This is a genomic window from Comamonas sp. Tr-654, assembly GCF_011752915.1.
Classification (GTDB): Bacteria; Pseudomonadota; Gammaproteobacteria; order Burkholderiales; family Burkholderiaceae_C; genus Comamonas.
In genome coordinates this window covers 1-54611 of record NZ_VWWQ01000010.1, presented here as the reverse complement: position 1 = coordinate 54611, position 54611 = coordinate 1, and the positions used below count along the sequence as shown (strand labels likewise).

54 protein-coding genes and 1 riboswitch (1 of these 55 running past the window's edge) are annotated in these 54611 nt (G+C 63.3%); of the genes, 25 read left to right on the top strand and 29 right to left on the bottom strand.

Annotation, left to right across the window (positions count from 1 at the left end):
- Both F3J24_RS23895 and kynA read right to left on the bottom strand, forming a co-directional pair.
- Positions 1 to 762, bottom strand: partial view of an MFS transporter gene (locus F3J24_RS23895; protein WP_167011250.1) — the 5' portion only. Its footprint begins 504 nt before the window's first position; the window shows 762 of its 1266 coding nt (coding positions 1–762); the start codon lies at positions 760 to 762; the stop codon falls past the left edge of the window.
- Between the two features lie 110 nt (positions 763 to 872).
- The gene (gene kynA, locus F3J24_RS23890) at positions 873 to 1748 is read right to left on the bottom strand and encodes a tryptophan 2,3-dioxygenase (protein ID WP_043006945.1); all 876 of its coding nucleotides are present in this window, start codon (positions 1746 to 1748) and stop codon (positions 873 to 875) included.
- A 155-nt stretch (positions 1749 to 1903) separates the two neighbouring features.
- On the opposite strand from kynA, the gene F3J24_RS23885 reads away from it, so the two are divergent.
- Together F3J24_RS23885 and F3J24_RS23880 are read left to right on the top strand one after the other, a co-directional pair.
- Positions 1904 to 2782 (top strand): methylated-DNA--[protein]-cysteine S-methyltransferase, encoded by an 879-nt coding sequence (locus tag F3J24_RS23885; RefSeq protein ID WP_167011248.1) that lies wholly within the window; start codon positions 1904 to 1906, stop codon positions 2780 to 2782.
- Positions 2783 to 2923: 141 nt separating this feature from the next.
- Positions 2924 to 3865: a DNA-3-methyladenine glycosylase gene (locus F3J24_RS23880; RefSeq protein WP_240154459.1), complete on the top strand. Its 942-nt coding sequence runs from the start codon at positions 2924 to 2926 to the stop codon at positions 3863 to 3865.
- A 21-nt stretch (positions 3866 to 3886) separates the two neighbouring features.
- Here F3J24_RS23880 and F3J24_RS23875 read toward each other — a convergent pair whose 3' ends face one another.
- Complete coding sequence (locus tag F3J24_RS23875; protein ID WP_167011244.1) at positions 3887 to 4462, bottom strand: helix-turn-helix domain-containing protein; 576 nt, start codon at positions 4460 to 4462, stop codon at positions 3887 to 3889.
- 97 nt (positions 4463 to 4559) lie between these two features.
- Between F3J24_RS23875 and F3J24_RS23870 the strand changes: the two genes are divergently transcribed.
- Positions 4560 to 5969, top strand: coding sequence for an SLC13 family permease (locus F3J24_RS23870; protein WP_167011242.1), 1410 nt, complete (start codon positions 4560 to 4562; stop codon positions 5967 to 5969).
- 34 nt (positions 5970 to 6003) lie between these two features.
- Here F3J24_RS23870 and kynU read toward each other — a convergent pair whose 3' ends face one another.
- From kynU to F3J24_RS23845, 5 genes are all read right to left on the bottom strand, one after another.
- A complete protein-coding gene (gene kynU, locus F3J24_RS23865) occupies positions 6004 to 7311 on the bottom strand; it encodes a kynureninase (RefSeq protein ID WP_167011240.1) in 1308 nt (435 codons plus the stop codon).
- Positions 7312 to 7474: 163 nt separating this feature from the next.
- The gene (gene kynB, locus F3J24_RS23860; RefSeq protein WP_167011238.1) at positions 7475 to 8107 is read right to left on the bottom strand and encodes an arylformamidase; all 633 of its coding nucleotides are present in this window, start codon (positions 8105 to 8107) and stop codon (positions 7475 to 7477) included.
- Positions 8108 to 8273: 166 nt separating this feature from the next.
- Complete coding sequence (locus tag F3J24_RS23855; RefSeq protein WP_167011377.1) at positions 8274 to 9653, bottom strand: amino acid permease; 1380 nt, start codon at positions 9651 to 9653, stop codon at positions 8274 to 8276.
- 101 nt (positions 9654 to 9754) lie between these two features.
- On the bottom strand, positions 9755 to 10555 hold the full coding sequence (locus F3J24_RS23850) for an AraC family transcriptional regulator (RefSeq protein WP_167011236.1): 801 nt from the start codon (positions 10553 to 10555) through the stop codon (positions 9755 to 9757).
- Between the two features lie 10 nt (positions 10556 to 10565).
- Complete coding sequence (locus tag F3J24_RS23845; protein ID WP_167011234.1) at positions 10566 to 11192, bottom strand: LysE family translocator; 627 nt, start codon at positions 11190 to 11192, stop codon at positions 10566 to 10568.
- Positions 11193 to 11428: 236 nt separating this feature from the next.
- Here F3J24_RS23845 and F3J24_RS23840 point away from each other — a divergent pair, with 236 nt between their 5' ends.
- A complete protein-coding gene (locus F3J24_RS23840; RefSeq protein ID WP_167011375.1) occupies positions 11429 to 12160 on the top strand; it encodes a Stp1/IreP family PP2C-type Ser/Thr phosphatase in 732 nt (243 codons plus the stop codon).
- Positions 12161 to 12182: 22 nt separating this feature from the next.
- Here F3J24_RS23840 and F3J24_RS23835 read toward each other — a convergent pair whose 3' ends face one another.
- Entirely contained in the window at positions 12183 to 12503 is a 321-nt protein-coding gene (locus F3J24_RS23835) for a YkgJ family cysteine cluster protein (RefSeq protein WP_167011232.1), read from the bottom strand.
- Positions 12504 to 12761: 258 nt separating this feature from the next.
- Between F3J24_RS23835 and F3J24_RS23830 the strand changes: the two genes are divergently transcribed.
- Genes F3J24_RS23830 through F3J24_RS23820 form a run of 3 tightly spaced genes read left to right on the top strand, consistent with a single transcriptional unit; the run spans position 12762 to position 15233 of the window.
- Entirely contained in the window at positions 12762 to 13094 is a 333-nt protein-coding gene (locus F3J24_RS23830; RefSeq protein ID WP_167011230.1) for a FeoA family protein, read from the top strand.
- Positions 13091 to 15025, top strand: coding sequence for a ferrous iron transporter B (locus F3J24_RS23825; RefSeq protein ID WP_167011228.1), 1935 nt, complete (start codon positions 13091 to 13093; stop codon positions 15023 to 15025). The genes F3J24_RS23830 and F3J24_RS23825 overlap by 4 nt, the downstream gene beginning before the upstream one ends.
- Positions 15026 to 15038: 13 nt before the next feature.
- On the top strand, positions 15039 to 15233 hold the full coding sequence (locus F3J24_RS23820; RefSeq protein WP_003078625.1) for a hypothetical protein: 195 nt from the start codon (positions 15039 to 15041) through the stop codon (positions 15231 to 15233).
- A gap of 139 nt (positions 15234 to 15372) precedes the next feature.
- Here F3J24_RS23820 and F3J24_RS23815 read toward each other — a convergent pair whose 3' ends face one another.
- The 4 genes from F3J24_RS23815 to F3J24_RS23800 all read right to left on the bottom strand — a co-directional run bounded on the left by F3J24_RS23815 (position 15373) and on the right by F3J24_RS23800 (position 18472).
- Positions 15373 to 15738 (bottom strand): YkgJ family cysteine cluster protein, encoded by a 366-nt coding sequence (locus F3J24_RS23815; RefSeq protein ID WP_167011226.1) that lies wholly within the window; start codon positions 15736 to 15738, stop codon positions 15373 to 15375.
- A 121-nt stretch (positions 15739 to 15859) separates the two neighbouring features.
- Positions 15860 to 16123, bottom strand: coding sequence for a hypothetical protein (locus F3J24_RS23810; RefSeq protein ID WP_167011224.1), 264 nt, complete (start codon positions 16121 to 16123; stop codon positions 15860 to 15862).
- 214 nt (positions 16124 to 16337) lie between these two features.
- The gene (gene argF, locus F3J24_RS23805) at positions 16338 to 17258 is read right to left on the bottom strand and encodes an ornithine carbamoyltransferase (RefSeq protein WP_167011222.1); all 921 of its coding nucleotides are present in this window, start codon (positions 17256 to 17258) and stop codon (positions 16338 to 16340) included.
- Positions 17259 to 17275: 17 nt separating this feature from the next.
- Positions 17276 to 18472 carry an aspartate aminotransferase family protein gene (locus F3J24_RS23800; protein WP_167011220.1) on the bottom strand — a complete coding sequence of 399 codons (1197 nt, stop codon included), beginning with the start codon at positions 18470 to 18472 and terminating at the stop codon, positions 17276 to 17278.
- Between the two features lie 236 nt (positions 18473 to 18708).
- Between F3J24_RS23800 and F3J24_RS23795 the strand changes: the two genes are divergently transcribed.
- Complete coding sequence (locus tag F3J24_RS23795; RefSeq protein WP_003052588.1) at positions 18709 to 19035, top strand: DUF3579 domain-containing protein; 327 nt, start codon at positions 18709 to 18711, stop codon at positions 19033 to 19035.
- Between the two features lie 83 nt (positions 19036 to 19118).
- Here F3J24_RS23795 and F3J24_RS23790 read toward each other — a convergent pair whose 3' ends face one another.
- The 3 genes from F3J24_RS23790 to rpsT all read right to left on the bottom strand — a co-directional run bounded on the left by F3J24_RS23790 (position 19119) and on the right by rpsT (position 22918).
- Complete coding sequence (locus tag F3J24_RS23790) at positions 19119 to 20495, bottom strand: MATE family efflux transporter (protein WP_167011218.1); 1377 nt, start codon at positions 20493 to 20495, stop codon at positions 19119 to 19121.
- A 110-nt stretch (positions 20496 to 20605) separates the two neighbouring features.
- Positions 20606 to 22300: a malate dehydrogenase (quinone) gene (mqo, locus tag F3J24_RS23785; RefSeq protein ID WP_167011216.1), complete on the bottom strand. Its 1695-nt coding sequence runs from the start codon at positions 22298 to 22300 to the stop codon at positions 20606 to 20608.
- Positions 22301 to 22624: 324 nt separating this feature from the next.
- Positions 22625 to 22918 carry a 30S ribosomal protein S20 gene (gene rpsT, locus F3J24_RS23780; protein WP_003052598.1) on the bottom strand — a complete coding sequence of 98 codons (294 nt, stop codon included), beginning with the start codon at positions 22916 to 22918 and terminating at the stop codon, positions 22625 to 22627.
- A 235-nt stretch (positions 22919 to 23153) separates the two neighbouring features.
- Here rpsT and murJ point away from each other — a divergent pair, with 235 nt between their 5' ends.
- Positions 23154 to 24719: a murein biosynthesis integral membrane protein MurJ gene (gene murJ, locus F3J24_RS23775; RefSeq protein ID WP_167011214.1), complete on the top strand. Its 1566-nt coding sequence runs from the start codon at positions 23154 to 23156 to the stop codon at positions 24717 to 24719.
- 104 nt (positions 24720 to 24823) lie between these two features.
- Positions 24824 to 25672, top strand: coding sequence for a SirB1 family protein (locus F3J24_RS23770; protein ID WP_167011212.1), 849 nt, complete (start codon positions 24824 to 24826; stop codon positions 25670 to 25672).
- An 11-nt stretch (positions 25673 to 25683) separates the two neighbouring features.
- On the opposite strand, the gene F3J24_RS23765 is transcribed toward F3J24_RS23770, so the two are convergent.
- Entirely contained in the window at positions 25684 to 26742 is a 1059-nt protein-coding gene (locus tag F3J24_RS23765) for an AI-2E family transporter (protein WP_043006899.1), read from the bottom strand.
- A gap of 37 nt (positions 26743 to 26779) precedes the next feature.
- Positions 26780 to 27832 carry a phosphoribosylformylglycinamidine cyclo-ligase gene (purM, locus tag F3J24_RS23760; protein ID WP_167011210.1) on the bottom strand — a complete coding sequence of 351 codons (1053 nt, stop codon included), beginning with the start codon at positions 27830 to 27832 and terminating at the stop codon, positions 26780 to 26782.
- A gap of 356 nt (positions 27833 to 28188) precedes the next feature.
- Here purM and hda point away from each other — a divergent pair, with 356 nt between their 5' ends.
- Genes hda through folK form a run of 4 tightly spaced genes read left to right on the top strand, consistent with a single transcriptional unit; the run spans position 28189 to position 31713 of the window.
- Positions 28189 to 28887, top strand: a complete 699-nt coding sequence (hda, locus tag F3J24_RS23755; protein WP_003070849.1) for a DnaA regulatory inactivator Hda — start codon at positions 28189 to 28191, stop codon at positions 28885 to 28887.
- Positions 28888 to 28944: 57 nt separating this feature from the next.
- A complete protein-coding gene (locus F3J24_RS23750) occupies positions 28945 to 29646 on the top strand; it encodes an HAD family phosphatase (RefSeq protein WP_167011208.1) in 702 nt (233 codons plus the stop codon).
- The gene (gene pcnB / locus F3J24_RS23745) at positions 29643 to 31208 is read left to right on the top strand and encodes a polynucleotide adenylyltransferase PcnB (protein ID WP_167011206.1); all 1566 of its coding nucleotides are present in this window, start codon (positions 29643 to 29645) and stop codon (positions 31206 to 31208) included. Before F3J24_RS23750 ends, pcnB begins: the two co-directional genes overlap by 4 nt.
- Positions 31201 to 31713, top strand: coding sequence for a 2-amino-4-hydroxy-6-hydroxymethyldihydropteridine diphosphokinase (folK, locus tag F3J24_RS23740; protein ID WP_167011204.1), 513 nt, complete (start codon positions 31201 to 31203; stop codon positions 31711 to 31713). Before pcnB ends, folK begins: the two co-directional genes overlap by 8 nt.
- 116 nt (positions 31714 to 31829) lie before the next feature.
- Here folK and F3J24_RS23735 read toward each other — a convergent pair whose 3' ends face one another.
- Positions 31830 to 32798 carry a tripartite tricarboxylate transporter substrate binding protein gene (locus tag F3J24_RS23735; protein ID WP_167011202.1) on the bottom strand — a complete coding sequence of 323 codons (969 nt, stop codon included), beginning with the start codon at positions 32796 to 32798 and terminating at the stop codon, positions 31830 to 31832.
- A 120-nt stretch (positions 32799 to 32918) separates the two neighbouring features.
- The gene (locus tag F3J24_RS23730) at positions 32919 to 33965 is read right to left on the bottom strand and encodes a CDP-6-deoxy-delta-3,4-glucoseen reductase (RefSeq protein ID WP_167011201.1); all 1047 of its coding nucleotides are present in this window, start codon (positions 33963 to 33965) and stop codon (positions 32919 to 32921) included.
- A gap of 110 nt (positions 33966 to 34075) precedes the next feature.
- On the opposite strand from F3J24_RS23730, the gene F3J24_RS23725 reads away from it, so the two are divergent.
- Positions 34076 to 35023, top strand: a complete 948-nt coding sequence (locus F3J24_RS23725; RefSeq protein ID WP_167011200.1) for an NAD-dependent epimerase/dehydratase family protein — start codon at positions 34076 to 34078, stop codon at positions 35021 to 35023.
- Positions 35024 to 35142: 119 nt separating this feature from the next.
- Here F3J24_RS23725 and F3J24_RS23720 read toward each other — a convergent pair whose 3' ends face one another.
- Positions 35143 to 35850 (bottom strand): DUF4124 domain-containing protein, encoded by a 708-nt coding sequence (locus F3J24_RS23720; RefSeq protein WP_167011199.1) that lies wholly within the window; start codon positions 35848 to 35850, stop codon positions 35143 to 35145.
- Between the two features lie 114 nt (positions 35851 to 35964).
- A complete protein-coding gene (locus F3J24_RS23715) occupies positions 35965 to 36510 on the bottom strand; it encodes a hypothetical protein (protein ID WP_240154457.1) in 546 nt (181 codons plus the stop codon).
- A gap of 248 nt (positions 36511 to 36758) precedes the next feature.
- A riboswitch (FMN riboswitch) is annotated at positions 36759 to 36927 on the top strand.
- A gap of 90 nt (positions 36928 to 37017) precedes the next feature.
- On the opposite strand from F3J24_RS23715, the gene F3J24_RS23710 reads away from it, so the two are divergent.
- Entirely contained in the window at positions 37018 to 37560 is a 543-nt protein-coding gene (locus F3J24_RS23710; protein WP_167011198.1) for a 6,7-dimethyl-8-ribityllumazine synthase, read from the top strand.
- A gap of 239 nt (positions 37561 to 37799) precedes the next feature.
- Positions 37800 to 38936, top strand: coding sequence for a branched-chain amino acid ABC transporter substrate-binding protein (locus tag F3J24_RS23705; RefSeq protein ID WP_003052646.1), 1137 nt, complete (start codon positions 37800 to 37802; stop codon positions 38934 to 38936).
- 140 nt (positions 38937 to 39076) lie between these two features.
- Here the strand turns inward: F3J24_RS23705 and F3J24_RS23700 are convergent, their stop codons facing one another.
- A complete protein-coding gene (locus F3J24_RS23700) occupies positions 39077 to 39988 on the bottom strand; it encodes a LysR family transcriptional regulator (RefSeq protein ID WP_167011196.1) in 912 nt (303 codons plus the stop codon).
- 108 nt (positions 39989 to 40096) lie between these two features.
- Here F3J24_RS23700 and F3J24_RS23695 point away from each other — a divergent pair, with 108 nt between their 5' ends.
- The 4 genes from F3J24_RS23695 to F3J24_RS23680 all read left to right on the top strand — a co-directional run bounded on the left by F3J24_RS23695 (position 40097) and on the right by F3J24_RS23680 (position 43836).
- Positions 40097 to 40756 carry an NAD(P)-dependent oxidoreductase gene (locus F3J24_RS23695; protein ID WP_167011194.1) on the top strand — a complete coding sequence of 220 codons (660 nt, stop codon included), beginning with the start codon at positions 40097 to 40099 and terminating at the stop codon, positions 40754 to 40756.
- A gap of 168 nt (positions 40757 to 40924) precedes the next feature.
- Positions 40925 to 41416, top strand: coding sequence for a DUF2127 domain-containing protein (locus tag F3J24_RS23690; protein WP_167011192.1), 492 nt, complete (start codon positions 40925 to 40927; stop codon positions 41414 to 41416).
- A gap of 77 nt (positions 41417 to 41493) precedes the next feature.
- Positions 41494 to 42714, top strand: coding sequence for a sugar transporter (locus F3J24_RS23685; protein WP_167011190.1), 1221 nt, complete (start codon positions 41494 to 41496; stop codon positions 42712 to 42714).
- Between the two features lie 72 nt (positions 42715 to 42786).
- The gene (locus F3J24_RS23680) at positions 42787 to 43836 is read left to right on the top strand and encodes a porin (RefSeq protein WP_167011188.1); all 1050 of its coding nucleotides are present in this window, start codon (positions 42787 to 42789) and stop codon (positions 43834 to 43836) included.
- Positions 43837 to 43958: 122 nt separating this feature from the next.
- Here F3J24_RS23680 and F3J24_RS23675 read toward each other — a convergent pair whose 3' ends face one another.
- From F3J24_RS23675 to F3J24_RS23665, 3 genes are all read right to left on the bottom strand, one after another.
- Positions 43959 to 44927 carry a tripartite tricarboxylate transporter substrate binding protein BugE gene (locus F3J24_RS23675; protein ID WP_167011186.1) on the bottom strand — a complete coding sequence of 323 codons (969 nt, stop codon included), beginning with the start codon at positions 44925 to 44927 and terminating at the stop codon, positions 43959 to 43961.
- 73 nt (positions 44928 to 45000) lie between these two features.
- Positions 45001 to 46263: a CaiB/BaiF CoA-transferase family protein gene (locus tag F3J24_RS23670; RefSeq protein ID WP_167011184.1), complete on the bottom strand. Its 1263-nt coding sequence runs from the start codon at positions 46261 to 46263 to the stop codon at positions 45001 to 45003.
- 264 nt (positions 46264 to 46527) lie between these two features.
- Entirely contained in the window at positions 46528 to 47718 is a 1191-nt protein-coding gene (locus F3J24_RS23665; protein ID WP_167011182.1) for an acyl-CoA dehydrogenase, read from the bottom strand.
- A 197-nt stretch (positions 47719 to 47915) separates the two neighbouring features.
- Between F3J24_RS23665 and F3J24_RS23660 the strand changes: the two genes are divergently transcribed.
- Complete coding sequence (locus tag F3J24_RS23660) at positions 47916 to 48881, top strand: LysR family transcriptional regulator (protein ID WP_167011180.1); 966 nt, start codon at positions 47916 to 47918, stop codon at positions 48879 to 48881.
- Between the two features lie 126 nt (positions 48882 to 49007).
- Complete coding sequence (tenA, locus tag F3J24_RS23655) at positions 49008 to 49679, top strand: thiaminase II (protein ID WP_167011178.1); 672 nt, start codon at positions 49008 to 49010, stop codon at positions 49677 to 49679.
- A gap of 365 nt (positions 49680 to 50044) precedes the next feature.
- Here tenA and F3J24_RS23650 read toward each other — a convergent pair whose 3' ends face one another.
- Entirely contained in the window at positions 50045 to 50998 is a 954-nt protein-coding gene (locus F3J24_RS23650) for a LysR family transcriptional regulator (protein WP_167011176.1), read from the bottom strand.
- 174 nt (positions 50999 to 51172) lie between these two features.
- Here F3J24_RS23650 and F3J24_RS23645 point away from each other — a divergent pair, with 174 nt between their 5' ends.
- The gene (locus F3J24_RS23645; protein ID WP_370527774.1) at positions 51173 to 52015 is read left to right on the top strand and encodes a DMT family transporter; all 843 of its coding nucleotides are present in this window, start codon (positions 51173 to 51175) and stop codon (positions 52013 to 52015) included.
- 49 nt (positions 52016 to 52064) lie between these two features.
- Here the strand turns inward: F3J24_RS23645 and F3J24_RS23640 are convergent, their stop codons facing one another.
- Positions 52065 to 52805, bottom strand: a complete 741-nt coding sequence (locus tag F3J24_RS23640) for an LrgB family protein (RefSeq protein ID WP_167011174.1) — start codon at positions 52803 to 52805, stop codon at positions 52065 to 52067.
- Entirely contained in the window at positions 52802 to 53191 is a 390-nt protein-coding gene (locus tag F3J24_RS23635; protein ID WP_167011173.1) for a CidA/LrgA family protein, read from the bottom strand. Before F3J24_RS23635 ends, F3J24_RS23640 begins: the two co-directional genes overlap by 4 nt.
- A gap of 199 nt (positions 53192 to 53390) precedes the next feature.
- Here F3J24_RS23635 and F3J24_RS23630 point away from each other — a divergent pair, with 199 nt between their 5' ends.
- Positions 53391 to 53609 (top strand): hypothetical protein, encoded by a 219-nt coding sequence (locus F3J24_RS23630; RefSeq protein WP_003078700.1) that lies wholly within the window; start codon positions 53391 to 53393, stop codon positions 53607 to 53609.
- The last annotated feature ends 1002 nt before the right edge of the window (positions 53610 to 54611 follow it).

Sequence of the window (54611 nt, the reverse complement as noted above, 5' to 3'; positions counted from 1 at the left end):
GGGGCTGAGCCAGAGCCCGCGCACGGTGAGAAACGATGCGTAGCTGACCATGCCCAGCAGCACGATGCCCCAGGTATGGGGCAGCAGCAGCAGGCTGCCAAAACCCTGCAGCGCCTGCATGAAACCGGGCTTGGGCAGGGCGTCGCCGGGCAACTCGGGCTCATGCACCTTGAAGAAAATCAGCAGCCAGGACAGTGCGCTGAGCACGGCCAGCAGCACAAAGCCGGCGCGCCAGCCCAGATGCTGCACCAGCCAGGCCATGGGCGTGCCGGTGAACAGCAGGCCCAGCCCGCCCAGACCCAGGCCTATGCCCGAGAGATAGGCAAATTTATCTGCCGGAAAGTGGCGCGCTATGAACATGGTGCTGGCCAGAAAGGCGGGCGAGCAGCCCACGCCGATCAGCAGTTGGCCCAGCATCAGCCAGGAATAGCTGGGTGCCAGTGCGGACAGCGCGGCGCCCGCAATCGACAGGGGAAAGGCCAGCAGCACGGTACGGCGCAGGCCGTATATATCCATGCCTATGCCCATGAGCAGCTGCGCCACGCCGAAGGACAGCGCAAACAGCCCGGCAAACGAGCCCAGCGACTGCGCGGAAAGGCCAAAGTCCGTGCGCAGACCGTCGGCGATGATGGAGGTGACCGTGCGAAAGGCCTGGCTCAGTGCAAAGCCCGTGAGCAGGCAGACCAGCATGGCCCAGGCGGAGGAGTCGGGCTTGGAGCTGGTGTTCGGCGCAGCCGGGGCGGCGCTGTGATCGGAAGGCATGGGCAGTTTGTTGTGATGTTAGGTTTTGCACGGAGCCTAAATAATTCAGGCTGCCCGCGCTGTCACGAAAGAGCAGCAGGGGCAGCCTGAGTGGCGATGGCCAAAGCGGCTTACAGCTCGGTGCGCAGGCTCCAGATCTCGGGAAACAGTACCACGTCCAGCATCTTCTTGAGGTAGCTCACGCCACCGGTGCCGCCCGTGCCGCGCTTGAAGCCGATGACGCGCTCCACCGTGGTCAGGTGGCGGAAGCGCCAGAGACGGAAGGCGTCTTCGATATCGGCCAGTTTTTCGCCCAACTGGTACAGATCCCAGTGCTTGTGCGGATCGCGGTAGACGGTGATCCAGGCCTGCTTGACGCCTTCGCTGGCTTCATAGGGCTGGGTCCAGTCGCGCTGCAGGCGGTCGGCAGGCACGGCGATGCCTTCGCGCGCCAGCAGCTGCAGGGCCACGTCGTACAGCGATGGCGATTCGTAGGCCGCCTGTACCTGGGCCAGCAGGTCCGAGCGATGTGCGTGGGGCTGGAGCATGGCCGCGTTCTTGTTGCCCAGCGCGAACTCGATGCAGCGGTACTGGTAGCTCTGGAAGCCGCTGGAGTTGGCCAGATAGGGGCGCATGGCCGAGTATTCGGGCGGCGTCATGGTGGACAGCACGGTCCAGGCGCTGACCAGCTGCTCCATGATGCGCGAGACGCGCGCCAGCATCTTGAAGGCATCGGGCTTGGTCGCGCCCGAGGCATTGGCAATGGCGGCGGTGGCCGCGCGCACTTCGTGCAGCATCAGCTTCATCCACAGTTCGCTGGTCTGGTGCTGCACGATGAACAGCATCTCGTCGTGTGCAGGCGACAGCGGGTGCTGGGCCGTGAGAATCTGGTCCAGATGCAGATAGTCGCCATAGCTCATGTCGCGGCTGAAGTCGAGCTGGGCTTTCTCGTCGCGGACGATGGCTGCGCCGCCATGCAGAGGGCAGCCGGAGGATTCGTTCGTCATGGTGAAATCATGTTTGTTGGATCGGTGCGCGCAGCGTAACCGAATCCGGGCCCGCAAAGCCTGCAAGAACGTGGATGCAAGCTGCCAAAGCTTTGCGTAAAGTCAGGCCAGTCACAGACCCGTGACGGAAAACGCACTCAGCCGAGATTCAAGCCATGTCCAGTCCTCTGCACTCTACAGCCGCCGCCAACCCGCCAATCGATGAGCGCATGGTCCTGTGCTGCCGCTGGCTGGAGAGCGAAGAGCCCGTGCCCGCGCTGGATGAGCTGGCCCAGCGGCTGGGGCTCAGCCCCTGGCAGCTGCACCGCAGCTTCAAGCGTGCCACGGGGCTCACGCCCAAGGCCTATGCCAAGGCCCATCGCGGCAGGCATGTGCGCGCCGCGCTGGCGCAGGACAGCAGCGAGTCGGTCACCGATGCGGCCTATCTGAGCGGCTATGAAGCCAGCAGCAGCTTCTACAAGGATGCCCCGGCCATGCTGGGCATGGCGCCGCAGTCCTATCGCAAGCGCGGCCAGGACCAGCGCATCCGCTTCGCCCTGGCCGAATGCTCGCTGGGCAGCCTGCTGGTGGCCAGCACCGACAAGGGCGTGTGCTGCGTGCTGCTGGGCGATGACCCGCATGCGCTGGTCGACGATCTGCAGCAGCGTTTTGCGGCGGCGCAACTGATCGGAGCCGATGCCCAGTATGAGCAGACCGTGGCCCAGGTGGTGGCACTGATGGAGCAGCCCAGGCTGGGGCTGGCCCTGCCGCTGGATATTCAGGGTACGGCATTTCAGCAGCGCGTCTGGCAGGCGCTGCAGAGCATTCCCGCTGGGCAGACCGTCAGCTACAGCGAACTGGCCCGGCATCTGGGCCAGCCCAGCGCCACGCGGGCCGTGGCCAGTGCGGTGGCGGCCAATCCGATTGCCGTGGCCGTGCCCTGTCACCGTGTGCTGCGCAACGACGGCAGCATCTCGGGCTATCGCTGGGGCGTGGAGCGCAAGCGTGCGCTGCTGCTGCGCGAGGCCCAGCAGGCCCAACCCAAGCTCTCATAAAGAGAGCTGTTATCGCATGCTATTCAACGCTTTTTGATGGATATCTATCTGAAATCTTTGATTGATGAGCGATAGAAGCTATGAATTTCATGATTGAAGCACAGACGCGCTTCAGCGCAGCCCGCTGTGATAGAAAACCGCATGCTGCTTGAAGTCTCCATTGCCCTTCCCGCGCGTTACCGCTTTGACGAATTCGTGCATTTCCATGATCGCGACGAGCAGCAACTGGCCGAGCGGGTCGATGCCGGCGCACACAGCCTGCACAAGGCCATCATGTGGAAGCACAGCCCCGCCTTGCTGCAGCTGCAATGGCAGACTGGAGAGGTGCAGGCCAGCTTGCATGCGCCGTACGCAGAGCCGGCCGAGGCAGACCGGGCCGCGCTGCAGGCCATGGTGAAACGCATGCTGGGGCTGATCTACGCGCCCGGCCAGCTGGAGTTGGCGCATGGCGACCACCCCGAGCTGGGCGCGCTGCTCTCGCGTCAGGCCGGCCTGCATGTGCCCGGCTCGCCTACGCCCTTCGAGGCGCTGACCTGGGCCATCACCGGCCAGCAGATCACGGTGGCCGTGGCCGTTTCGCTGCGGCGCAAGCTGATAGCGCTGGCGGGCGAGCCGCTGGCGCAAGACGGGGGCATGCCGGCGCTGCGCGCCTATCCCGATGCACAGCGCGTGGCGGACCTGGGGCTGGACGCGCTGCGTGGTGCGGGCTTTTCCCAGGCCAAGGCCCAGACCCTGCTGGCCGTGGCCCAGGCCGTTGCCGAGGGGCAGCTGCCGCTGGACGACTGGGCCGCCCGCAGCGCCGCTGGCCACTGGTGCGAGGAGGATGTGGCGGCTGCCTCGGCGCAATTGCTGGCGGTCAAGGGCATAGGGCCGTGGACGGTGAACTACACCTTGCTGCGCGGCTATGGCTGGCCCGACGGCAGCCTGCACGGGGATGTGGCGGTGCGTCGGGCCATCGGTCTGCTTACCGGCAGCGACAAGCCCGATGCGCGCGCCGCCAGCGACTGGCTGGAACAGTTCAAGCCCTGGCGCGCGCTGGTGGCCGCGCACCTGTGGGCCTCGCTGGCCGACAGCGCCTATTGAGAGGCGACAGGCGGCAGCGCTTCAGAGCGGCGGCGACAGCACCAGCAGCAACAAACGTGCGGGCTGGCCCGAGGCGTTGGCTAGCCGGTGCTCGCTGTCCACCACCAGCGTGGCCGTGTCGCCCGCGTGCAGCAGCACCTGCTCCTGGGCGGTAAAGACTTCGATGCTGCCTTCCAGCACATGAAAGACCTCGCGCGTGCCTGCGCGATGGGCCGCGAAATGGCTGGAGACCGCGTGCGGCGGAAAGCGGTAATGCACGAGGTTCACGCCCGCGCTGGGGCTGGCCAGGGCCAGGCGTTCCACGCCGCTGACCTCGTCGACAAAGCGCAGATTCTCGCCGGCGCGCGTGATCTGCGCGCTGGGTGCGCTCTGCACCAGCTCGCCAAGCTCGCAGCCCAGACCTTGTGCAATTGCCATGGCATTGCGCAGGCTGGTGGCCAGCAGGCCGCGCTCCACGCGCGACAGCGCGCCCGGCGAGACGCCGCTGGCCTGGGCCAGCTGATTCAGTGTGATGCCCAGCTGGGCGCGGCGCGCGCGGACGGCGGCACCGAAAAGCGCATCCTGCTCCGATGCCTGCGATGCGGTGGTGGAGTTCAAGTCTGGCTCCTTGTCATGGCGTCTGTTCTTGTTTTGAAAATTTTCCTATGAGAAAATAATTTTTCGTATAGGAAATTATTTTTCGAGAATGAATGCAATGTACATGTTTATCAGTGCCTTGCCCGTGGCCACCGTCATCGCCGTCCTGCTGGTGGGCTGGCGCTCGCTGCATGCCGCAGCACTGGGCGTGGCGGTGGCGCTGCTGGTGATTGCCGCAGCCTTTGCGCAACCCGCTTCAACATGGCTGGCCGCGGGCATGCACTGGGCGCCGGTGCTGCTGGAAGTGCTGCTGATCGTGGGCGGAGGGCTGCTGCTGTCCGAGGTGCTGCGCGAGTCAGGGGCGCAGAAGGCGCTGGCCGACTGGCTGCTGGCCAGGGCCGGCAGCGGCACGGGCGCCGTGCTGCTGGTGGTGCATGGCATCACGCCGTTTGCCGAGTCGGTCACCGGCTTTGGCGTGGGCGTGACCATCGGCATACCGCTGCTCGCGCACTTCGGCTTGCCGCCGCGCAAGGTGGTGCTCATCGGTCTGCTGGGCCTTTGCGCCGTGCCCTGGGGCTCCATGGGGCCAGGGACGCTGGTGGCGGCCACCATGGCGGGTCTGCCGTTCAAGGAGCTGGGTCAGGCCTCGGCCCTGGTCAGCGTGATCCCGTTTGTCATCACCGGCATGGCCGCGGCGGCTCTGGCGAGTGCGCCGGGCCGTCGCTGGCCGGCTCTGCTGCAGGGCCTGCTGTCGGGCTTGTTGCTGACGGCGGCCGTGGCTCTGATGAATACCCTGGCCGGCACGGCGCCCGCAGGGGCGCTAGGGGCGTTGCTGGTGGTGGGCTGGCATCTGCTGCGCCTGCGCGTGTCGCAAACGGACGCGGACAAGCCGCCCCTGAGCGCACCGGGGCGGCGAGCGCTGGCGGCCTATGCGTTGCTGCTGGGCGGCGTGCTGGCGGCCGCAGCGCTGCTGCGCTCCCTGGATCTGCCCGCTGCCTTGCATGGGCTGGCTTCGCCGGGACTGTGGCTGCTGGTGGCGGCGGTTTTTTTCACGCGAGGCCGGCCGGCGCGCCCATCGCTGGAAAAGGTCTGGCGCTCCTGGCTGCAGGTGGCGCCGGTCACGGCGCTGTTCATTGTGCTGGGCGTGCTGATGGCGGTTTCGGGCATGGCCGCGCAGCTGGCGCAGGCGCTGGCCCGCAGCGGGCCACTATATCTGTTTGCCGCACCGTTTGTGGGAGCGCTGGGAGGCTTCGTGACCGGCTCCAATACCGGGGCCAATGCCATGTTCGCAGCCACGCAGGCCGAGATCGCCCATGCGCTGGGCGCGCCGCTGCTGCCATTCATGGCGGTGCACAACGTCAGTGCCTCGCTGCTGCTCATGGCTTCGCCCGGCAAGGTGGAGATGGCAGTGCAACTGCTGGCGCAGGGGGCTGACCAGCGGCGCTGGGTGCAGCAAAGCGTGCTGATGCTGGACCTGGTCGCCGTGGCGCTGATGGGCGTGCTCAATTGGAGCTGGGCGCGGGCCTGACCGTATGCTGGCCGGCCCGCCCCAGGTGCCTGCCTCAGGTCACGGCATGCACGGTATTGAACTCGGGCTGCTTCCATTCGCCCGATTCCAGCACCTGGCGCAGATGCTCGACGGCATTCCAGACATCGGCAAAGCCCACATACAGCGGCGTGAAACCGAAGCGCAGGATGTCCTTGTGCTGGCCCGTGCCGCCATCGCCCTTGCGGAAGTCGCCGATCACGCCGCGTGCAATCAGCGCCTGGACAATGGCGTAGGCGCCACTGTTCTGGCCGTCCAGGCCCAGGCCTTCTTCCCGGGTCAGGCAGACCTGGGAGCCGCGTGCCGCATGCTCGCGCGGTGTCGCCAGACCCAGGCCGTGGCCCTGGCAGCGTTCTTCCACGAGCTGGATGAACAGATCGGTCAGCGCCAGCGATTTCTTGCGCAGCGCGGCCATGCCGCCGAAAGCCTCGGCCTCGGTGTAGATGTCGATACCGCACTGCAGCACGCTCATGCTGATCATGGGCTGTGTGCCGCAGAGATAGCGCTGTATGCCCTGGGCGGGGTGGTAGTCGGGCACGAACTTGAACGGCTCGGCGTGGCCGAACCAGCCCGACAGCGGCTGCCAGAAGCGGTTGATCAGGCGCGGATGCGCCCAGACAAAGGCCGGTGCGCCGGGGCCGCCGTTGAGGTATTTGTAGCTGCAGCCCACGGCAAAGTCGGCATCGGCGCCCTTGAGGTCCACGGGCACGGCACCTGCGCTGTGGCAAAGATCCCAGACGCAGAGAATGCCTTTGGCATGGGCGGCGGCCGTCACAGCGGCCATATCGTGCATGGCACCCGTGCGGTAGTTGACATGGGTGAGCATGGAGATCGCCACATCGGTCTGCAGCGCGCCGGCGATTTCCTCGGGCTCTAGCAGCACCAGCTCCAGGCCGTATTCCTGGCAGACGGACTGGGCGATATAGAGGTCGGTGGGGAAGTTGCTGCGCTCGCTGATCAGCTTTTTGCGGCCAGGCGCGTCTTCGCGGGCGATGCGCGCGGCAGCGCTCAGCACCTTGTAGAGATTGATGGAGGTGGTGTCGGTGAACACCAACTCGCCCTGGCCCACGCCCAGCCAGGGTGCGAACTGGTTGCCAAGGCGCTCGGGCAGCGTGATCCAGCCGGCCTTGTTCCAGGAGGTGATGAGGTCCTGGCCCCATTCCTGCGTCACCACTTCGGCCGCGCGCGCGGCGGCGGCCCTGGGCTGGGCACCCAGGGAATTGCCGTCCAGGTAGATCACGCCCTGGGGCAGGGCAAAGCGTTCGCGCAGCGCGCGCAGCGGGTCCTGGGCGTCCAGAACCTGGCAGTCCTGCAAAGTGGTCATTGTCTTCCTTTTCTCATTTTGATAGCTTCTGACGCTGATTTTGTCTGCGCTGAAGCGGGTTTTGATTCAAATCTGGCTGGGCTGGGAACCGCTTATTGTGTCCGAGAGCGGGGCGGCCCGGCCGCCTTGCAGCGCGGACATCGGTTTCTTTGCGCCCAGCGCTTCAGAGCAGGCTGCGCAACACGGCACGCACCGGTGAGGCATCGGCTTCGGTGAGCTTGAGCGGCAGAGCGATCAGCTCATAGTCGCCTTCGCTTACCTCGTCGAGCACCAGGTTCTCCAGCACGCGCAGGCCGCGCTGGCGGATCACCATATGGCTGTCCAGGCTCTTGCTGCTGGCGGGGTCGATGCTGGCAGTGTCTATGCCGATCAGCTTGACGCCCAGATCGGCCAGCTTTTGCACGGTCTCGGGGGCATAGGCGGCCAACTCGGCGTCCCAGCCAGTGGGCGCTTTCTCGTAGGTGCGCACCAGCACGCGACTGGGCAGGCCGGCATCGATGGCGTGCGCTATGTGAAGCCATTCGATCAGCGGCCCGCAGCCCATAGCGTGGATCACTCGGCAGGGGCCGAGAAAGGCATCCAGATCGACAACGCCAATGGCCGTACCCTGCGGGTCGTAGTGCAGCGGCGCATCGGCATGCGCGCCCACATGGGGTGAGAGATGAATGGCACTGACATTGACCGGGCAGCCCGGGCCAATGCTGGCCACCCATTCCTGGCTATAGGGCGTGTCGCCCGGAAACACCGGTGCGGCAGGATGGATGGCAGGAGAAATATCCCAGATCTGTCGTGTCATGGTGCAACTAGCAATATGTGTATTTCAGCGAGAGCGCGACAAGTAGCGCAGCCTATGTCAAAGACACCGAGCAAGGGCCGCCCCGCAGCGATGGTGTCGTCCCCCTCCCGTAGCGCTCAGCGCGCAGAGAGAGGAGGAAGCGGCGGGGCCGCCTAGGCAAAGCCGCTCAGGGGGTGACCTTCTTCTTTCTATACCAAAGAGCATAGACCAGCACCAGCACGATCAGAAACGGCACGCCCACCAGCACGGTGGTGTGGAATTCCTTGGTAAACAGCGTGGTGACGATCACGCCCGCCATCAGCAGCGCCCCGACCAGCGTCAGCACGGGAAAGCCCCACATGCGGAACTCCAGCTTCTGGCCCGGGTGCTCGCGCTGCCAGCGCGGGCGGAAGAACAAATGGGTCACGAACACCATGAACCAGGCAAACATGGCGCCGAACATGGCGATCGACATCATCAACTCCAGCGACTGCTCGGGCTTGAGCACGTTGAGCACCATGGCCACGGCCATGCCCAGGCAGGAGACGGCAATCGCGCCCAGCGGCACGCCGCTTTTGCTGAGTTTGCTCAGACCCTTGGGGGCATAGCCGCCGCGCGAGAGGCTGAACATCATGCGCGAGGTGACGTAGAGCTGGCTGTTCATGGCCGACAGCGAGGCCAGCAGCACCACGAAGTTGAGGGCCGCAGCCGCGCCCGGGATCTGCAAAATCTCCATCACCTTGACGAACGGACTCTTGTCCGTGCCCGCATGGCTCCAGGGCACGATGGCCAGCATCAGTGCCAGCGACAGCAGATAGAACAGCACCAGGCGCAGCACCGTGGTGCGGAAGGCGCGGGTCACGGCCTGCCTGGGGTTCTGGGCCTCGCCGGCAGCAATGGCAATGGACTCCAGGCTCAGATAGCTGAAGATGGCCACGATCACGCCCACCCAGGTACCCCACCAGCCGTTGGGGAAGAAGCCGCCGTCGATAAAGTAGTTGTCGAAACCCACGCCCTCGGGCCGGGTGCCGAAGACCACATAGGCGCCGATCAGGATGAAGGCCACGATGGCAATTACCTTGACCATGGAGAACCAGTATTCGACCTGACCGAAGGCCTTGACGCTGGTGGCATTGACGGCGGCCAGCAGAACCGAGAACAGCGCCACCCAGATCCATGGGTCCACCGTGGGGAACCAGTAGGCCATGTACTTGCCCACGGCCGTGACCTCCATGCCCACGGCCAGCACCACGGCTCCCCAGTAGGCATAGCGCACCACAAAGCCGGCCAGCGGACTGATGTAGTGCTCGGCGTAGGCGCCGAAGGAGCCCGAGGTGGGGTGGGCCACAGTCATCTCGGCCAGGCATCCCATGAGCAGCAGGCCGATGAAGGCGCCTATGGCGTAGCTGATGAGCACGCTGGGGCCGGCAAAGCCGATGGCAAAGGCGCTGCCCATGAAGAGGCCGGTACCGATGGCGCCACCGATGGCGATCATGGTCATCTGGGCGGAGTTCAGGTGCTGCTGCAAGCCTGTCTCGCGTTGCTGAATACTGTCAAAGTTGGCCATTGCTGACTTGCGCATGCGAAAAAGTCGAAGCGGCAAGTATCCCGCGAATGACCGGCTGCGGCGGCATGACGGCGAATGTCCTTGACGCAGGCCCAGCCGTCTCAGCGCGGCATTCCTGCGTAGTTGCCGGGCGTCAGCGCATGATGGGCCTTGAAGGCGCGCTGCATATGGGCCTGGTCGGCAAAGCCCATCTGTTGCGCGACCGAGGCCAGGGGCTCGCCCTGTGCCAGCAGGTGGCGCACGCCATTGAGCCGCAGGTTGAGGCGGTAGGCCCCGGGCGTGACGCCGGTGACGGCCCTGAAGCGGCGGATGAAACGGCTGGGGCTCATGCCGCAGCGCAGGGCCAGGGCCTGGACGCTGGTTTCGTCTTCGGGGCTGCGGTGCATGTGCTGCAGCGCGGGTAGCACGGCATCGGCGGGCTGGGGCTCTGGGGCAGCGGAGTCGGCGGCGCGGCCCAGCTGCCGCAGAAAATCCGCCAGCGATTGCGCGTGCTGCTGCAGGTCCGAGTCCGTGGCGCTGCTGGCAAGCGGCTGGCAGAGACTGTCGGCGCAGCGCGAGATGTCCGGCTCGTTCAGGGCGCGCCGGGCAAAGCGCAGGGCGCCGACGCCGAGCCGCTCATGAACCCAGTCGGCCTGCAGGAACAGCATGCGGTAGGACCATGGCTGCAATGTCTCGGGGTTGCAGGCATGCCAGTGGCCGGGCTCGATCAGCACCACGCTGCCCGCGCTCAATGTTTCGGGGCCATCGTCGTGCAGAAACAGGGTCTCGCCCTCATCCACGATGCCGATGGAGTACTGGGCATGCGCATGCAGCCGGTAGCTGTAGCAGGACTGGCGGCTGATGCGCAGCTCGGCCCAGGGCAGGGCCGGGTGGCGGTGGAAATGGTGGCTGGGGGCTGGCATGACGGCCTCATCATGCCAGCATGCTGACCACGCTTGCCACCAGCACCATGGCCAGGCCCTGGTTCAGCCGCTGGCAGCGCAGTGGCGTATTCAGCCACCGGGTCAGTGCATGGCCCAGAGCGGCCCAGCAGCCGACGCCGAGCAGGCAGGCCAGCAAGGAGACGGCGCAAAACAGCAGCAAGGCGGTTGGCATCGAGACCTGCTGGGCAGCCAGCGGAGCCACAAACATGCCGATGCCCGAAAGCGCCACCAGCCAGGCCTTGGGGTTGAGGCTTTGAATCGCAATGCCCTGCACAAATGCACCGCCTGGGCCGATCGGCAGCGATGCGGGGGCGCTCGCCCTGGCCGCTTGCCCATGGACCTCGGGGGCCTTGGCCAGTTGCCAGGCCAGCCACAGCAGATAGGCCGCACAGACGCGCGGCGCCCAGCGCAGCAGCTCTGGCTGCTTGAGCAGCCACTGCCCGCTCTGGCCCATCAGCCAGACAATGACGGCATAGCTGACGCTGGCGCCAAGCACGTAGCAGAAGGCGGCCACAGCGCGGCCGTTGCCATGGCGCAGGGCCAGCACGTTCACCGGGCCTGGTGTGATGGCGCCGGCCAGTGCAAATCCGGCCATGGCCAGAACAGAAGAAAGCATGGGCAAACCCGAAACAAGAGGCCGCCAGTCTGAGCCATGGGCCCACCTGGGTATTGAACAAAATTGCGCCTTGGCTTGGTTAACAAGTGCAAAACGGCTCTTTTCGACCGACACAGGAAGGGGACTTGCGTTACGCTTGAATGCTTTTCGCGAATCCGTCCCCCAGCTTCCCCGTCTCCATCTTCATGTCATCCGCAGCAGCTTCTAGCCCATCCCGAGTCTGGCCGGCCGTACGCATGGTGGGGCGTGCCGATATGGGGCGCCAGCGCAGCAATAACGAAGACTCGGTGGGGCTGGAGCCGCAGGCCAGGCCCTGGCCGGTTGCCGTGCTGGCCGACGGCATGGGCGGCTATAACGCGGGCGAGGTGGCCAGCGTGATGGCCGTGGAGCTGATCACGACCAGCGTGCAGCACGGCCCGGCTGCCGATGAATCCATGCTGGCTGCGCAGTGCGAGCTGACGGACGCCCTGCACATGGCCAATACGGCCATCTATGCGGCCGCGCAGTCCACGCCCGGTTGCAGAGGCATGGGCACCACGGTGGTGGCCGTCCTGGTACTGGCGAGCGAGGTGCTGATCGCCCATCTGGGCGACTCCAGGGCCTACGCCTGGCGTGCCGGCCGGCTGCAGCGCCTGACGCGGGATCATTCTTTGGTGCAGCAGGATATCGATGCGGGCCTGATCTCCGAGGCAGATGCCAGGACCTCGCGCTACGGCCATCTGGTGACCAGAGCGCTCGGTGTGATGCCCCAGGTGGAGCCCGAGCTCAGTCACTGGCTGCTGCAGCAGGGGGATCGCATTTTGCTGTGCTCGGACGGCCTGACCGATATGCTCAGCGACGCCAGCCTTGAATCCCTGTTCGATGAAAACCTGCCGCTGGCGCGATTGCAGGAGGCCTTGATTGAGGCGGCCAATGCCGCAGGCGGCAAGGACAATATCGGCGTGGTGCTGATCGAGCAGGACGCCTGATGCCCGAATCTGGCCGGGGCTCCTAGATCAGGCCGCTTTCCAGCACAGGCAGCTGATGGCGCTGGCGCACGCGGTTGCAGGCATCCGAGCCCGCGGCGAACTCGCGGCAAGGCGAGGGGCGCCATTCATAGATGCCGCAACTGGCCTTCTCTCCCACCTTGCCCACCAGGGCGGCACAGCGCGGCCTGGCCCAGTCCGTGCCGCGCATGCGGCAGGTGTAGTCGGTGACCTCCTCGACCAGCCCGGCGGGGACGCTGCCGCCATGCTCCTGGGACTCATGCACGGAGAAGTCGACACGAAAGGACGCGCAGCAGGCGCCGCAGCTGAGGCAGGGATGAGTCATGGGGGAGGCGGAATTTTTCCGGTGGGGCGGTGATTTTCGCAGCTGTGCAAATCCTTGGGTTGTGCCGGGCTGCCGATTTGTCAACCGCGTTGCGCAATACCCGCCCAATAATCCATGCTGCTGGTGTCAATTCGCCACCGTTGTGCACCAATCGCCTACAGTAAATGGAAAATGAGAATCAAAATCAATTAATAATGCGCTATGAGTTCTTTGCAGTCCCCCTCGGCGATCTCTGAGCCGGTGTCAGTTATTTCGTCCATGAATGCTTTTCCTGTTCAAGCGTCTGAATCCGGCGTGCCATCTTCCAGCGCTGCAGCCACGGCCGCCGCAACCGGGCCCGTCATCGGCCTTGATCAGCTGGTGGTGAATCAGCCAGCCCGGGTGGTGGATCTGGCTTCCTCCGAAGGCGAGGATGAAAGCCTGTTGCTCAGACTCATGGAAATCGGCTTTCTGCCCGGAGAGTCCGTGCGCGTCGTCGCCACCGGCTTTCCCGGCCCCGACCCGCTGGCCGTGCGCATAGGTCAGGCGACATTTGCCCTGCGCCGCCACGAGGCGGCCCAGGTTCTAGTGCAGCTGGAGGCCGCAGCATGAACGCGCGCGAATCCCAGATCACCATGATGAGCTCTCAAGCTGCGGAGCAGGCACCCCTGCGCGCAGCGCTGCTGGGCAACCCGAACTGCGGCAAGACGGCGCTGTTCAATCTGCTGACCGGCGCCCGCCAGAAGGTGGCGAACTACGCAGGCGTGACCGTGGAGCGCAAGGAAGGCTGGCTGAGCACGCCCGGCAAGCGCCGTGTGCGCGTGCTGGACCTGCCCGGCACCTACAGCCTGGATGCGCACAGCGAGGACGAGCGCATCACGCGCGACATCGTCAAGGGCCAGCATCCGCGCGAAGCGCCGCCCGAGCTGCTGGTCTGCGTGACCGATGCCACCCATCTGCGCCTGAACCTGCGTCTGGTGCTGGAAGCACGCGCCCTGGGCCTGCCCATGGTGGTGGTGCTCAATATGAGCGATATGGCGCGTCGCCAGGGCCTGGTCATCGACAAGGCCAAGCTCAGCGAGCTGTTGGGCGTGCCCGTGGTGGAGAGCGTGGGCGTGCATCTGTCCGGCGCCAAGGATTTGCTGGCCTGGCTGGACAGCGATCAGGCCAGGCAGCTCAAGACCCCGACGCTCGAAGGCCAGTTCAAGCCCGTGACGGGCAGCAACTCGCGCGCCCAGCTGCTGGCCCTGCACCAGCAGGTGGCCGAGATCATGCGCCTGACCGTGCAGGAGCCCGCCGCTCCCACGCAGCGTGACGATCGCATTGACTCCGTGGTGCTGCACCCGCTGTGGGGCACGCTGCTGCTGGTGGTGACGCTGTTCCTGATGTTCCAGGCCGTGTTCAGCTGGGCCCAGCCCCTGATGGACGGCATCGAAGGCCTGGTCAGCGACTTCGGCCAGTGGGTGCATGGCGTGATGCCCGATGGCGTGCTGCGCAGCCTGCTGGTCGACGGCGTGATCGCCGGCACCGGCTCGGTGGTGGTCTTTCTGCCGCAGATCCTGATTCTGTTCTTCTTCATCCTGGTGCTGGAAGACTCGGGCTATCTGCCGCGCGCCGCCTTTTTGCTGGACCGCATCATGGGCAGCGTGGGGCTGTCCGGACGCTCCTTCATTCCGCTGCTGTCCAGCTTTGCCTGCGCCGTGCCCGGCATCATGGCCACGCGTTCGATTTCCAGCTGGCGCGACCGTCTGCTGACCATCATGATCGCGCCGCTGATGACCTGCTCGGCACGCCTGCCCGTCTACACGCTGCTGATCGGTGCCTTCATCCCCGAGCAGACCGTGGCCGGCTTCTTTAATCTGCAGGGCCTGGTGCTGTTTGCCCTCTATGTGGGCGGCATTGCCAGCGCCATGGCCGTGGCCTGGGTGGGCAAGCTGGCCGCCAAGGTCAAGACCCGCACGCCGCTGCTGATGGAGCTGCCTTCCTATCGCATCCCCAGTCTGCGCAGTCTGGTACTGGGCCTGTACGAACGGGCGATGATCTTCCTGCGCCGAGTCGGTGGCATCATCCTGACCGTCAGCATCGTGCTGTGGTTCCTCTCCAGCTACCCCGGTGCTCCCGAGGGCGTGACCGAAGGTGCGATTCGCTACAGCTTCGCGGGCCAGATCGGACGTGCGCTGGAAGTGGTGCTGGCACCCATCGGTTTCAACTGGCAGATTGCCATTGCGCTGGTGCCCGGTATGGCCGCGCGCGAGGTGGCGGTGGGTGCGCTCGGCACGGTGTATGCGCTGTCGGCTGTGGGCGATGATGCCATGGCCCAGCAACTGAGCCCGCTGATCGCCAGCAGCTGGTCGCTGGCGACTGCGCTGTCGCTGCTGGTCTGGTTTGTGTTTGCACCCCAGTGCATCTCCACGCTGGCTATTGTCAAACGCGAAACCAATGGCTGGCGCTATCCGCTGCTGATGGCCGGTTATCTGTTTGGTCTGGCCTATCTGGCCAGCTTCGTGACCTATCGCGTCGCCGTGGCCCTGGGCTGGGGCTGAGAAAGGATTGTCTATGTGGCAGGAACTGATAGTGGGCGCCATCGTGCTGGTGGCCGCCGTATCGCTGACCTGGCGTTTCATGCCGGCCGGCCTGCGCCGCAGGCTGACGCGGGTTCACCCTTCGCTGGCGCCGGCGGCCAAGAGCGGTAGCTGCGGCGGTTGCAGCGCCTGTGGCGGCGACAGTTGCTCGGATACCCGCAAGGCTTGAGGCCGATACCGACCTTACATAAAAACATAGCTGCCTGCGCTTGCCATCTCTGAATTTCAGATGTTTTTGCACCTGAAATGCTTGAATGGAAAGCGCAGGCAGCTTTTTATTTGATAGCGCCTGTTGCTTTGTCGAAAGCTCAGGCAGCTTCCAGCCAGGGCTGGATATCTTCCTCGCTCAGTGCCGACAGGCCGAACTTCTCACGTGTGTCGTGGCAGCCGTAGGAGGCAAACGGAAAGTCGCGGCAGGGGCGCGAGCGCTGTTCGTAGATGCCGCAACCTATGCAGCCCGCGCCGACCTCGGGCAGCTCGCGCAGCGCCACACAGCGCACCGGGTGACGTTCCGTGCCGTTCATGCGCGCACGGTTGCCCTTGCCGGGCACTTCATGGGTCAGCTCGTCGGGGACGGTGCCGCCCATGGACTGCAGCTCGTATATGGAAAACTCCACGCGGTAGTTCTGGCAGCAGGCGCCACAGTTCAGGCAGGGGTGGACGGATTCGGACATCGTGTTTCTTCAAGGATTCAGGCATCGGGGTCACGCCGTCCTCCTCGGGCAAGGACGGCTGTTTGAGGTCTGGAGGAGAAGCCGGCGCGCAGGGCTGCCTGCGGCTTCCGGTGCCGGGCCACTAGGTATGGCCTTGAAGAAACTTCAGATAGAAGGTGTGGATGCGTACATAAAGCGCACGCACGCGCGCTGCAAAGGATTTGCGCGGTCCGAAAACGGATGGCACGCGCGTGTGGCGTGCCATATGGGGCTGGCGCAGCGCCAGCAGGCCGCCGCGCTGGCCGTAGCGCGCATCGCCCTGGGTGGGGCGCAGCGGAAACAGAAACACCGCCAGCTGGCGCAGGGCCCGCTGGCGGTGTGGGGATGTGATGTGGCTCAGGTGCATGGAGGTGAAGGTATGCAGATGAGCCCGGACGTGCCGAATCAGCCTTGCTGGCGGCCCAGCAGCAGGTACTCCATGAGTGCCTTTTGCACCTGCATGCGATTTTGGCTTTGGCACGCGGCATGCTGCCGCTTCACACCCGCGATTCGGGTATGAACCTGCGCCCGAATCGCATGCGGGCTCTGGCGAGCCGCCGCGTGGACCGATGTCTGCGCCATCAGTCCACGCGACCCAGCAAAAGGTACTCCATGAGCGCCTTTTGCACATGCATGCGATTCTCAGCCTCGTCCCAGACCACGGATTGCGGTCCGTCGATGACTTCGGCCTCCACTTCCTCGCCACGGTGGGCGGGCAGGCAGTGCATGAACAGGGCATCGGCCTTGGCCGAGGCCATCATCTCGGCATCCACGCACCAGTCGGCAAAAGCCTTCTTGCGCGCCTCGTTCTCGGCCTCGTAGCCCATGCTGGTCCACACGTCGGTGGTGACCAGATCGGCGCCCTTGCAGGCTTCGAGGGGGTCCTTGAACACCTTGTAGCAGCCGGGATTGACGGGCTTGCCGTTGAAGGCCAGCTGCTCGTCCACCTCGTAGCCGCCGGGCGTGCTGACATGGACCGTGAAGCCCAGCAGATCAGCTGCCTGCAGCCAGGTGTTGGCCATGTTGTTGCCGTCGCCCACCCAGGCCACGATCTTGCCCTTGATCGAGCCGCGGTGCTCGATGAAGGTGAAGATGTCGGCCAGGATCTGGCAGGGGTGGAACTCGTTGGTCAGGCCGTTGATGACGGGCACGCGCGAGTACTCGGCAAAGCGCGCTATCTTGTCCTGACCGAAGGTGCGGATCATGACCAGATCGGTCATGCGGCTGATGACGCGTGCACTGTCCTCGATGGGCTCGGAGCGGCCCAGCTGGCTGTCGCCCGTGGTCAGATGCACCACGGAGCCGCCGAGCTGGTACATGCCGGCCTCGAAGCTCACACGCGTGCGCGTGCTGGCCTTCTCGAAGATCATGGCCATGGTGCGGTCGGTCAGCGTGTGGTGCTTTTCGTAGCCCTTGAATTTCTTCTTGATCAGGGCTGCGCGTTCCAGCAGGTAGTCGTATTCGTCGGCGGTGAAGTCGCTAAATTGCAGGTAATGCTTCATGCAGTATTCCTTGAGGATCAGGCGGCCAGAATGGCTTGAACCAGGGGCTTGAGCCTGGCGACGATTTCATCGGCTTCGGGCTTGCTCAGGATCAGCGGCGGCACGAGGCGAATCACCGTGTCGGCGGTCACGCTCAGCAGCAGGCCGGCTTCTGCGGCCTGGCCAATCAGCTCGCCACAGGGCTTGGTCAGCTCCACGCCAATCATCAGACCCTGTCCGCGCACTTCGACAAAGCCTTCGAGGCTGCCCAGTTCAGCCTGCAGTTTAGCCTTCAGATATTCGCCCACTTCAGTGGTATGAGCCAGCAGGTCATCTTCTTCCATGATGCGGATGGTTTCCACGCCGGCACGCATGGACAGCGGGTTGCCACCAAAGGTGGAGCCATGGTTGCCGGCCTTGAGCACTTCGGCAGCGGCCTTGTGCGCCACGACGGCACCCACGGGCACGCCAGAGCCCAGGCCCTTGGCCAGGGTCATCACATCGGGGGTGATGCCCGCCCACTGGTGGGCAAACCACTTGCCGGTGCGGCCCATGCCGGCCTGCACCTCGTCCATCATCAGCAGCCAGCCATTGGCATCGCACAGCTCGCGTACCTTCTTCAGATAGTCGGCGCGCATGGGGTGCAGACCACCTTCGCCCTGGATGGGCTCCATCATGATGGCGACGATGTTGGGATTGCCTTCGGTCGCTTCGATCAGGGCTTCGTAGTCATTGGGGGGCACGCGCGTGAAGCCTGCGAGCAGATCGCCAAAGCCGTTACGTACCTTGGGGTTGGCCGTGGCGCTCATGGTGGCGATGGAGCGGCCATGGAAAGCGTGGTCGTAGACCACGATCTCGGGTTTGGCAATGCCCTTGTCCACGCCGTACTTGCGGGCGATCTTGATGGCCGCCTCATTGGCTTCCAGGCCGGTGTTGCAGAAGAACACATTGGTCATGCCCGAGCGCTCGGTCAGCAGCTTGGCCAGAGTCTCCTGGCCGGGCACATGGTAGTAGTTGGAAGTGTGGATCAGCTTGGCGAGCTGATCCTGCAGCGCGGGCACCAGCTTGGGGTGGTTGTGACCCAGGGTGTTGACGGCGATGCCACCCAGCGCGTCCAGGTATTCCTTGCCGTTCACGTCCCAAACGCGGCAGCCCTGGCCGCGCTCCAGCGCGATGGGTACGCGGCCGTAAGTGGGCATAACGTGGGGCGAAGCTGCCTCGATGAAAGCGGTCATTGCAAGAATCTCCTGAGAAGGAAGGTCAACGGCGCACAGCGGCACCTGAAAAATGAGAGCTTTGATTCTAGAGTGCCCGGATAACCCCAACATTGCGGATTGCGCATCGCTGCTATGCAATCAACCTACGCCATTGTGGGGTTGACAGCATGGCTCTTATACAAGAGTTAGAATGCTCGTTTAGGCATGTTGGCGGGGATCCCGCCTGGTTGCCGGATCTTTTTGGCGAATATTTGATGGTTACCCCTTCCAGCAAAGAACTGTTCATCATGGGTATGACCCATGCCGGAAAAACCTTTCGACCCAGCGACTGGGCCGAGCGCTTGGCCGGTGTCATGAGTCAGTTTCGCCCTGGTGGTGCCTGCGCCGGAAGCCATCTGAGCTACTCTCCCTGGTGCGTGCCCACGGTGATGAACGGCACCAAATGCGTGGTCATCAACCGGGATCTGCGCGACTACGAACCCATGGCCTGGGACTTCTGCCTGAATTTCGCCAAGGACAACGATCTGCAAGTGGCCGAGGCCTGCCTGCTGCCCGACAAGCTGCCAGCCGGCAAGAAGTGATTTTTCAGGTGCCCAGAGGCGCCGCGCAAACGACAAAGGCTTCCACGGGAAGCTTTTTTTGTATCTGTGTGCAGCGGGCGGGGCTAGTTCTGCGCTGTCGTGCCGTCCAGCAGCCGTGACCGGCGCCACGGGCCCCAGCGGTAGTAGGCGATGGACAGCAGCATGGATGCCAGCGCGCTGAGCGGAAAGCTCCACCACAGCGCATCCTGCCCCCACAGAGGCTGCAACCCCCAGGCCAGAGGCAGGCGAAGGCCCCACAGCGCCAGGGCCAGTATGACCAGAGGAGCCAGCACCGCGCCCGTGGAACGCACCACGCCGGCCAGCACACTGCTCACGCCGAGCAGCATGAACGAGCCCAGCACGATGCGGTTGAGGTGGCGCGCGGGCTCCAGGGCCGTGCTGCCCTCGGGCAGAAACAGGGCCAGCACGAAGCGGTCGCAGGCCAGGATCAGGGCCACGCAGGCGCCGGTCAGCAGCAGATGGCAGACCACGCCGGCACGCGCCGTGCGCGCCACACGCGGCCAGTGGCCGGCGCCCACGTTCTGGGCGGCGATGGTGGTGCAGGCCGAGGCCACGGCAATGGCCGGCATCTGCACATAGGCCCATAGCTGCAGGGCCGCGCCGTAGGCGGCCGAAACCTGGGCGCCATGGGTGTTGATCAGGGCCAGCATCAGCACCAGGGAGAGCGAGACCACCAGCATCTGCAAGCCCATGGGCAGGCCCTTGATGATCAGGCAGCGCAGCAGCTCGGGCACAGGCTGCCAATGGCGGCGCTGGCTCCAGCCTATCCAGAGCGGCAGGCGCTGCCAGCGCAGCCAGGCCAGCAGGCCCGCAAGGCCCAGGCTGTTGGCCACCAGGGTGGCCAGTGCCGAGCCGGCCATGCCCAGGCCGGGCAAGGGGCCGGCGCCGAAGATGAACAAGGGGTTGAGCAGGGCATCGCCCAGGGCCACGCCCAGCAGGGCCACGAAAGGCGTGCGACTGTCGCCCGTGCCGCGCAGCACGGCGGCCACGAAGATCAGCAGCAGCATGGGCGGCAGCGCGAGAAAGAGCACTCTCAGATAGTCCACGGCCAGCGCGGCGGTGGCAGGCTCGGCACCCATGGCGCCCAGCATGGGGACGGCCAGCGGCCAGCCCAGGGCGGCCATCAGCATGGACATGCCAAGAAACAGGCTGGCACTGGTGCCCGTGATGCGGCGGGCCAGGGCCCAGCGGCCCGCGCCCACGGCCTGAGCCACCAGCAGATTGGCGGCCTGGCTGATGCCGAAGACCAGGGCGATCAGCGCGAACAGCAGATTGTTGGCATGAACGGCCGCAGACAGTGCGCTTTCGCCCAGATGGCGTCCGATCCAGAAGGCATTGACCGAGGTATTGAGCGACTGCAGCACATAACCGCCCCATAAAGGCAGGGAAAAACGCAGCAGGGCGCGGCCTATCGGTGCGTGGGTCAGTGGCTGGTGCATGGGGTGAAGGAGGCTGCAGAGCACCAAGCGGCGGGCTCTGCAAGAAAAAACCCCGCGCGGCACAGGCCGGCGGGGCGGGCACCGGCGGGCCGGTGCGGGGAGAGCAGGGCTTAGAGCGCCTGCATTTCCTTGTTCAGCTGTGTGGGGTTCTGGGGAGCTGCGGCAGGCGCGGGAGCCGCTTCGGCGTTCTTGCCCAGATCGGCAGGGACATCCACATAGGGCAGCTTCAGGGCCGAGCTGGTCATGCGTCGGATCTCGTTGGTATAGGCGGCATCCTCGTTGATCTTGCGGCCGTAGGAAGGCACGATCTGCTGGATGTGGGCCTTCCACTCGGCGCTGGCCATCTGCTCGGGGAAGGACTTCTTGAGCAGGTTCAGCATGATGTGGGGAGCGGTCGAGGCGCCGGGCGAGGCACCCAGCAGGGCGGCAATGCTGCCGTCTTCAGAGCCCACGATTTCGGTGCCGAACTGCAGCACGGCGCCTTTTTCAGGGTCGCGCTTGATGATCTGCACACGCTGGCCGGCGGTGACCAGCTTCCAGTCCTCGCGCTTGGCTTCGGGGAAATACTGGGCCAGTACGGCCTGACGGTCTGCGTCGGTCAGCTCGGCCTGCTGCATCAGGTACTGGACCAGATCCAGGTTGTGGATGCCCACGCGCAGCATGCCCATCAGATTGTCATGGGTGACCGAGGAGAACAGGTCCCACCAGGAGCCGTTCTTGAGGAACTTGGTGGTGGCCAGTGCAAAGGGGCCGAACAGCACCACGGGCTTGCCGTCGAGCTGGCGGGCGTCCAGGTGGGGCACGGACATGGGAGGCGAGCCGGTGGAGGCAATGCCGTAGGCCTTGACGTCGTGGCGCTTGGCCAGTTCGGGGTTCTCAATGGCCAGGAACTGACCGCCCACGGGGAAGCCGGCGTAGTTCTTGGATTCGGGGATGCCCGAGGCCTGCAGCAGCTTGAGTGCGGCACCGCCGGCACCGACGAAGACGAACTTGGCCTTGACGGTCTTTTCCTGGCCGCCCTTGGCCAGATCGGCCACGGTCACATTCCAGGTCTTGTCTGCGTTCTGGCGCAGGGCCGTGACTTCGCTTTGCAGATGCAGCTGGAAGTTGGGGCCCTTCTGGAGCGAAGCCATCAGCTGCTCGGTCCAGACGCCATGGTTCACGTCGGTGCCCAGGGGCATGTAGGTGGCGGCGATCTTCTGGGCCGGGTCACGGCCTTCGATCATCAGCGGGGCCCACTTCTTGATCTGTGCCTGGTCTTCGGAGTACTCCATGCCGTAGAACAGGGGGTTCTGGACCAGGGCCTGCTGGCGCTTCTTGAGGAAGGCGATGTTGTCATCACCCCAGACGAAGCTCATATGAGGCGTGGCGTTCACGAAAGTCTCGGGCGACTGCAGGTGGCCGCGGCCGACCTGGTGAGCCCAGAACTGGCGCGTGACCTCGAACTGCTCGGCAATACCCACGGCACGCTTGGTTTCCACGCTGCCATCGGGCAGCTGGGGTGTGTAGTTGAGTTCGGCAAAGCCCGAGTGGCCCGTGCCGGCGTTGTTCCAGCCGTTGGAGCTTTCCAGAGCTACGCCGTCCAGGCGCTCGAAGACCTCGATCTTCCAGTCGGGCTGCAGCTCCTGCAGGTAGGTGGCCAGCGTCGTGCTCATCACGCCGGCACCCACCATCACCACATCAACGGGCTGCTCGTTCTCGGCCTTGGGGACGGAGCGAGGAAATATTGGCCAAAATAAAAACAATAGCGCGGCCAGGACCAGGGCCGCGACGGCTCCCAGTCCTGCTTTGATCGACTTTTTCATGACTTTTTCTAGACTTGAGTATCAAAAAAGCCTGCGGGCAGGCAGCAGGCTTTTTGCGAAGATACGGGGCAAGTCCTATAAAAGACATGAGACTCCCCGACCTGGGGATTGTCCTAGGGAAGTCAAAATCTGACGCTAATCAATTCGTATTAGGGCGCTTTGTGCTAAAGGAGAGACTGTGTGCGCATGCGCTGATCAATCAGTCACCTGTCGAGCGCGGACAACAAAAAAACCGCCCTAAGGCGGTTTTGATGTTTTTGCTGACAGCGCACCCGTTACAAACGGCAGATGACCGAAGTCATCCGTGCTTGAGGGAGGCTGGTATTAAGCAGCCAGAGCCAGGGTCTTGACCTTGGCGGACAGGCGGCTCTTATCGCGAGCTGCCTTGTTCTTGTGGAAGATGCCCTTGTCAGCGATCGCGTCGATCACGGACTGAGCCTTGGCAAACAGTTCAGCTGCCTTGGTCTTGTCGCCGGCCACAACAGCCTTCTCGACATTCTTGACAGCAGTACGGTACTTGGAACGCAGCGAAGTGTTCGCAGCGTTCAGCTTGACGTTCTGGCGGGCGCGCTTGCGGCCAGAAGCCAGGCGGGGGTTCTTTTTGGCTTTAGTTGCCATGATTTATTTCCTTGTGTGTCTGAGGATGATGTCAGCAAAACCGTGGATTGTATCACCCCCTGTGCGGCTTTGCCGCTTCCCCCTTTAAGGGGGACGACATCCTCGCGGCGGGGCGGCCCTTGCTCGATGTCTCTGTGTTGGGCCGTGTCTGGTTTGAGATCGCTGGATTGCTACAGAGTGAAAAGCGCCGCAAATCAGTCTGCAGCGCTTGGCATGAACGCATACACTTCGCTGCGTGTCACTGTTCAAAGCCGCCTCCACCGTATCTCTTCTGACGCTGGCCTCCCGTATTTCGGGGCTGGTACGCGATCTGCTCATGGCCTCCATGTTCGGCGCCAATGCGCTGACCGATGCCTTCAACGTCGCCTTCAGAATTCCCAACCTCTTTCGCCGTCTGTTCGCCGAGGGCGCTTTCAGTCAGGCCTTTGTGCCGGTGCTGGCAGCGAGCAAGACCCGGGATGGCGAGGAGGCCACACGCCACTTGATCAGTCATGTTGCAACCCTGCTGTTCTGGGCGCTGCTGGTGGTCTGCGTGCTGGGCGTGATCGGCGCTCCGCTGCTGGTCTGGTTGCTGGCCAGCGGCATGCGCCAGTCGCCCGACGGCTATCACGCCGCCGTGGTGATGACGCGCTGGATGTTCCCCTATATCGGCTTCATGTCGCTGGTGGCGTTGTCGGCAGGCATTCTCAATACCTGGAAGAAGTTCGCGGTATCGGCCGCCACGCCCGTTCTGCTCAATCTCAGCATGATCGTGGCGGCTCTGCTGGGTGCCCCCTGGTTCGAGAAGCAGGGCATAGAGCCCATCTACGCCATGGCCGGCGGCGTGATGCTGGGCGGCGTGCTGCAGCTGGCGGTGCAGATTCCTGCGCTGCGCTCCATGGGGCTGATGCCCCGGATCGGCTTTTCGTCTGCGGCCATTCGCGCAGCCTGGGACGAGGCAGGCGTGCGCCGTATCCTGGCGCTGATGGGGCCGGCGCTGCTGGGGGTTGGCGTGGCCCAGGTTTCATTGATGATCAACACCCAGATCGCTTCCTATATGGCGCCCGGCAGCGTGACCTGGCTGTTCTATGCCGACCGTCTGATGGAGTTTCCCACGTCCCTGCTGGGCGTGGCCCTGGGCGTGGTGCTGACGCCGCAGCTGGCGTCCGCCAGGGCGGCCGGTGACGGCGAGCGCTATTCCAATATGCTGGACTGGGGGCTGCGCCTAGTGGTGTTGCTGGCCGTGCCCTGCGCCGTGGGCCTGCTGACCTTCGCCACGCCGCTGGTGGCCACGCTGTTCCATCGTGGTGCTTTGCACGACAGCGATGTGGGACAGATCGCCCTGGCGCTGATGGGCTACGGCGCCGGCCTGCTTGGCCTGGTGGCCATCAAGGTGCTGGCGCCCGGCTATTACGCCAGCCAGGATATCCGCACACCCGTGAAGATCGCGATCGTGGTGCTGGTCATCACGCAGTTGCTCAATCTGGTGCTGGTGCCCTGGCTCAAGCACACGGGACTGGCCCTGTCCATCGGCCTGGCTGCGCTGGTCAATGCAACCTGGTTGCTCATCGGCCTGCTGTGTCGCGGCACCTACAAGCCCGGGCCGGGCTGGCTGAAGTTCATCCTGCAGGTGATCGCTGCCAGTGCCTTGCTGGCGGTGCTGCTGCTCTGGGGCAGTCAACACTTCGACTGGGTGGGCCTGCGCAGCAATGGCCTGCTGCGTGCAGCGCTGCTGGCCGCCATGATGGCCGGCGCCGCCGTGCTCTACTTCGGCGCGCTGAGGTTGTCAGGCCTGAATCTGCGTCAGTTGCTGCGCCGCTAGAGCTCGCGCTGCTATTGGAAAAGTGAGCGGCCAGTGCAGTTTTTACAGGCGTATCAAGGGCATTCCGCTTGCGTGGCCTGCCAAGGCGGCTTACAAACCGGTTTATGAGCTGGACGATTGACGAGTACCCCACGGCCCTGCAGTATTTTGCGTCCCTGGTGCAGAGCGATGATAACTTTGCCCTGATGGAAGCGGCCATCAGCATTGCCCAAGATGCCGAGCCTGATCTTGACCTGCAGGCCGTGCAGGCCGACCTGGACAGGCTGCAGGTGCGTCTGGTGCAGCGTCTGGCTGGTGAGGAAGACGGCCTGCACAAGCTCAGTGCGCTCAACAAGTTCTTCTATGGCGAGCTGGGCTTTGCTGGCAATCTCAACAACTACTACGACCCCGCCAACAGTTATATCCACCATGTGCTGCAGACGCGGCGCGGCATTCCCATCAGCGTGGCGCTGATCTGGCTGGAACTGGCGGCCAGCATCGGTCTGACGGTGGAGGGCATAGGCTTTCCGGGGCATTTCCTGGTCAAGGCCATGCTGCCGCAGGGCCAGGTGGTGCAGGACCCGCTGACGGGCGATTCCTATTCTGCAAGCGCGTTGGCGGAGCGCCTGCAGCCGTTTCTCGATCAGGCAGGCATAACGCCTGACGATGCGCCGCCGCTGGGGCTGTATCTGCAGGCAGCCCATCCGCGTGATGTCGTGGCGCGCATGCTGCGCAATCTGCAGGAGATTCATCAGGTCCAGAAGGACTGGCCCATGCTGGTGGCCGTGCTCAATCGCCTGATTTTGCTGCAGCCCGGTCGCGAAGAGCTGTACCGGGACCGAGGCATGGCCTATGCCCAATGGGGGGTGGTTGAAAGAGCGCTATCGGATCTGGAGCGCTATGCGCCCGCTGCGCAAGGGCAGGAGGTCGATTACATCGTCAAGACCATCGCCCGGCTGCGCCGCACGGGCTGAAAGCTGCTGGCCTACACCAGCTGTGCGGCTTCCAGCTCTTTCTTGAGATAGGCATAGAACAGCGGCGCAGCCACCAGACCGGCGGGGCCGAAGACGGACTCGGCCACGAACATCACGGCCAGCAGCTCCCATACGCCCATGTGCGTGCGTGTACCCACGACCTTGGCGTTGATCACGTATTCGGCCTTGTGGATCAGGATCAGGAAGCCCAGGCAGGCCGCGGCGGCCACGGGCGAGACCGACAGGCCGACCAGTGTCAGCACGGCATTGCACAGCAGGTTGCCAACAATGGGGATCAGTCCGGCGATGAATGTCAGCGTGATCAGCGCGGGGGTGTAGGGCAGCTGCAGCTTCCAGATCGGCAGTATTGCCAGCAGGAAGATGGAAGTCAGCAAGGTGTTGAAGGCAGCAATCCAGAACTGGGCGGCCACGATCTGCTTGAAGGCCAGGGCAAAGTGTCCGATGCGCTGCTGCAGGGCCTGCACCAGCGGCGGGTGGCGCGTGGCGATGGGGCGTACGGCGGCCAGAGCGCCGATGATCAGGCCCACATAGGCATAGAGCAGGCCGGTAAGCCAGGCGCGGCCTGCAGTGGCCAGCACGCCGGCCTTGGCGGCCAGATAGCCGGCCAGCTTGCTTTGAATTTCCTGGGCGCCGTCAGGCAGCTGATCGGCAATGTCCGAGGGCAGTTTCTCTCGCAACTCCAGCACCGTGGCCGCCAGGTAGTCCAGCAGTTCCTTGTACTGGGCGGGTGCTTCGGTGATATAGGTGCGGGTCTGGGAGAGGGCACCGCTGAGCAGGGCCAGGGGCGCCAGAATCACGACGGTGGTCGCCACCACCTGGGCCCAGTGCGGAAGCTGATTGCGGGCAAAGGCGCGAGGGTTGAGCCGGGACAGCAGGCGAGACAGGGCGCGGGTCAGCATGAAACCCACGCACACACACAGCAGTCCGGGAAGAATGCCCTGATGCATGACGAGCAGCAGCGCTGCTCCCATCAATATGTAACTGGCCAATATGACCTTGGGTGAGGCACCCGGTTGCGTAGTGATGGGGGCGGGCAAATGCTGCGTCATTCAGGCTCGGGGTAGAGGGGCTGTGATGAAGACCTGCTTAGCGCACTTCAACGGGCTTGCCGGAGCCGATGTCCGTGATGGCGCCGATGTTGTAGACCTTCTCGCCCAGCTCGGCCAGTGTGGCTGCCGTGGCTTCGGCGTCTTCGGCCGCCACCACCACCACCATGCCGATACCGTTGTTGAACGTACGGTTCATTTCGATATCGTCAATGCCGGCAGTCTTTTGCAGCCAGGCGAACAGCTCGGTCTGGGGCCAGCTGCCGGCCTTCAGATGGGCCGCCGTGCCTTCGGGCAGCACGCGGGGGATGTTTTCCAGCAGGCCGCCACCGGTGATGTGGGCCAGGGCCTTGATGGGGTGCTTGTCCAGTGCGGCCAGCACGTTCTTCACGTAAAGGCGCGTGGGCTCCATGATGGCGGCCTTGAAGGGCTTGCCGTCCAGGGTATCGGGCAGGCTGCCCTGGGCTTCGGCGCGCTCGATGCACTTGCGCACCAGAGAGAAGCCGTTGGAGTGCACGCCGTGGGAGGCCAGGCCCAGCACCACGTCGCCGGGCTTGACGTTCTGACCGCTGAGGATCTTGGACTTCTCGACCGCGCCGACGGCAAAGCCGGCCAGATCGTATTCGCCATCGGGGTACATGCCGGGCATCTCGGCGGTTTCACCACCGATCAGCGCGCAGCCGGACAGCTCGCAGCCCTTGGCAATGCCGCCCACCACGGCAGCGGCCGTGTCCACATGCAGCTTGCCGCAGGCGAAGTAGTCGAGGAAGAACAGAGGCTCGGCACCTTGCACCAGCACATCGTTCACGCTCATGGCCACCAGGTCGATGCCCACGGTGTCGTGCATATTCCACTCGAATGCCAGCTTGAGCTTGGTGCCCACGCCGTCGGTGCCGGACACCAGCACGGGTTCCTTGTAGCGCTTGGGCACCTCGAACAGGGCGCCGAAGCCGCCGATGCCGGCCATCACGCCTTCGCGCATGGTTTTCTTGGCCAGGGGCTTGATGCGTTCGACCAGGGCGTCGCCTGCGTCGATGTCAACACCGGCGTCTTTGTAGGAAATGGGAGTAGAGGAGGGTGCGGAAGAGCTCATCGATGGATCCGGTGCGGGGGCGCCCTGCTGGGCGGAAACCCCGGGATTCTACGGCGCTTGCCCGTGCAGCGGGGGCGGCTGGACATGCGTCAAAGGGTTTTGCTGGAGCATTCATGGTCTGACTACAACAACGGCAGTAGGCAAAATCAGCCCGAACCCGCTCGGGGCTGCGAGTGCAGACTAAAATTGGTGTCTTTGTTACCGAGTGATCACGCTAGGGCATATTGCAGGGCCTGATCTAAATGCGCGTCCGGGCCTTTGTATCTTCCACCATTGATGCTGATGAATCTCCTGCCAGATTTCGCCGCATGGGCTGTTGAATGCCCAAGAAAGGGGGCGCTGCGCGTATGTCGCAGATGAAGCAGCTGGCTCTGGATATCAGCATGGCGCCCGGCCCGACGCTTGCGCGTTTCTTCGTCGGCCCGAATGCTGCGCTGATCGATCATCTGCGTCACTGGGTGGGCGATGGTCAGCTGCAGCAGTCGCGCACGCCTGTGCCCACCTATCTCTGGGGAGAGGCGGGGTCCGGCAAGAGTCATTTGCTCAAGGCGGTGCGAGAAGCTTTGCGCGAGCAAGGCGCGATGGTGGGCTGGATGGATGCATCCACGCCGTTCCCGCCCGAGTTCGACGAGCGCTGGGCCGCCGTGCTCATGGACGATGTGGATATCTACACACCGTTCCAGCAGGCGCGTGCCTTCAACTGGTTTGTGAATGCCACCAGCCCAGCTACCGGCCTGCCGCGCTGGGTGCTGGCTGCGGGCCAGTTGCCGGTGGCCGATCTCAAGATGCGTGAGGACCTGCGCACCCGTCTTGGCTGGGGTCATGTCTATCAGTTGCATCTGCTCGACGAATCGGCACGGCGTGCCGTGCTGCGTCAGGAAGCCGATGCCCGTGGCGTGTTTCTGAGCGACGAAGTGATGGATTACATGCTCAGACGCTTTTCTCGCGATCTGGGCTCGCTGATGCAGCTGCTGGACATGCTGGACGGTTTTGCCTTGCGCAACAAGCGCGCCATCACCATCCCGCTGCTCAAGACCATGCTGGAAACCGAGTGAGGCCTCCAGCCACGCTCCCCGCTTTGGCCATGCCACAGCACTTTTTGTTGGATTTGAATGTCGACTTCTGAATTGGCTATCAAGCCCAGGCTGGCCCTGTTTGACCTGGACCATACGCTGCTGCCGCTGGACTCCGACCATGGCTGGGGCGAGTTCTCCATCGCCATCGGCTGGTGTAACCGCGAGGAGTTCGGGCGCCAGAACGATGCCTTTTTCGACGACTATCTGGCCGGCCGTCTCAACATCCCCGACTATGTGCGCTTTGCCACGGCTGCCGTGGTTCAGCGCGGTGAGGCTGCGGCCACGGCTGCGCACCAGCGTTTCATGGACGAAGTGATTCGTCCCGCCATGAAGCCCGCCGCCCTGGCATTGGTGCAGCAGCACCTGGATGCGGGCGATACCGTGGTCATCACCTCGGCCACCAACGAGTTTGTGACGCGCCCCATCGCCCAGGCCTTCGGCGTGCAGCATCTGCTGGCGACCGAGCTGGTGCGTGATGGCAGCGGCTGGTTCACCGGCGAGATCGCCGGCACTCCCAATATGCGCGAGGGCAAGGTCGTGCGCATGACCGAATGGCTGACCCAGCGCGGCCTGCGCTGGGAGGACGTCGAGGCGACCTTCTACAGCGACTCCATGAACGATGTGCCGCTGCTTGAAAAAGTGGATCACCCGGTGGCCACCAACCCTGATGCGCGCTTGCGTGCCCTGGCCGAGGAACGCGGCTGGCGCATCGTGGACCTATTTAGCGAAGCACCATGATCAAGACCATTATTGACAAGCTGCTGGGCAAGGCGCCCGCAGCCCCCCGCTCGCGCAAGCCCAAGTTCGGCAAGCGTGAGGAAGTGCCGGTTCAGGTGCATGGCATAGACCCGAATCTGGTGGACCGTCGCGCCATCGACGTGGTGCAGACGCTCAAGCGCTCGGGCCACGAGGCCTATATCGTCGGCGGCGCCGTGCGCGACCTGCTGCTTGGCCTGCGCCCCAAGGACTTCGACGTGGCCACCGATGCCACGCCCGAACAGGTCAAGAACCTGTTTCGCCGCGCCTTCATCATCGGCAAGCGTTTTCGGATCGTGCACGTGGTCTATGGCCGTGGCCGGGAAAACGAAGTCATCGAGGTCTCCACCTTCCGGGCCTTCCTGGACAACAGTGCGGCCGAGCAGGTCAGCGGCAATGAACGTACCAGCAAGAATCAGCTCGCAGGGCTGAAACATGCCGTGGATGCCAGCGGCCGCGTTCTGCGCGACAACGTCTGGGGCCCGCAGGACCAGGACGCCACGCGCCGCGACTTCACCATCAACGCCATGTACTACGACCCCGAGACACAGATCGTGGTTGACTATCACGGCGGCATTGCGGACGCCAAGAAGAAGGTGCTGCGCATGATCGGCGATCCGGCCACGCGCTACCGCGAAGACCCGGTGCGCATCATTCGTGCCGTGCGCTTTGCCGCCAAGCTCAGCAGCAAGGGCTTCAAGCTCGAAGCCAAGACCGCCAAGCCTCTGGTCGAGTGCGAGCCGCTGCTGCAGGAAGTGCCGCAAAGCCGATTGTTCGACGAAATGCTCAAGCTGCTGCAGACCGGTCACGCGCTGGCTTCGGTGGCACAGCTCAAGGAATTGGGCCTGTCGCGCGGCATCTATCCACTGCTGGACGTTGTCATGGAGCGCGCCGACCATCCCTTCGTGCAGGCCGCACTGATGGATACCGACCGCCGCGTGGCCGAAGGCAAGCCGGTTGCGCCCAGCTTCTTGCTGGCCTGCGTGCTGTGGCAGGACGTCAAGCAGGGCTGGGAAAAGCGTCTGGCCAAGAGCTATCACCCTTTCCCTGCACTGCAGGAGTCGATCGACGAGGTGTTTGATCAGCGTATCGGCGATGTCTCGGGCCGGGGCAAGCTGGCCGCCGATATGCGCGAGATCTGGGTCATGCAGCCACGCTTTGACAAGCGCACCGGAGCCACTCCGCACTCCATGGTGGCGCAGCCGCGCTTTCGGGCCGGTTTTGACTTCATGCGCCTGCGTGCCGATATTGGCGAGGTCGAGGAAAGCCTGGCCAGCTGGTGGCAGGAATTCCAGCAGGCCGACGATGCCCAGCGCGATGACCTGATTGCCCAGGCCCGCGACGAGCAGCGCGCCCGCCAGCGTGCCCAGCAGCAAACGACTCCCAAGGTGCATCGCGTGGCGAAGAAAAAAGCCGAAGGCGACCAGGACAGTCCGCTGGATCAGGTCGCCGGGGAAGGTGATGCAGCAGCTCCCAAAAAGCGTCGCCGCCGTCGCCGCAAACCATCCGCCGGTGCTGCTCCTGCAGCCGGTGGTGATGAGTAAACCGGCGGCGTTGGCGGCAGACACGGTTGCCGTCGGTCTCGGGGCCAACCTGGGCGATGCGCGCCAGACCCTGTCCTGGGCCGTGGCGGCGATGGCCGGGCTGGCCCGGACCGAGCTGCTGGCCGTGTCCTCGCTCTACAGCAGCAAACCCATTGATTCTTCCGGGCCTGACTACCTGAATGCGGTGGCGCTGCTGCGCACCGAACAGGAGCCGATGGATCTGCTGCACGCGCTGCAGGCGATCGAGCTGCAGGCCGGACGCGAGCGGCCCTACCGCAATGCGCCGCGCACGCTGGATCTGGATATCGAGCTATGGGGCAACCGGCAGTCGCAGGCTCCCGAGCTGATTCTTCCCCACCCGCGCATGTGGCAGCGCGCCTTTGTGCTGCTGCCGCTGGCCGAAATTGCGCCTGGCTGCGTGAGCGCGGAACAACTGCAGGCCGTGGCAGATCAGGGCATAGAACGCAGCCTGGTTCAGGGCTGGTGGATAGAGCAGTCAGCGTAGTTCAGATTTGATAGCTTCTTGCGCTTGCCTGGCAAGCGATTGAGGCTGAAACTACCTAAAAAAGCCCCGGAGCCGTCAGGCTACCGGGGCTTTTTTTATCAGTGCCAGGGCCCGCGTCAGTCGACCTTGGCGCCGGAGGCCTTGACGATGGGCTGGTACTTGGCGCGCTCGGCGGCCATGAACTTGTCGAATTCTGCAGGCGTGGAGCCCACGGGTTCGGCCATCAGGGCGTTGAAGCGGGTCTTGGTTTCCGGTGCATGCAGGGCATCATTGAAGGCCTTGCTCAGCTTGTCCAGCACCGGCTTGGGGGTGCCGGCCGGGGCAACCAGTCCCCACCAGGTGTCGATGGCAAAACCGGGGTAGGTCTTGGACAGAGCGGGCACGCCGGGCAGCAGCGGCGAGGCGTTGAGCGAAGTCACCGCGAGGGCCACCAGCTTGCCGCTCTTGATATTGGGAGCGGCTGCAGCCAGGTTGTCGATATTGAAATCCACCTCGCCAGACAGCAGGGCCAGCTGGGCGGGGTTGGCGCCACGGTAGGGTACGTGCAGGGCGAAGATGCCCGCCTTTTGCTTGAGCATCTCGCCGGCCAGATGGCCTGCGGAGCCATTGCCGCCGCTGCCATAGTTGAGCTTGCCGGGATGGCCCTTGGCATAGGCGATCAGATCGGCCACGCTATGGATCTTGAGCTGCTCTGCCTTGGCGGCATTCATCACCAGCACATTGGGCACGCGCACCATCTGGGTGATGCCGGCAAAGTCCTTGCCCGCGTCATAGGGCATCTTGGTATAGAGCCAGGGGTTGACGGCATGGGTGGCCGTTGCTGCCAGGCCTATGGTCAGGCCGTCGGGCTGTGCCTTGGCAATGGCGTCGGCGCCGATATTGCCGCCGGCACCGGCCTTGTTGTCGATGATGACGACGCCCAGGGAATCGCGCACCCGCTCTGCCAGTGCGCGCGAGGTGATGTCCAGCGGACCACCGGGCGCATAGGGCACGATCAGACGGATGGGTTCTTGGGCCTGAGAGAGAGGAGAGGCCAAGGCAGCAACGGCCGCCATGACCGAGAGAAGGCTGTTTCTACGGTTCATAGAGCTCTATTGTGCAAAAAATTGCATCGACTCCGGAACTGGCGGTTACTTGTGCAAGAAAATTGCGCGTAAACCCTGATGCGTCATGGAATGCATCGGGGTTTGCGAAAAACAGCGCTCTTATTTGTCCGCTTCGGAGGTGAAGGCGTCGGCGTAGAACTCTTCGGCAGGCAGGGCGCGTTCGCTGGTATAAGCGGCGCGAGCCGAATCCACGACGATGGGAGCACCGCAGGCATAGACTTGGTAGTCGGACAGGTCGGCAAAGTCGTCCAGCACGGCCTGATGGACAAAGCCGGTGCGGCCTGTCCAGGCATCCTCAGGCAGGGCGTCGGAGATCACGGGGACATACCTGAACTGGGGCATGGCGGCCGTGTGCTCGGCAATCCAGCTGGCGTCATACAGATCGGAAGGGCGGCGGCCGCCCCAGTAAAGAGCGACGGGGCGGTTGATGCCCTTGTGGCGCATATGCTCGATCAGTGCCTTGATAGGGGCAAAGCCCGTGCCCGAGGCCAGCAGGATGATGGGCTTGTCCGAGTCTTCCCGCAGGAAGAAGCTGCCGAACGGGCCCTCCACACGCAGGATTTCCTTTTCCTTCATACCGCCGAAGACATGGTCGGTGAACTTGCCGCCCTGCATGTGACGGATATGCAACTCGATGCCGGGCGCCGTTTCCTGCACATGAGGCGCGGTGGCCATGGAATAGGCTCGGCGGGCGCCGTCGCGCAGTATGAACTCCACATACTGGCCGGCGTGGTACTGGAACTTCTCGCTGGCCGGCAATTGCAGGCGCACCTGCATCACGTCATGCGACTTCTTTTCGAGCGCAGCCACGCGTACGGGCATCTTCTTGATGGGGAAGGAGCTGGCATCCGTGACCTGGCGCGACTCCAGCACCACATCGCTGTGGGGTGTGGCGCAGCAGGTCAGCACATAGCCGCTGGCTTCCTCCTCGGCGCTCAAAGCCTTGTCCGAGTGCGTGCCGTGGCTGACTTCGCCACTGAGCTTTTTGCACTTGCAGGAACCGCAGGCACCGTCCTTGCAGCCGTAGGGCAGGCCGACGCCGGTACGAATCGCCGCAGCCAGAATGGTTTCAGCGCCCTGAGTGGCAAAAGCACGTCCGCTGGGCTGGACGGTAATTTCAAACGAAGCGTGGGCAATCTCGGTCATGACGTTTTGGTTATCCTTGAAGGCGTATCCGGCAGCCTTTTTTGTCGGCACTGCTGCTGTCGCAGCAACGCCAGTGGCTCCTTAGAACTTGTACGCACCAGGTCCCGATTTTGCCCTCAAACCAAAGCCCATTGGGCGCGCTGCCAGCGCGCTTTCGTCGTGAACGTCTATTGATCGTCGGTCACGGCGATGTGGGTCAGCGCGTGTCCCGATTGCTGCTCACTTCGGGCCGCGACAGGCAGGCAGTCCAGGTGCTGGCCTTGAGCCGCAATCCGGAGCGGGCTGGTTTGCTGCATGCCCAGGCCGTGAGGCCTTTGTGGGGGGATCTGGATGATCCGGCCAGTCTGCGCAGACTGGCAGGTATCGCGACGCGTGTGCTGCACCTGGCGCCGCCTCCGGCACCGGCTGCCGGGGACGAACGCTGGTGGCTGGACACCCGTACCACGGCGCTGCTACGGGCACTGCGCCTGCGCAGCCTGCCGCGCAGCCTGGTCTATGCATCGACCTCGGGCGTTTATGGCGATTGCCAGGGGCAGTGGGTGAGCGAAACCCGGTCTGTCGCGCCGACGACTGCCAGAGCTCAGCGTCGCGTGAATGCCGAACTTGCGGTGCGCTTTGCAGGGCGCTCGGGTCTGCGGGCCAGCCTGTTGCGCATTCCCGGCATCTATGCCCCAGATCGGGAGGGCGGTACGCCCCGCACGCGTCTGCAGCGTGGCACCGCCGTGCTGCAGCCGGAAGACGATGTCTATACCAACCACATTCATGCCGATGACCTGGCGCGTGCCTGCCTGCTTGCGCTGTGGCGCGGCAAGGCGCAGCGCATCTATCACGCCAGCGACGACACGCAGTTGAAGATGGGGGATTACTTCGATCTGGCGGCCGATCTCTACGGCTTGGCCAGGCCGCCGCGCATTTCACGCGAGCAGGCGCAGACCGAACTGCCCGCAAGTCTGCTGAGCTTCATGAGCGAGTCGCGGCGGCTGTCGAATCGGCGGCTCAAGCGTGAGTTGAGGCTCAGGCTGCGCTATCCCACGGTGACCGAGGGCCTGCAAAGCTAGGCAGGGCCAAGAGCACGACTGTCCAGAATTGGCGCGGCCAGGCATTGGGCGGCAAGCAAGCACCGCCGCGCAGCGAAGCTGTCGCTCCCTGGGGAAGGCGCACGGCGCCTCAGGGGGGATTACGGTATCGGATGAACGCCGCCGCGGTTGTCATAGCAGCGGAAGACATTGCAGTTGACGATCTTGGCGGGTGGCTGCGATGGCGTGGGACGTGCCGGCGGGTAGCGGTTGGGATGGCCATAGCCCCACTGCGGGCGGTTGATGGCATTGGGCTGCAGCGCCCGGCTTTGCTGCAGCTGCTGGTAGGCGGCTGCGCCCAGGCAGCTCATCTCCATCTGGGCCTGGGCCGCCTGACTGCGCTCTCCCCAGGTGGCCGGGTCGGGGCTGGCTTCGGCCAGTATAGCGTTGTAGCGCTCGCGGGCCTGGCGGCAGGCTGCCGTGTTTTCCAGATTGGCACCGGCCCGGACCTGGGCTCTCTCGGCGGCTTCGCGCTCCTTGCGCTCCTGCTCTTCGCGCTGACGGCGCTGGGCATCGTCGTGCGCCATCTGGGCCTTGCTGCGCTCCCGCGCCTGGCTGGCATTGGCACGCTCGGACGCAATTTCCTCGGCGCTTTGCGCCGCCTGAATCTGTGTGCTCATTTCGCCCGAGATGCAGCGGCCGTTGGTATAGGTCACCTCGCCGGTCTTGGCGTCGACACAGCGCATGACTTGAGCCTGGGCGTTGGGCATCGTTCCTAGCAGAGCAGCCAAGACGAATCCAATTCCTATTATGGCGAAGCGAGCATGGGAATAACTGAGACCGAGGCTGTCGCCAGATAGCTGTGACATATAAGACTCCTCACTTGATACCAAGAAAGAGGTAGAGATCAGTTACAGGAGATTACAGGCAACTGATTGCTCTTGGCCATCACTGCTATGGAATTGTTTTGATCCAGTATTTGCTTAATCCCCATCCGCCTGTTTATGGGGAGATACATACCATTGTCGCTTCCATTCTTGGTTCGGGAGGGATTGACCCCGGTCACGCGGTCGATTTTGCTGCTGCTCGCGCTCCTGCTGGCGTCGCATCTGGTCCTGATCGCGGCGATTCTGGGACTGCTGACGATCCCATTCACGGCGCTGCTGGTCCCGGTCGCGCTGTTGCTGAGCGCGGTCGCGTTCCATCTGACGCTGCCATTGCTCGCGATCGCGCATGTTCTGGGCGCGATCGCGTTCCAGCTCGCGCTGGCGCTCCCATTGACGGCGTTCACGTTCGCGCCATGCCCAGTCATTGCGGTCCTGGCCCTGGTACACCGGGTAGGCGGGATAGGCCGGATAAGCAGGCTGGGTGCTATAGATGGTGGTGGAGCCATAGCTGCCACCGTAGCCGCCGCCGTAGCCGGAGTCGTACTCGCCAGGAACTGCGCAGGCCGTGCACAGCACCGCCAAGGCCCCCATGCTGGCCCAGCGTGTGGAGGTGGACATCATTGCCTGCGGGGATGACTTCATGGCGGCTCGGTTGGAGGTGTGGATGGAAACAAGGCTTTGTGCTCTCAACGTCCGGCGGCAGTTGTAGGTTGACCGCATGGGGTTGTCTGCTCATCAAACTAGAGCTGCTTGCGCTTGATGGGTGGTCGTTTGAGGTGTATTTGCCTTGATTTTTCAAAATGACACCAGAGTGACCCTTTTGCCAAACACGCAGCCAAAGCCTCGCTAGAATGACTTCGTCTTGCGGTGAATCCAGGTTCACTGCAAAGCAGCGTTCTCAGGGCGGGGTGCAATTCCCCACCGGCGGTATCTGCAGCAATGCCTTGCATTGATTGCAGCAGCCCGCGAGCGCCTGCAGTCTCGCCAGGGCCTGCAGGGTCAGCAGATCTGGTGAGATGCCAGAGCCGACGGTCATAGTCCGGATGAAAGAGATCGCGCAGCATTCGTCCATGGTGCAGCTGTCGCTGCCGCATGGGCAGGTGTTCTTGCGCACGCCCTGATTCATTGGAATTTTCTGGAAATACCACCATGAATCAGACCCCCATCTCCATGAACTTTGCCACTCACGCGACTTCCGACGGTACGCCCTGGAAGGCTGTGGCCGGCCGCAGCCGCATTGCCATCATCAGTGCCAGCTGGCATACCGAAGTGGTCTACCAGGCCCGCGATGCCGTCCAGGCCGAGCTCCAGGCACAAGGCGTGCAGGCAGGCAATATCACGCATTTCAGCGTGCCCGGCGCCTTTGAAATCCCGCTGCTGGCCAAGAAGCTGGCACAAAGCGGTCGTTTCGATGCAGTGATCGCCACGGCACTGATCGTCAACGGCGGCATCTATCGCCATGAATTCGTGACCACGGCCGTGATCGACGGGCTGATGCGCGTGCAGATGGACTCCGAAGTGCCCGTGTTCTCCGCCGTGCTGACGCCGCGCGACTTCCACGAACATGGCGATCATGTGGAGTTCTTCCGCCAGCACTTCGTGAAGAAGGGCGTGGAAGTGGCCCATGCCTGCCTGAGCACGCTGGACCAGCATGCCAAGGTGGATGCGTTCCTCCAGGCCAAGGCAGCCTGAGCGGCAATTGTCGATAAAGGAACGCCCCAGTCTGGGGCGTTCTTCTTGGGTCCTGCTGCCATTTCGCGAGCATGGGGCGGCGGCGGCTTTTCCAGCACAGCCCGGCGAGCTTGCCGATCCCTGAAAACACTGATTGTTGTGCCGGTGTAGCACTCCCTGCACCTATGTGATTGCCTCATTGCCAATTGCCCGCCGTGGGGCATAAGGTTGCGTCTTGTCTCAACCGAGTGGAGTGCGCAATGAAGAATTTTGGCAAGTTGTGTATCGCGACAGTCGTAGCAGGTATGGCAGGCGGGGTGATGGCCCAGGAGCAGATCATCAAGATCGGCCACATCGGCCCGACCTCCGGCCCTCAGGCTCACTTCGGCAAGGACGATGAAAACGGCGTGCGCATGGCCATCGAGGACCTGAACGCCAAGGGCATGGAAATCGGCGGCAAGAAGGTCAAGTTCGTGCTGGTGGCCGAAGACGATGTGGCCGACCCCAAGCAGGGCACGGCCGCTTCGCAGAAGCTCTGCGATGACAAGGTCGCGGGTGCCGTGGCCTTTGTGAACTCCGGCGTGGCGATTCCGTCGTCCAAGGTCTTCCAGGACTGCGGCATTCCCATGATCACGGGCGCGGCGACCAACCCCGACCTGACCAAGCCCGGCTGGAACACCACCTATCGCGTGATTGCCAATGACAACGCTCTGGGCGCCGCACTGGCCACCTATGCGGCCAAGAACCTCAAGCTCAAGAACGTGGCCGTGATCGACGACCGCACGGCCTATGGCCAGGGTCTGGCGAATGTGTTCAAGAAGGATGCCGAAAAGCAGGGCATCAAGATCGTTGCCAACGAGTTCACCAACGACAAGGCCACGGACTTCATGGCCATTCTGACCTCCATCAAGGCCAAGAAACCCGATGCCATCTTCTACGGCGGCATGTATGGTCAGGCCGGCCCCATGCTGCGCCAGATGGCCCAGCTGGGCATGAATGACGTCAAGATGTTCGGTGGCGACGGCATTTGCGTGACCGAGCTGGCCAAGGTGGCTGCAGGCGCCAAGCCGCTGGAGAACGTGGTCTGCGCCGACGGCGGTGCCTCGATTGCCAAGATGCCTGGTGGCACGGAGTGGAAGAAGCGCTATGACGCCAAGTACCCGGGCCAGTTCCAGGTCTACAGCCCCTATTTCTATGACGGCACCATGCTGCTGGCCGACGCCATGAAGCGTGCCAACTCCTGGGACCCCAAGGTCTATATCCCCTTCCTGCAGAAGTCCGACTTCTCGGGGGTGACCTCCAAGATCCAGTTCGAGAAGAATGGCGAAATGAAGAACCCCAGCTATACGCTGAGCCGCTATGTGAACGGCAACAAGACGCCTATCGATCTGAAATGATGGTTTGAGTGCGCAGGGCCATGTGGTGTGGCCTGTTTTGCAAAGCCTGCAGATGCATCGCATTTGCAGGTTTTTTTGCTTTCAGCACCTGGGCGGCAGACCTGGATGGCTGCCAGGTCCTTGCGTGCTTGAGCATTGCGCTAGTTCTGCATGCCCTGGAGCTGGGCGAAATACTGGCGCAGCACCTCGATGGCCTCGCGTACCTTGGCGGGCAGGGTGTCGCGGCTGGCGGTGACGGCCCAGATGTCCAGCATGCCCATATTCCAGTCGGGCAGCAGGCGCACCAGACTGCCAGACTCCAGACTAGCTGCCACGTCATGGGCCGAGAGCAGGGCAAGACCCAGACCCGCTTCGCAGAACTGCTGCACGGCGCTGCGGTGGTTGCTGACCATGAGCGGGCGCACCTGTAACCGGAACTCCTGGGCCGTGCTCTGCTGTCGCCAGAGAAAATCGGCCTGGGCATCGTCGCTGCGGCTCATCTCCAGCCATGGCAGCTGCGCCAGCTCGCTGGGGTGTCTAGGCGTGCTGCCGTGGGCCTTGATCCAATGTGGCGAGGCGCAGAGCACGGTGGCGCTGCGCCCCAGATGGCGGGCCACCCAACTGGAGTCCTGCAGATTGCCGAAGCGCAGCGCCAGATCCACGCGCGCCTGGATCAGGTCTATGGGGGCATCATCCATCAGCAGGCGCAGTCGCAGCTCGGGATGCATGGCTAGCCACTTGCCCAGCGCCGGTGCCGCGTGCTGGGTAAAGCCAGCCGGGGCGGCCAGACGCAGCTCGCCGCTGGGGCGCTGATGCTCGGCGGCCAGCTCGGCGCGAGCCCGGTTTGCCGCTTCGCACATGGCTGCACACTGGATGTAGAAGCGCTGGCCGGCATCGGTCAGCGTCAGCTGGCGCGTTGAGCGGTGTAGCAGTGTCAGACCGGCTTCCTGCTCCAGCTGACGGATGTGCTGGCTGACCGCCGAGGGCGTCATGTCGAGCTGGCGGGCGGCTGCGCTCATGCTGCCGCGCTCCACCACGGCGGCAAAAATGGCCATGCGTCTGAAATCTTCCATGCAGCTATTTTGAAGTGCTACTTCAAGGTCATGGTGGCTAAAAGGGGTTTTTCTCGCTACTAATGCCGGTTAATCTTTAGTCCTGTTGAAGATATAAGGAGTTTTTCCATGAAGGTTGCATTGATTGGCGCCACGGGTTTTGTCGGTGCCGGGTTGCTGGATGAGCTGCTGCGTCGCGGTCATGATGTCGTGGCCCTGGTACGCAAGCCCGAGGCCGCTGCCGCGCGCGAACATGTGCAGTTCGTCAAGGCCGATGTGCTCAACGCCGACGAGGTGCAGCGCGCAGTGACCGGCTGCGACGCGGTGGTCAGCGCCTATAACGCAGGCTGGAACAATCCCAATATCTATGACGATTTCATGCAGGGCTCGCGTGCCATCGTGCAAGGCGTCAAGGCTGCGGGCATCAAGCGTTATCTGGTCGTGGGCGGCGCCGGCAGCCTGTATGTGAATGGCCAGCAACTGGTGGACTCGCCCGACTTTCCGGCGTTCATCAAGCCTGGCGCCTCGGCGGCGCGCGACATGTTTGCCGAGCTGCAAAAGGAGTCCGCGCTGGACTGGACCATGCTGAGCCCGGCCGTGGGCTTTCATGGCGGCTCCAATGCGCAATCCAGGGGCCGCACTGCCGAGTACCGCACGGGCAAGGATGAGCCGTTAATGCAGGCCGACGGTCAGCCCGGCGATATTTCGGTGCAGGACCTGGCCGTGGCGCTGATCGATGCACTGGAGCAGGGCCTCCATGTGCGTGAGCGCTTCACTGTGGCTTATTGATTCTGCCGTAGATCCTGCTGCAGCTTGGGCCTGCGCTTTACCTTGGGGCGCAAGCGCCCTGGCAGCCACCTGAGCTGCCGCGGATGGCGGTGCGTGTCTGCATAAGGTAAGCGCGAGCGCTATCCGGCAGTTGTTTCTATAGTGGTGCTTTCAGCGACGGAAACGCCTATGAGTTCACAGTCGTCATTGCGCACAGCAGTCAGGGTCATGGCCATGTTCGAGGCCACCAAAGGCGTGGCGGCGCTATTGGGGCTGTGGGGCGTGCTGAGTCTGCTGCACCACGATATTCATCGCCTGGTGCTGGAGTTGATCGGCCATATGGGCCTGTCACCTCAGCAACGCTATCCGGCTCTGCTGCTGCAGGCCGCGGATGCCCTCAATGTCACCCCGGTCAGTACGCTGGTGCTGCTCGGCTGTCTCTATGCGGTCGTGCGCGTCATCGAGGCCTGGGGTCTGTGGCAGGACAAGGCCTGGGGCGAGTGGTTCGGCGTACTGGCCAGCACCGTGTACCTGCCGTTTGAACTGCTCCATCTGCTGCATCGCGGCAGTTGGCAGGCGATGCTGGTGCTGGCCTTCAATATTGCACTGGTGCTGGTGCTGCTGGCCAGGCTCATCCAGAAGCGCAGGCAGGCCCACGTCCCTGCAATGGCTGCGGAATAAGCGGACTGCGCGTCCTGTTTGACGCATGGGCGCGCACAATTCGGTCTTTATGCTGCGTTGCAGCAAGTTGCAAATTCATGACAGAGCCCTTAGCCTCTCCGATCTCCACCTCGATATCTCCTGCCCGATCTCCCGCCCAGGCCTGGCTCAGCGTCATTGCGCTGGCGCTGGGTGCTTTTGTCTTCAACACCAGCGAGTTCGTGCCCGTCGGTCTGCTCAGCAGCATTGGCGCCAGCTTCGAGATGCAGGTGGAGCAGGTGGGGCTGATGCTCACCATCTATGCCTGGGTGGTCGCGCTGGCCTCGCTGCCCTTCATGCTGCTCACGCGCAAGGTGGAGCGGCGCAAGTTGCTGATGGGCGTGTTCGCGGTGTTCGTGATCAGCCATCTGCTCTCAGGCGTGGCCTGGAGCTATGCGTCTTTGGTCATCAGCCGCATCGGCATTGCGCTGTCGCATGCGGTGTTCTGGTCCATCACGGCCTCGCTGGCCGTGCGCGTGGCGCCGCCGGGCAAGAAGGCCATGGCGCTGAGCCTGCTGGCCACGGGCACTTCCGTGGCCATGGTGCTGGGCATTCCGCTGGGTCGCATCGTGGGTGAGTGGCTTGGCTGGCGCATGACGTTTCTGGCCATCGGTGGGGTGGCGGCGGCGGTGATGCTGGTGCTGGGCAAGCTCTTGCCTCTGCTGCCCAGCGAGAACGCCGGTTCCCTGTCCAGTGTGCCCATGCTTTTCAGGCGCCCGGCCCTGGTCGGTATCTATGTGCTGCTGGTGGTGGTGATTACCGGTCAGTTCACGGCCTACAGCTATATCGAGCCCTTTGTGCAGGACATTGCCGGCCACGCCGGCGATGTGACCACGGCCGTGCTGCTGCTGTATGGCGGCATGGGCATTGTGGGCAGCGTGCTGTTCGGCTGGTTCGGCATGCGTTTTCCACGGGGCTTTCTGCTGGCGTCCATCGGCGTGCTGGCACTGAGCCTGCTGCTCCTGGTCATGAGCAGCACGCATGTCTGGAGCCTGTATCTGCAAAGCTCGGTCTGGGGCATTGCCATGATCTGCTTTGCGCTGTCCATGCAGTCCAAGGTACTGAATCTGGCGCCCGATGCCACCGATGTGGCCATGTCCATGTTCTCGGGCATTTTCAATATCGGCATTGGCGGCGGCGCGCTGCTGGGCAGCATCGTCAGCCAGCAATGGGGCATGACGCATATCGGCCTGGTGGGCGGCCTGCTGATTGCGCTGGGCGGCGCGCTCTGGCTGTTCATGATGCTGAAGCTGGCCGACAGCTTTCGTTTGAAGCCATAGTTTTGTATACAAAACTGGCCTGACTCTTGCATGGGTGGTTTGTCTCAAACTTTTTTAGAGAGGAAACCACCCATGAAAGCGTTTGCCGCTACCTTCACCACCATCGCCCTGGCCGCAGCCAGCCTGTCGGCTCAGGCCCAGAGCTCCGTGCAGCTCACCGGCACCATCGACAGCTATGCCGGCTCCATGAAGCTGGCAGGCCAGCAGCGCGTGGCCTCGGTCGGCTCCGGCGGTCTGACCACTTCCTGGTGGGGTGTGAAGGGCGTGGAGGATCTGGGCGGCGGCCTCAAGGCCGACTTCAATATCACGAGCTTCTTCCGGGCCGATACCGGTACCCCCGGCCGCTTTGATGCCGACCCCTTCTTCTCGCGTGATGCCAATGTGGGTCTGGCTGGCAGCTTTGGCCGTGTCAGCCTGGGCCGTGGCCTGGCGCCTAACTTCCTGCCCACGGTGCTGACCAATCCGTTTGGCGACTCCTTCACGGTCTCGCCACTGGTGCTGCATGCCAATATGACGACCGCGGCCTGGGGAACGGACAGCCTGACCACGGCCTCCAACACCGGCTGGAGCAACCAGATCCTGTATTCCACGCCCACTTTCGGCGGCCTCAGGGCCAATGTGCACTACCAGTTCGGCGAGCAGACCAGCAGCGGCAACAAGGGCAAGAAGAATGTGGGCCTGAACCTGATGTACTCGGGCGGCCCGCTGAGCCTGACGGCCTTCTACGAGCGTGCGCAGATCAACAACCCTGTATCGCTGGCGGTGATGCCGACCAAGAGCAACTGGATGGTGGGCGGCAGCTACGACTTCAGCGTGGCCAAGCTCTATGCCACTTACGGCCAGGCCAAGATCAACGCCCAGGATCGCGAGAACACCACCTACTCGCTGGGTCTGGACATTCCCGTCAGCGGCACGCCCGGCACCTTCAAGGCAGCGGCTGCACGCACCAAGTCGGAAGTGGGCAACGTCAGCGGCACACGCACCACCGTCAGCCTGGGCTACGACCATTTCCTGTCCAAGCGCACCGATGTCTATGCCGTGGCCATGTATGACCGCGTGAGCATGGACGTTCCCAACAAGTCCGGCACCAGCGCCCTGGTGGGTATACGCCACCGCTTCTGAGAACAGGTCTTGCATTGCACCAGTTTCATGCATGAGCACCTGGCTTGTGCATGAGGCGAGGCAAAGAAAAAGTCCTCGCCGGTATGTGCCGACGAGGACTTTTTTTCATGTGCAGTAGACGCTTATTCGTCCATCTTCAGATTCTGCTTTTGCACCACGTTCTTGTAGACGGCCAGTTCCTCGGCCATTTGCTTGGCAAAGGCTTCGGGGGTGTCGGCCATGATGATGGAGCCGCTTTCCTCGATGCGCTTCTTCACGTTGGGGTCCTGCACGGCCTTGCGCACGGCAGCGTTGATCTTGGCCACGACATCCTTGGGCAGGTTCTTGGGGCCGACGATGCCGTAGTACGCCATGCGGTTGACCTGAGGCAGGCCGACTTCCTTGAAGGTTGGCACATCAGGCAGGGCTGCAATGCGCTGAGGAGCGGCGACGACCAGGGCCGTCAGACGCTTTTCCTTCACGAAGGGCAGAGTGGAGGGCAGGTTGTCGAAAATCAGCGGCACTTGACCGGCCACGGTGTCGTTGAGCGCAGGGCCCGAGCCACGGTAGGGCACGTGGGTCATCTCGGTCTTGGTCTCCAGCTTGTACATTTCCATCATCAGATGGGTGATGGAGCCCAGGCCAGGCGATGCGTAGGAGTACTTGGCCGGATGGTTCTTGATCTCGGCCAGGAAGCTCTTGTAGTCCTTGCCGGCGAACTTGGGGTTGGCCGCAATGATGTTGGGCGTGGCGGCAATGTTCACGATGGGCGTGAAGTCGGTGGCCACGTTGTAAGGAATCTTGGGATTGATGGCAGGATTGGTCGCCGTGGTGGAAACGGTGGCAATGCCGAGGTTGTAGCCATCAGGTGCAGCGCGTGCGGTTTCGGAGGCGCCGATGCTGCCGCCGCCACCGCCCTTGTTTTCCACCACAACGGACTGGCCCAGCTCGCGGCTCAGAGGCTCGGCAATGATGCGGGCGATCAGGTCGGTCGTGCCGCCTGCGGCAAAAGGCACCAGCAGTCTGATGGGCTTGTTGGGGTAGTTGCTCTGTGCCTGGGCTGCGCCGCAAACGGCGAGGGCGGCCACGACGGTGGCGGTGAACTTGAACATGTTTGTCTCCTTGGTGTGATGTGTGAAAGGCAGGCACCGATCTATGCCGTGCTCTGCCCATGTGAAAAGGGTGTCAGATCGCGCCGCGCTCCCGCAGCAACGTCAGATCGTCGGGGCTCAGCCCCAACTCCAGCAGCACCTCGTCAGTGTGCTGACCCAGTGCGGGCGGTGCATTGCGGTAGGTCACGGGCGTGGCCGACAGCCGCATGGGGCTGGCCACGGTGGCCATGGCAGAGATGCCATGGTCCGCGCTCGACGGCAATGTCTTGTGTATGCCCCGGGCCTTGACCTGCGGGTCTTCAAAAGCCTGGGCGATGGTGTTGATGGGGCCGCAGGGCACGGCCTTGTCCTCCAGCAGCGCAATCCAGTCGGCAGTGCTGCGCTGGCGCATCTGCGGCTTCATCAGCTCGAGCAGCGCCGCGCGGTTGCGCACGCGGGCGGTATTGGTGGCAAAGCGCGCATCCTGCGCCCAGGCTTGCTCGTCGATCGCTGCGCAAAAGCGCGCGAACTGGCCGTCATTGCCGATGGCCAGCAGCACATTGCCGTCCAGCGTCGGGAAGTCCTGATACGGTGCCAGGCTGGGATGGGTGTTGCCGGCGCGGCCCGGCGCCTGGCCGGTGGCCAGAAAGCCGGCGGCCTGGTTGGCCAGCACGGCCATGCCCACATCCAGCAGCGCCATATCGATGTACTGACCCTGGCCGCTGCCATTTCTCGCGTTGTCGCGGGCGTTGAGCGCGGCCAGGATGGCGTTGCTGGCATACAGCCCCGTAAACACATCGATCACGGCCACACCCACTTTCAAGGGGCCGCCGCCGGGCTCGCCATCGGCATGGCCGGTGATGCTCATCAGGCCGCACATGGCCTGCACCATGAGGTCATAGCCCGCGCGCTCGGCATAGGGGCCGTCCTGGCCGAAGCCCGTGATGGAGCAGTACACCAGGCGCGGGTTCAGTACCTTGAGACTCTCATAGTCCAGACCGTATTGCGCGAGTCCTCCGGTCTTGAAGTTCTCCACCACCACATCGGCCTCTTGCGCCATGCGCTGCAGCAGCGCCCGGCCCTCGGGGTGCGCCATGTCCACGGTGATGCTGCGCTTGTTGCGGTTGCAGGCCATGAAGTAGCTGGCCTCGCGCGTATCGTTGCCCGCGTCGTCCTTGAGGAACGGAGGCCCCCAGTGGCGTGTGTCGTCGCCGGCGAGAGGGCGCTCGACCTTGACCACATCGGCGCCCAGATCGGCCAGCATCTGCGTGGCCCACGGACCCGCCAGCACGCGCGAAAGATCCAGCACCTTGATGCCTGCCAGTGCGCCGGTGGGAGTGGTGGAGCTTGCGTTCATGTCGGATGATCCCGTAAAGCGAAACAATGAAATAAATAGCTGCTTGCGCTTTATTTGTCTGGGTTCTGAGCTGAAAACTATTCAAAACCCAGACAAATCAAGCGGTACTAGCTAATAAATGAATAGCGATGAATAGTGGTGGTTGCCACCACCCCTTCGCAAGAGGAAACGAGCAAGGGCCGCTCCGCAGCGAGGTTTCCGTCCCCCTCCCTTAGCGTAAAGCGCGTAGAGAGAGGGGGAAGCCGCGCAGCGGCTCAGGGGGTATCAGTTAAACGCCGCAATACCGGTCTGGGCACGACCCAGGATCAGCGCATGCACATCGTGCGTGCCTTCGTAGGTGTTGACCACCTCCAGGTTCACCAGGTGGCGGGCCACGCCGAACTCGTCGCTGATGCCGTTGCCGCCCAGCATGTCGCGCGCCATGCGGGCGATGTCCAGCGACTTGCCGCAGTTGTTGCGCTTGATCAGCGAGGTGATCTCGATCACGTTCTGGTGCTCGTCCTTCATGCGGCCCACGCGCAGCGCGGCTTGCAGGCCCAGCGTGATCTCGGTCTGCATATCGGCCAGCTTCTTCTGGATCAGCTGGTTGGCGGCCAGGGGGCGGCCGAACTGCTTGCGGTCCAGCGTGTACTGACGGGCGGTGTGCCAGCAGTCCTCTGCCGCACCCAGCGCGCCCCAGGCAATGCCGAAGCGGGCGCTGTTCAGGCAGGTGAACGGGCCCTTGAGGCCGCGCACATCGGGGAATGCGTTCTCTTCGGGGCAGAACACATCGTCCATCACGATTTCGCCGGTGATGGAGGCGCGCAGGCCCACCTTGCCGTGGATGGCGGGGGCGGACAGGCCCTTCATGCCCTTTTCCAGCACAAAGCCGCGGATCTGGCCCACAGTGCCGTCCTCGGAGACTTCCTTGGCCCAGACCACGAACACGTCGGCCACGGGGCTGTTGGTGATCCACATCTTGTTGCCCTTGAGGCGATAGCCGCCGTCGACCTTGTAGGCGCGCGTGGCCATGGAGCCGGGGTCGGAGCCGTGGTCGGGCTCGGTCAGGCCGAAGCAGCCGATGAATTCGCCCGAAGCCAGCTTGGGCAGGTATTTCATCTTCTGCGCTTCGGTGCCGAACTCGTTGATGGGCACCATCACCAGGGACGATTGCACGGAGGCCATGGAGCGGTAGCCGGAGTCCACACGCTCGATCTCGCGCGCCACCAGGCCGTAGCTCACATAGTTCAGGCCTGCACCGCCGTATTGCGTGGGGATGGTGGGGCCCAGAAGGCCCAGCTCGCCCATCTCGCGGAAGATGCTGATGTCCACCGACTCATTGCGGAACATGGCTTGCACGCGGGGCTTGAGCTTGTCCTGGCAGTACTCGCGTGCGGCGTCGCGGATCATGCGCTCGTCTTCGGTCAGTTGCTGGTCGAGCTGGAAGCAGTCGTCCCACTGGTAGCCATTGGCCATGTTCGTCTCCTGAATGCAAGGTGTCGGTCTGCAGGCGCTTTCTTGCCTGAGTGCTTGCACACATCTTAGGTGGCCGAAACAGAGGGTGGCAAACGATGAATAATCATCTATGGATGAGAAAAATGCATGTATAAGTCGAATGGGTCATATTTTGACTTTGATCTATTTTTTATGAATGCGCCCAAGGAATACGTAATATGCGCAGAGTGCTTCCCTCCACCCAGGCCCTGGCCTGCTTCGAATCGGCTGCCCGCCATATCAGCTACACCAAGGCCGCACAGGAGCTGTCGCTGACGCAAAGCGCGGTCTCGCGCCAGATCATTGCGCTGGAGGAGTTTCTGGGGCTGTCCCTGTTCAGGCGCACGCGCCATGGCGTGCTGCTCACCGATGCGGGCCGGCATTACGCCATCCAGGTCGGGCGCTGGCTGCAGGGGCTGGAGCGTGACACCCTGGATCTGATGAGCCACCAGGGCGAGGGCGGCCCCATCAATCTGGCAGCCGTGCCTACTTTTGCCACCCGCTGGCTGCTGCCGCGCCTGCCTCAGCTGGCCCAGCAGCACCCCGATATCACCGTCCACATTGATGTGCAGACCCGGCCTTTTCTGTTTGCCGACACCGTGTTCGACGCAGCTCTTTATGCGGGCACGCCTGGGCAGGTGGAACGCTGGCCCGGCGTGCAGGCGCAGTGGCTGATGGACGAGGAAGTCGTGCCCGTGTGCAGCCCGCAACTGCTGGCCACGGCCCAGCAGCGCGATCCGGGCCGTGCCTGGCTGCCGGTGGGCCCCGAGGTGATCGCCCGCCTGCCGCTGCTGCAGCAAAGCACGCGTCCCCAGGGCTGGCGCCAGTGGTTTGACGCGATGCATGTCGATGCGCCGCGGGCACTCGACGGCATGCGGCTTGAGCTGTTCTCCATGCTGGCCGTGGCCGCCAGCCAGGGGTTGGGCGTGGCGCTGATCCCGCCCATGCTGATCGAGCAAGAGATTGCACGTGGCGATCTCATCGTCGCCTGCCCGCAGCCGCTGCGCGGCAACCGCGCCTACTATCTGGTCACACCCGAACTGGCGGCCGATGCTCAGCCCTCGCCGGCGCTGCGGGTGTTCAGCCAGTGGCTGCAGCACAAGGCGCAGGAGGCCGCTGGCCGCAAGCCAGAGCGCCAGCCTTGAAATACAGCTTTGACCGAATATCCGCCGGGCTTTGGGCTGCAATAGCATGTATCTCAGCAAGAATGATTGTTAGCCCAGCCAGCAAAGCGCTGGCTGCTATGAATTCTTGCAGTGGAGAGTTGAATCATGTCTTTCAGTCAAAGTCTGTGGAATGCCAATCAGGCGCTGTTTCAAAGCACCCTGGAGCTGCCCTTCAACAAGGAACTGGCAGCCGGCACGCTGAGCCGGGAGCGTTTTTGCCACTACATGATTCAGGACGCGCATTACCTCGTCGCCTATGGCCGCGCGCTGGCTGTCGCGGCGGCCAAATCCGATAACGCCGAAGGCGTGGTGCAGTTTGCCAGTGCCGCCAATGAAGCCGTGGTGGTGGAGCGCGCCCTGCATGGCGGCTTCATGCGCGACTTCGGCATTACGCCCGAGCAGTTTGCGGGCACGCCGCTGACGCCGGCTTGCCATCACTACACCAGCTATCTGCTGGCCACGGCCTGGAGCGCCACTTACCCGGTGGCCGTGGCCGCGCTGCTGCCCTGCTTCTGGATCTATGCCGAGGTAGGGCGCGACATTCATGCGCGCTCGGCCAAAGACAATCCATTTCAGGCCTGGGTGGATACCTATGCCAGCGAGGAGTTTCATGCGGCGGTGCGGGGCGTCTGCGCCACGGTGGATCGCCTGGCCGAAGAGGCCACCGAGACCACGCGCGCGGCCATGCATGCGGCTTACAAGGATGCGGCCCGGCTGGAATGGCTGTTCTGGGACAGTGCCTATCGCCTCGCCGATTGGCAAGGGTCGCTGCGCTGAGAGCCTGGTGATGCCAATGTGGTTTTGATTAAAAAATAATCAGCACTCCGATTATTCATTTCTGACAAGGACTTATCTCGCTTATTCAAGGCGTTGCCGGGGTTTGTCCACAAGCTTGTAGCGATTTGTTGGGGAGAACTGCTCTGCAGCCCAATTCAGACTTGCCTGAGCTGCTATGAAATGCAGAGTTTGAGGGTGCCAGGCCCTGCAGGGGGTGTTCTGCCTAAAAAATGGGCGGTTGTTGGGAAATCATTTGAAAACAAAGACTTGATCTGCTTATCCCGCTCACTGCCGAGTCTTGTCCACAAGCTTGTAGTGCCTGGGTGGGGAGAACTCGCTCCTTTGTGGACGGCAGCGCCCAATCTTCAGAAGCTATGGCGCCGGCCCGCCTCGACCAGGTGGTCGATCAGCGCCCGCACCTTGAGTGGCAGGTGGCGCGAAGGCATGTACAGTGCATAGGCGGTGCGCGGCGCGTAGTTGCCCGTCAACTGCCAGTCGGGCAGAACCTGTACCAGCGCGCCGCTGCTCAGCACGGCCTGGGCTGCAAAGTCTGCCACCAGGCCTATGCCCTGATGCTGCAGCGCCAGATTGATGATGCCCGTGCTGCTGTCCATGGACAGTGGTGCGTGAATGGCGACTTCGGTCACGGCAGGCGCCGGGCTGCGATCCTGGTCGTGCACCCATTGAAGCCGGCTCTGAAAGTCGCCATAGCCCAACGTGATGCATGCCACGCCATGCTGGCGATCCAGCTCCAGCGGATGGCCGGGTGGCTTGGGCAGGCCCTGTAGGTAGGCGGGCGAGGCCACGGCGATATAGCGTACCTGGCGCAGCTCGCGCGCCACCATATGGGGCGGCAGCTGTTCCGGGCGGGTCAGGCGAATGGCCAGATCCAGACCTTGCTGGGCCAGATCCTGCATCTGGTCGCTGAGACTGACGGCGATCTCCAGTTCCGGCCATTGGCGGCGCAGCGCAGGCAGCTGGGCGCTGAGCCAGATTTCACCAAAGATGGTCGGTGCCGTCAGCCGCACCGTGCCGCGCGGCACGCCGCTGTAATGGCCGGCAATGGCGTGGATATCGCTGGCCGTCTGCGCCAGCTGGCTGCAGGCGGCATAGACCTCGGCGCCCAGCTCGGTCAGGGACAGAGACCGGGTCGTGCGGTGCAGCAACTGCACGCCCCAATGGGCTTCCAGCCGCCCCACGCTGCGGCTGATCGCAGAGGTGGTCAGATCCAGTTGCCGTGCAGCAGCGGCAAAGCTGCGCAGTTCCACCACCTTGGCGAAAACCAGCATTTCAGGGAGCAAGCCGGGTTCTGTGCTCATGGGTTTACTTGATTGTTGATTGAAGGGCAATAGTAAGTGGAATAGGTATGTATTGATGCATAAATGTGATTGATGGACGATGCAGTCATGACTTCCCAGATCTCCTCCTCTTTGCAAGCGCTGGCTTCCAAGCCGGCTTTGGCCGCTGCGCCGCCGTCTGGTGGCACCTGGCGCATGATGCTGGCCATGGCCCTTTCTGGCACCATCGGTCTGCTGGTGGTGGAAAGCGGCCTGCCCGTGCTGTGGGTAGTGTGGCTGCGTTGTTTGCTTGGTGGTCTGGGGCTGGCGGCCTGGGTCGGGTGGTCGGGTCAGTGGTCACGGCTGAGCTGGCGCGAGTGCGGCTGGCTTCTGCTTGGCGCTGCGGCGCTCATCGTCAATTGGCTGTGCCTGTTCCGTGCCTATGAATACAGCGGCATTGCCATCGCCACGGTGGTTTATCACGTGCAGCCCTTTTTGCTGTTGCTGCTGGCAGCCCTGCTTCAGCGTGAACCAGTGCCGCTCAATCGCCTGCCCTGGCTGGTTTTGGCGTTGGTTGGCGTGGGTCTGAGCAGCGGCTTGCTGGGGCTGGCCGGCCAGGGCGCATCGCAAGGGCAATTGCTGGGTATTGGGCTGGCGCTGCTGGCGGCCGGTCTTTATGCCTTGGCCACCTTAGCCACCCAGCGGCTCAAGCGGATTGCGCCGGCGCAAATTGCCATGCTGCAGATGCTGGCGGGAGCGCTGAGCTTGCTGCCCTGGGTGTGGGGGCTGCGCGACCAGGCGGTCTTCGGCCCCAGGGCCTGGAGTGCGGTGCTGGTGCTGGGTCTGGTGCATACGGCCTGGATGTACACATTGATGTACACGGCATTTCAAAGACTGCAAGCGCAGGCGATCGCCGGCCTGTCCTTTATCTACCCTGTCATGGCCTTGCTGGTGGACCTGCTCTGGTTTGGCGCCAGGCCGCAGCCGGTGCAGTGGCTGGGCATGGCACTGATTCTGGGCGCGCTTGCTGCCTACCGACGTAGCGAGCGAAAAACCTAGTGAAAATGGCCTTCAGCGCTTATGTATAAAGCGCTGGTAGCTATTGTTTTTAAATCCAGGGGGTAATGGCCAGCACCAGTGGCATCAGTACGGCCGTGGCCACGCCGTTCAGGCCCATGGCCAGGGCGGAGAACGCGCCGGCCGTGGGGTTGAGCTGAATGGCACGTGCCGTGCCAATGGCATGGGCCGTGAGCCCGATGGCAAAGCCCTCGACCGCCGGGTCCCTGAGACGCAGGACGCGGCACAGCAGCGGCGCCATCATGGTGCCACTGATGCCGGTAATGGCCACGGCCACGGCGGCCAGCGAGGGCGTTCCGCCAAAACGCTCGGCCATGGGCAGGGCGATGGGAATGGTGGCTGACTTGGGGGCCACGGCGATCAGCGTGGCTTGAGAGCCGCCGAAAGCCCAGGCAATGCCCAGGGCTGAAAGCAGTGCGACCAGACAGCCCACCAGCAGTGCCACGCTGATAGGTAGCCATAACTGGCTGATACGTTCGCGCTGTGCGTACAGCGGGATGGCCAGTGCCACGGTGGCCGGCCCTATCATCAGACCCAGCAGGGAGACGCCGCTGCGGTAGGTTGCATAAGGCGTGCCCGTGATCATCAGAATGGCGACGATGACGACCACGCCTGTGAACACCGGTATCAGCAGCGGGCGGTTGCCGCTTTTTCGGTAGATGGCCATGGCCGCCATATAGACCAGCATGGTCAGCACCAGCCAGGGCAGGGGCGAGCCTTCGGCCAGGCTCAGCCAGGCGGTGTGCAGGCGCTCAGGCAGTGAGGTGCTCATACGCTGGCCTCCTGCTCTGCGGCGGACTCGTCATCCGGCTTGCGAGTGCGCTGGCGCTGCAGGCAGAAGCGGAAGGTGAGGGCGGTCGCGGTGAATGTGATGGCAGCTCCGGCAATGCAGGCCAGCACAAACGGCAGCCATTCACGGCGCAGATGGTCGAACTCCAGCATCACTCCCGCAATCACGGGGATGAAAAGCAGCATCATGTTCTGCAACAGCACCTGAGCCGTGTCTTCCAGTGTCTTGGGTAGGCGTTTGTAAAACAGCAGGCCCAGCAGCAAAAGCAGGGTGCCGATCAGCGCGCCGGGCAGAGGCAAGCCCGTGACGCGGGCCAGGAACTCCCCCAGTAGCTGAAAGGCGAAAAGAACAGCAAGCGCATACAGCATAAAGGTGGTCAGCTCCTGAATAATGAGCTGGCAGCCTGTTGCCAGGCAGCCAGCTCTGTAAGGGTGGGGTATGGGTTGGGTGAATAAAGGTAAAGCCGGCGGGTAACTATTGCGTGTCGCGGATGACAGGTTTATCTTGGGTCTCAGGCGCTTCGGAGCCGAAGCGGCCAGTCATCGCACGAGCTTAGGAGAAGTCACCATGCAAACCGCAGTCTATCGCGCACCTGTGTATGAACCTACGGTCGATGAATTGGAAACACTCAAGAAGCTGGAGCTGGGCGAGGATGTCTCCTTATGGTCTGCGGCCAAGGAGTATCTCTCCAGGCGCCTGCTGGAGCGGGGGCTGGTGGAGCAGGATGCTGAGAAGCATTGGCATATCACCGAGTCGGGGCGTATGGTGATCCGGCGCCAGCTCTGAAAAGCTCAAGGGTTAACCCCGGGGTTGCAGTTGCCTGATTTGAAGGCAACCTACCTTTCGGGCTGCAAGCACAAGGGATTGTGAGTATTTATCACCAGGATTTCACTGGATATTCACAATCTTATGCACATGAACTGTGGAAAAAATCGCTGTCGTCAACAGCGATTTTTTTATGATCTGAATCAAGCTAGGCTTGCGAGGATTGACAGCAACAGCTCTGGCTGACAGTCCAGATTTGGAGGTGCTTAAAACAGATCTTTGAGAGGGAAAAGATCCTGGGGACGGGCATGCGCAGTCCGCTCGGAGCGAATCGACATCTGTAGGGAACAAGGATGCGATCCCGACCAGACATGAGATCCGAAAGCAGGTGGATGCACCAGATTGGGCAAAGTTATGCACAGCGGCTGTGCAACTTCGAAAAAATGAGCGAACAAGATCGGCCCAGCCTTATCAGGCGGGAAAGACAGGTGTCTGTGGCGTATTGGATGCTCCGATTTCTCACACGGAGAAAGGAGGCTGCGCTAGCGAAGCTAGCTCTGGGCCGGATATGCCCGGAATCAGTGATATGCCTTGAAAGCATGGGATTCCTGGGCCCTGGCGCTTGTCCATGGGGAGGCGGATTTTAGCCCATATTGGGGTGCTGGAATTGCTCCAGGCGTTCTTCTGGCAAAAACACCTGGCGCCGAATGAGCTCGGGCGTGCTGCCTCGCCTTGCTTGGCTTGCATTGTCTGAAGGTATGCGGGTTGCTGCTGTCAGTACACGGTGAGGGTGTATTTGCGCGATGCAAAACAACCAGGGAGGGGGAGTCCGCCCTGGTTGCTTGACTGACGGTCAGCACAATGGGGGTGCTGTTGCGCTGTGATGGCTTTGAGCGGCCTACTCGCTTGTAGGCACGAAAAACAGGTACTCACCTGGCCCCATCTGCGGGGTGATCACATAGCCCTCGCACTGCCTGTCCTTGCACTTCACAGGGATGGCGCGGGGCCAGATGGTGGCTGCAG

Excerpts from the sequence above, each read along its gene's own strand:
- F3J24_RS23870 (WP_167011242.1), top strand. The coding sequence starts at position 4,560 with ATGTACATGTTTATCAGTGCCTTGCCCGTGGCCACCGTCATCGCCGTC.
- F3J24_RS23840 (WP_167011375.1), top strand. The coding sequence starts at position 11,429 with ATGGTGGGGCGTGCCGATATGGGGCGCCAGCGCAGCAATAACGAAGAC.
- F3J24_RS23715 (WP_240154457.1), bottom strand. The coding sequence starts at position 36,510 with ATGAAGTCATCCCCGCAGGCAATGATGTCCACCTCCACACGCTGGGCC.
- kynA (WP_043006945.1), bottom strand. The coding sequence starts at position 1,748 with ATGACGAACGAATCCTCCGGCTGCCCTCTGCATGGCGGCGCAGCCATC.
- F3J24_RS23880 (WP_240154459.1), top strand. The coding sequence starts at position 2,924 with ATGCTGCTTGAAGTCTCCATTGCCCTTCCCGCGCGTTACCGCTTTGAC.
- purM (WP_167011210.1), bottom strand. The coding sequence starts at position 27,832 with ATGAGCTCTTCCGCACCCTCCTCTACTCCCATTTCCTACAAAGACGCC.
- tenA (WP_167011178.1), top strand. The coding sequence starts at position 49,008 with ATGTCTTTCAGTCAAAGTCTGTGGAATGCCAATCAGGCGCTGTTTCAA.
- F3J24_RS23830 (WP_167011230.1), top strand. The coding sequence starts at position 12,762 with ATGAATGCTTTTCCTGTTCAAGCGTCTGAATCCGGCGTGCCATCTTCC.
- F3J24_RS23640 (WP_167011174.1), bottom strand. The coding sequence starts at position 52,805 with ATGAGCACCTCACTGCCTGAGCGCCTGCACACCGCCTGGCTGAGCCTG.
- F3J24_RS23850 (WP_167011236.1), bottom strand. The coding sequence starts at position 10,555 with ATGCCAGCCCCCAGCCACCATTTCCACCGCCACCCGGCCCTGCCCTGG.
- F3J24_RS23680 (WP_167011188.1), top strand. The coding sequence starts at position 42,787 with ATGAAAGCGTTTGCCGCTACCTTCACCACCATCGCCCTGGCCGCAGCC.
- F3J24_RS23690 (WP_167011192.1), top strand. The coding sequence starts at position 40,925 with ATGAGTTCACAGTCGTCATTGCGCACAGCAGTCAGGGTCATGGCCATG.
- F3J24_RS23790 (WP_167011218.1), bottom strand. The coding sequence starts at position 20,495 with ATGCACCAGCCACTGACCCACGCACCGATAGGCCGCGCCCTGCTGCGT.
- F3J24_RS23855 (WP_167011377.1), bottom strand. The coding sequence starts at position 9,653 with ATGGCCAACTTTGACAGTATTCAGCAACGCGAGACAGGCTTGCAGCAG.
- argF (WP_167011222.1), bottom strand. The coding sequence starts at position 17,258 with ATGAAGCATTACCTGCAATTTAGCGACTTCACCGCCGACGAATACGAC.
- rpsT (WP_003052598.1), bottom strand. The coding sequence starts at position 22,918 with ATGGCAACTAAAGCCAAAAAGAACCCCCGCCTGGCTTCTGGCCGCAAG.
- mqo (WP_167011216.1), bottom strand. The coding sequence starts at position 22,300 with ATGAAAAAGTCGATCAAAGCAGGACTGGGAGCCGTCGCGGCCCTGGTC.
- F3J24_RS23720 (WP_167011199.1), bottom strand. The coding sequence starts at position 35,850 with ATGTCACAGCTATCTGGCGACAGCCTCGGTCTCAGTTATTCCCATGCT.
- kynB (WP_167011238.1), bottom strand. The coding sequence starts at position 8,107 with ATGACACGACAGATCTGGGATATTTCTCCTGCCATCCATCCTGCCGCA.
- F3J24_RS23825 (WP_167011228.1), top strand. The coding sequence starts at position 13,091 with ATGAACGCGCGCGAATCCCAGATCACCATGATGAGCTCTCAAGCTGCG.
- F3J24_RS23810 (WP_167011224.1), bottom strand. The coding sequence starts at position 16,123 with ATGCACCTGAGCCACATCACATCCCCACACCGCCAGCGGGCCCTGCGC.
- F3J24_RS23685 (WP_167011190.1), top strand. The coding sequence starts at position 41,494 with ATGACAGAGCCCTTAGCCTCTCCGATCTCCACCTCGATATCTCCTGCC.
- F3J24_RS23665 (WP_167011182.1), bottom strand. The coding sequence starts at position 47,718 with ATGGCCAATGGCTACCAGTGGGACGACTGCTTCCAGCTCGACCAGCAA.
- F3J24_RS23730 (WP_167011201.1), bottom strand. The coding sequence starts at position 33,965 with ATGACCGAGATTGCCCACGCTTCGTTTGAAATTACCGTCCAGCCCAGC.
- F3J24_RS23635 (WP_167011173.1), bottom strand. The coding sequence starts at position 53,191 with ATGCTGTATGCGCTTGCTGTTCTTTTCGCCTTTCAGCTACTGGGGGAG.
- F3J24_RS23645 (WP_370527774.1), top strand. The coding sequence starts at position 51,173 with ATGATGCTGGCCATGGCCCTTTCTGGCACCATCGGTCTGCTGGTGGTG.
- F3J24_RS23815 (WP_167011226.1), bottom strand. The coding sequence starts at position 15,738 with ATGTCCGAATCCGTCCACCCCTGCCTGAACTGTGGCGCCTGCTGCCAG.
- F3J24_RS23795 (WP_003052588.1), top strand. The coding sequence starts at position 18,709 with ATGGTTACCCCTTCCAGCAAAGAACTGTTCATCATGGGTATGACCCAT.
- F3J24_RS23735 (WP_167011202.1), bottom strand. The coding sequence starts at position 32,798 with ATGAACCGTAGAAACAGCCTTCTCTCGGTCATGGCGGCCGTTGCTGCC.
- F3J24_RS23650 (WP_167011176.1), bottom strand. The coding sequence starts at position 50,998 with ATGAGCACAGAACCCGGCTTGCTCCCTGAAATGCTGGTTTTCGCCAAG.
- hda (WP_003070849.1), top strand. The coding sequence starts at position 28,189 with ATGAAGCAGCTGGCTCTGGATATCAGCATGGCGCCCGGCCCGACGCTT.
- F3J24_RS23675 (WP_167011186.1), bottom strand. The coding sequence starts at position 44,927 with ATGTTCAAGTTCACCGCCACCGTCGTGGCCGCCCTCGCCGTTTGCGGC.
- F3J24_RS23660 (WP_167011180.1), top strand. The coding sequence starts at position 47,916 with ATGCGCAGAGTGCTTCCCTCCACCCAGGCCCTGGCCTGCTTCGAATCG.
- F3J24_RS23835 (WP_167011232.1), bottom strand. The coding sequence starts at position 12,503 with ATGACTCATCCCTGCCTCAGCTGCGGCGCCTGCTGCGCGTCCTTTCGT.
- F3J24_RS23750 (WP_167011208.1), top strand. The coding sequence starts at position 28,945 with ATGTCGACTTCTGAATTGGCTATCAAGCCCAGGCTGGCCCTGTTTGAC.
- F3J24_RS23630 (WP_003078700.1), top strand. The coding sequence starts at position 53,391 with ATGCAAACCGCAGTCTATCGCGCACCTGTGTATGAACCTACGGTCGAT.
- kynU (WP_167011240.1), bottom strand. The coding sequence starts at position 7,311 with ATGACCACTTTGCAGGACTGCCAGGTTCTGGACGCCCAGGACCCGCTG.
- F3J24_RS23670 (WP_167011184.1), bottom strand. The coding sequence starts at position 46,263 with ATGAACGCAAGCTCCACCACTCCCACCGGCGCACTGGCAGGCATCAAG.
- F3J24_RS23770 (WP_167011212.1), top strand. The coding sequence starts at position 24,824 with ATGAGCTGGACGATTGACGAGTACCCCACGGCCCTGCAGTATTTTGCG.
- F3J24_RS23710 (WP_167011198.1), top strand. The coding sequence starts at position 37,018 with ATGAATCAGACCCCCATCTCCATGAACTTTGCCACTCACGCGACTTCC.
- F3J24_RS23800 (WP_167011220.1), bottom strand. The coding sequence starts at position 18,472 with ATGACCGCTTTCATCGAGGCAGCTTCGCCCCACGTTATGCCCACTTAC.
- folK (WP_167011204.1), top strand. The coding sequence starts at position 31,201 with ATGAGTAAACCGGCGGCGTTGGCGGCAGACACGGTTGCCGTCGGTCTC.
- F3J24_RS23885 (WP_167011248.1), top strand. The coding sequence starts at position 1,904 with ATGTCCAGTCCTCTGCACTCTACAGCCGCCGCCAACCCGCCAATCGAT.
- F3J24_RS23705 (WP_003052646.1), top strand. The coding sequence starts at position 37,800 with ATGAAGAATTTTGGCAAGTTGTGTATCGCGACAGTCGTAGCAGGTATG.
- F3J24_RS23700 (WP_167011196.1), bottom strand. The coding sequence starts at position 39,988 with ATGGAAGATTTCAGACGCATGGCCATTTTTGCCGCCGTGGTGGAGCGC.
- F3J24_RS23765 (WP_043006899.1), bottom strand. The coding sequence starts at position 26,742 with ATGACGCAGCATTTGCCCGCCCCCATCACTACGCAACCGGGTGCCTCA.
- F3J24_RS23820 (WP_003078625.1), top strand. The coding sequence starts at position 15,039 with ATGTGGCAGGAACTGATAGTGGGCGCCATCGTGCTGGTGGCCGCCGTA.
- pcnB (WP_167011206.1), top strand. The coding sequence starts at position 29,643 with ATGATCAAGACCATTATTGACAAGCTGCTGGGCAAGGCGCCCGCAGCC.
- F3J24_RS23695 (WP_167011194.1), top strand. The coding sequence starts at position 40,097 with ATGAAGGTTGCATTGATTGGCGCCACGGGTTTTGTCGGTGCCGGGTTG.
- F3J24_RS23845 (WP_167011234.1), bottom strand. The coding sequence starts at position 11,192 with ATGCTTTCTTCTGTTCTGGCCATGGCCGGATTTGCACTGGCCGGCGCC.